This window comes from Streptosporangium sp. NPDC004631 (assembly GCF_053601935.1).
In genome coordinates this window covers 57,672-112,115 of record NZ_JBSGCR010000023.1, presented here as the reverse complement: position 1 = coordinate 112,115, position 54,444 = coordinate 57,672, and the positions used below count along the sequence as shown (strand labels likewise).

Annotated in this window: 49 protein-coding genes and 3 CRISPR repeat arrays; of the genes, 24 read left to right on the top strand and 25 right to left on the bottom strand. The window is 70.1% G+C overall.

From position 1 onward, the window contains the following. Positions 1-172 precede the first annotated feature (172 nt). Both ACWEF2_RS22315 and ACWEF2_RS22310 read right to left on the bottom strand, forming a co-directional pair. The gene (locus tag ACWEF2_RS22315) at positions 173-682 is read right to left on the bottom strand and encodes a hypothetical protein (protein WP_453818019.1); all 510 of its coding nucleotides are present in this window, start codon (positions 680-682) and stop codon (positions 173-175) included. Further along, positions 679-900 (bottom strand): hypothetical protein, encoded by a 222-nt coding sequence (locus ACWEF2_RS22310; RefSeq protein ID WP_453818017.1) that lies wholly within the window; start codon positions 898-900, stop codon positions 679-681. The genes ACWEF2_RS22315 and ACWEF2_RS22310 overlap by 4 nt, the downstream gene beginning before the upstream one ends. A gap of 148 nt (positions 901-1,048) precedes the next feature. Between ACWEF2_RS22310 and ACWEF2_RS22305 the strand changes: the two genes are divergently transcribed. Further along, positions 1,049-2,395: a helix-turn-helix domain-containing protein gene (locus tag ACWEF2_RS22305; RefSeq protein ID WP_453818015.1), complete on the top strand. Its 1,347-nt coding sequence runs from the start codon at positions 1,049-1,051 to the stop codon at positions 2,393-2,395. 342 nt (positions 2,396-2,737) lie between these two features. After that, positions 2,738-3,523, top strand: coding sequence for a hypothetical protein (locus tag ACWEF2_RS22300; protein ID WP_453818014.1), 786 nt, complete (start codon positions 2,738-2,740; stop codon positions 3,521-3,523). Between the two features lie 244 nt (positions 3,524-3,767). Here ACWEF2_RS22300 and ACWEF2_RS22295 read toward each other — a convergent pair whose 3' ends face one another. Both ACWEF2_RS22295 and ACWEF2_RS22290 read right to left on the bottom strand, forming a co-directional pair. Then, a complete protein-coding gene (locus ACWEF2_RS22295) occupies positions 3,768-4,031 on the bottom strand; it encodes a hypothetical protein (RefSeq protein WP_355597697.1) in 264 nt (87 codons plus the stop codon). Between the two features lie 254 nt (positions 4,032-4,285). Then, a complete protein-coding gene (locus tag ACWEF2_RS22290; protein ID WP_453818011.1) occupies positions 4,286-5,485 on the bottom strand; it encodes an acyl-CoA dehydrogenase family protein in 1,200 nt (399 codons plus the stop codon). A gap of 137 nt (positions 5,486-5,622) precedes the next feature. Between ACWEF2_RS22290 and ACWEF2_RS22285 the strand changes: the two genes are divergently transcribed. After that, a complete protein-coding gene (locus ACWEF2_RS22285; RefSeq protein WP_453818009.1) occupies positions 5,623-7,560 on the top strand; it encodes a CoA transferase in 1,938 nt (645 codons plus the stop codon). Then, on the top strand, positions 7,557-9,230 hold the full coding sequence (locus ACWEF2_RS22280; RefSeq protein ID WP_453818007.1) for a class I adenylate-forming enzyme family protein: 1,674 nt from the start codon (positions 7,557-7,559) through the stop codon (positions 9,228-9,230). Before ACWEF2_RS22285 ends, ACWEF2_RS22280 begins: the two co-directional genes overlap by 4 nt. Before the next feature lie 171 nt (positions 9,231-9,401). Here ACWEF2_RS22280 and ACWEF2_RS22275 read toward each other — a convergent pair whose 3' ends face one another. After that, on the bottom strand, positions 9,402-10,004 hold the full coding sequence (locus ACWEF2_RS22275; RefSeq protein ID WP_453818005.1) for a sigma-70 family RNA polymerase sigma factor: 603 nt from the start codon (positions 10,002-10,004) through the stop codon (positions 9,402-9,404). Between the two features lie 152 nt (positions 10,005-10,156). Here ACWEF2_RS22275 and ACWEF2_RS22270 point away from each other — a divergent pair, with 152 nt between their 5' ends. Both ACWEF2_RS22270 and ACWEF2_RS22265 read left to right on the top strand, forming a co-directional pair. Then, a complete protein-coding gene (locus ACWEF2_RS22270) occupies positions 10,157-11,347 on the top strand; it encodes an MFS transporter (RefSeq protein ID WP_453818003.1) in 1,191 nt (396 codons plus the stop codon). After that, positions 11,344-12,390: a hypothetical protein gene (locus tag ACWEF2_RS22265; protein WP_453818001.1), complete on the top strand. Its 1,047-nt coding sequence runs from the start codon at positions 11,344-11,346 to the stop codon at positions 12,388-12,390. Before ACWEF2_RS22270 ends, ACWEF2_RS22265 begins: the two co-directional genes overlap by 4 nt. Here the strand turns inward: ACWEF2_RS22265 and ACWEF2_RS22260 are convergent. From ACWEF2_RS22260 to ACWEF2_RS22235, 6 genes are all read right to left on the bottom strand, one after another. Continuing rightward, entirely contained in the window at positions 12,359-13,951 is a 1,593-nt protein-coding gene (locus ACWEF2_RS22260) for an FAD-dependent monooxygenase (RefSeq protein ID WP_453817999.1), read from the bottom strand. The two genes, ACWEF2_RS22265 and ACWEF2_RS22260, sit on opposite strands and share 32 nt — an antisense overlap. A gap of 109 nt (positions 13,952-14,060) precedes the next feature. After that, on the bottom strand, positions 14,061-14,849 hold the full coding sequence (locus ACWEF2_RS22255; protein ID WP_453817997.1) for a metal ABC transporter solute-binding protein, Zn/Mn family: 789 nt from the start codon (positions 14,847-14,849) through the stop codon (positions 14,061-14,063). After that, positions 14,846-15,685 (bottom strand): metal ABC transporter permease, encoded by an 840-nt coding sequence (locus ACWEF2_RS22250; protein ID WP_453817995.1) that lies wholly within the window; start codon positions 15,683-15,685, stop codon positions 14,846-14,848. Before ACWEF2_RS22250 ends, ACWEF2_RS22255 begins: the two co-directional genes overlap by 4 nt. Further along, positions 15,682-16,443: a metal ABC transporter ATP-binding protein gene (locus ACWEF2_RS22245; protein WP_453817993.1), complete on the bottom strand. Its 762-nt coding sequence runs from the start codon at positions 16,441-16,443 to the stop codon at positions 15,682-15,684. Before ACWEF2_RS22245 ends, ACWEF2_RS22250 begins: the two co-directional genes overlap by 4 nt. Before the next feature lie 351 nt (positions 16,444-16,794). Continuing rightward, positions 16,795-17,406: a copper resistance CopC family protein gene (locus ACWEF2_RS22240; protein ID WP_453817991.1), complete on the bottom strand. Its 612-nt coding sequence runs from the start codon at positions 17,404-17,406 to the stop codon at positions 16,795-16,797. A 128-nt stretch (positions 17,407-17,534) separates the two neighbouring features. After that, a complete protein-coding gene (locus ACWEF2_RS22235) occupies positions 17,535-18,092 on the bottom strand; it encodes a hypothetical protein (RefSeq protein WP_453817990.1) in 558 nt (185 codons plus the stop codon). A 507-nt stretch (positions 18,093-18,599) separates the two neighbouring features. Here ACWEF2_RS22235 and ACWEF2_RS22230 point away from each other — a divergent pair. The 5 genes from ACWEF2_RS22230 (at position 18,600) to ACWEF2_RS22210 (ending at position 22,381) form a co-directional block, all read left to right on the top strand. Continuing rightward, positions 18,600-19,070: a hypothetical protein gene (locus ACWEF2_RS22230; protein WP_355597675.1), complete on the top strand. Its 471-nt coding sequence runs from the start codon at positions 18,600-18,602 to the stop codon at positions 19,068-19,070. 483 nt (positions 19,071-19,553) lie between these two features. Next, positions 19,554-20,021, top strand: coding sequence for a hypothetical protein (locus ACWEF2_RS22225; protein ID WP_453817988.1), 468 nt, complete (start codon positions 19,554-19,556; stop codon positions 20,019-20,021). 66 nt (positions 20,022-20,087) lie between these two features. Beyond that, a complete protein-coding gene (locus ACWEF2_RS22220) occupies positions 20,088-20,516 on the top strand; it encodes a hypothetical protein (protein WP_453817986.1) in 429 nt (142 codons plus the stop codon). Between the two features lie 3 nt (positions 20,517-20,519). Beyond that, a complete protein-coding gene (gene cseB, locus ACWEF2_RS22215; protein ID WP_453817984.1) occupies positions 20,520-21,182 on the top strand; it encodes a two-component system response regulator CseB in 663 nt (220 codons plus the stop codon). A gap of 2 nt (positions 21,183-21,184) precedes the next feature. Beyond that, positions 21,185-22,381: a HAMP domain-containing sensor histidine kinase gene (locus ACWEF2_RS22210; protein ID WP_453817982.1), complete on the top strand. Its 1,197-nt coding sequence runs from the start codon at positions 21,185-21,187 to the stop codon at positions 22,379-22,381. A gap of 115 nt (positions 22,382-22,496) precedes the next feature. Here the strand turns inward: ACWEF2_RS22210 and ACWEF2_RS22205 are convergent, their stop codons facing one another. The 3 genes from ACWEF2_RS22205 to ACWEF2_RS22195 all read right to left on the bottom strand — a co-directional run bounded on the left by ACWEF2_RS22205 (position 22,497) and on the right by ACWEF2_RS22195 (position 24,677). Then, on the bottom strand, positions 22,497-23,387 hold the full coding sequence (locus tag ACWEF2_RS22205) for an NBR1-Ig-like domain-containing protein (RefSeq protein WP_453817980.1): 891 nt from the start codon (positions 23,385-23,387) through the stop codon (positions 22,497-22,499). Between the two features lie 739 nt (positions 23,388-24,126). Beyond that, positions 24,127-24,513 (bottom strand): hypothetical protein, encoded by a 387-nt coding sequence (locus tag ACWEF2_RS22200; RefSeq protein ID WP_453817978.1) that lies wholly within the window; start codon positions 24,511-24,513, stop codon positions 24,127-24,129. A gap of 8 nt (positions 24,514-24,521) precedes the next feature. Continuing rightward, positions 24,522-24,677 carry a hypothetical protein gene (locus ACWEF2_RS22195; protein ID WP_453817976.1) on the bottom strand — a complete coding sequence of 52 codons (156 nt, stop codon included), beginning with the start codon at positions 24,675-24,677 and terminating at the stop codon, positions 24,522-24,524. Between the two features lie 258 nt (positions 24,678-24,935). On the opposite strand from ACWEF2_RS22195, the gene ACWEF2_RS22190 reads away from it, so the two are divergent. Then, a complete protein-coding gene (locus ACWEF2_RS22190; RefSeq protein WP_453817974.1) occupies positions 24,936-25,577 on the top strand; it encodes a TetR family transcriptional regulator in 642 nt (213 codons plus the stop codon). 133 nt (positions 25,578-25,710) lie between these two features. On the opposite strand, the gene ACWEF2_RS22185 is transcribed toward ACWEF2_RS22190, so the two are convergent. From ACWEF2_RS22185 to ACWEF2_RS22165, 5 genes are all read right to left on the bottom strand, one after another. Next, the gene (locus ACWEF2_RS22185) at positions 25,711-26,163 is read right to left on the bottom strand and encodes a peptidase inhibitor family I36 protein (RefSeq protein ID WP_453817973.1); all 453 of its coding nucleotides are present in this window, start codon (positions 26,161-26,163) and stop codon (positions 25,711-25,713) included. A 270-nt stretch (positions 26,164-26,433) separates the two neighbouring features. Then, positions 26,434-27,075, bottom strand: coding sequence for a hypothetical protein (locus ACWEF2_RS22180; protein ID WP_453817971.1), 642 nt, complete (start codon positions 27,073-27,075; stop codon positions 26,434-26,436). Positions 27,076-27,478: 403 nt separating this feature from the next. Beyond that, positions 27,479-29,689 carry a substrate-binding periplasmic protein gene (locus ACWEF2_RS22175; protein ID WP_453817969.1) on the bottom strand — a complete coding sequence of 737 codons (2,211 nt, stop codon included), beginning with the start codon at positions 29,687-29,689 and terminating at the stop codon, positions 27,479-27,481. A 33-nt stretch (positions 29,690-29,722) separates the two neighbouring features. After that, positions 29,723-29,977 (bottom strand): hypothetical protein, encoded by a 255-nt coding sequence (locus tag ACWEF2_RS22170; RefSeq protein ID WP_453817967.1) that lies wholly within the window; start codon positions 29,975-29,977, stop codon positions 29,723-29,725. Positions 29,978-30,340: 363 nt separating this feature from the next. After that, positions 30,341-31,720: an FAD/NAD(P)-binding protein gene (locus ACWEF2_RS22165; RefSeq protein ID WP_453817965.1), complete on the bottom strand. Its 1,380-nt coding sequence runs from the start codon at positions 31,718-31,720 to the stop codon at positions 30,341-30,343. Between the two features lie 368 nt (positions 31,721-32,088). On the opposite strand from ACWEF2_RS22165, the gene ACWEF2_RS22160 reads away from it, so the two are divergent. Further along, entirely contained in the window at positions 32,089-32,853 is a 765-nt protein-coding gene (locus ACWEF2_RS22160) for a class I SAM-dependent methyltransferase (protein WP_453817963.1), read from the top strand. Between the two features lie 2 nt (positions 32,854-32,855). Further along, positions 32,856-33,555: a CRISPR direct-repeat array (repeat unit 29 nt; unit sequence GGGACCATCCCCGCGTGCGCGGGGAGCAC). 516 nt (positions 33,556-34,071) lie between these two features. On the opposite strand, the gene ACWEF2_RS22155 is transcribed toward ACWEF2_RS22160, so the two are convergent. The 3 genes from ACWEF2_RS22155 to ACWEF2_RS22145 all read right to left on the bottom strand — a co-directional run bounded on the left by ACWEF2_RS22155 (position 34,072) and on the right by ACWEF2_RS22145 (position 35,345). Then, a complete protein-coding gene (locus ACWEF2_RS22155; protein ID WP_453817961.1) occupies positions 34,072-34,317 on the bottom strand; it encodes a BldC family transcriptional regulator in 246 nt (81 codons plus the stop codon). Between the two features lie 351 nt (positions 34,318-34,668). After that, positions 34,669-35,133, bottom strand: coding sequence for a hypothetical protein (locus ACWEF2_RS22150; RefSeq protein WP_453817959.1), 465 nt, complete (start codon positions 35,131-35,133; stop codon positions 34,669-34,671). Further along, positions 35,130-35,345, bottom strand: a complete 216-nt coding sequence (locus ACWEF2_RS22145; protein WP_453817957.1) for a hypothetical protein — start codon at positions 35,343-35,345, stop codon at positions 35,130-35,132. Before ACWEF2_RS22145 ends, ACWEF2_RS22150 begins: the two co-directional genes overlap by 4 nt. 840 nt (positions 35,346-36,185) lie before the next feature. Here ACWEF2_RS22145 and ACWEF2_RS22140 point away from each other — a divergent pair. The 11 genes from ACWEF2_RS22140 to cas2e all read left to right on the top strand — a co-directional run bounded on the left by ACWEF2_RS22140 (position 36,186) and on the right by cas2e (position 48,881). After that, entirely contained in the window at positions 36,186-36,956 is a 771-nt protein-coding gene (locus ACWEF2_RS22140) for a GntR family transcriptional regulator (RefSeq protein WP_453818023.1), read from the top strand. Next, a complete protein-coding gene (locus ACWEF2_RS22135) occupies positions 36,956-37,948 on the top strand; it encodes an ABC transporter substrate-binding protein (protein ID WP_453817955.1) in 993 nt (330 codons plus the stop codon). Before ACWEF2_RS22140 ends, ACWEF2_RS22135 begins: the two co-directional genes overlap by 1 nt. Positions 37,949-38,042: 94 nt before the next feature. Next, the gene (locus ACWEF2_RS22130; RefSeq protein ID WP_453817953.1) at positions 38,043-38,279 is read left to right on the top strand and encodes a DUF397 domain-containing protein; all 237 of its coding nucleotides are present in this window, start codon (positions 38,043-38,045) and stop codon (positions 38,277-38,279) included. Positions 38,280-38,310: 31 nt separating this feature from the next. Beyond that, positions 38,311-39,071: direct repeats of the CRISPR family, unit length 29 nt; unit sequence GGGACCATCCCCGCGTGCGCGGGGAGCAC. A 670-nt stretch (positions 39,072-39,741) separates the two neighbouring features. Further along, positions 39,742-42,663, top strand: a complete 2,922-nt coding sequence (cas3, locus tag ACWEF2_RS22125; RefSeq protein WP_453817951.1) for a CRISPR-associated helicase Cas3' — start codon at positions 39,742-39,744, stop codon at positions 42,661-42,663. Continuing rightward, a complete protein-coding gene (gene casA, locus ACWEF2_RS22120; RefSeq protein ID WP_453817949.1) occupies positions 42,653-44,344 on the top strand; it encodes a type I-E CRISPR-associated protein Cse1/CasA in 1,692 nt (563 codons plus the stop codon). Before cas3 ends, casA begins: the two co-directional genes overlap by 11 nt. After that, the gene (gene casB, locus ACWEF2_RS22115; protein ID WP_453817947.1) at positions 44,341-44,976 is read left to right on the top strand and encodes a type I-E CRISPR-associated protein Cse2/CasB; all 636 of its coding nucleotides are present in this window, start codon (positions 44,341-44,343) and stop codon (positions 44,974-44,976) included. The genes casA and casB overlap by 4 nt, the downstream gene beginning before the upstream one ends. Continuing rightward, positions 44,973-46,169 (top strand): type I-E CRISPR-associated protein Cas7/Cse4/CasC, encoded by a 1,197-nt coding sequence (gene cas7e, locus ACWEF2_RS22110; protein WP_453817945.1) that lies wholly within the window; start codon positions 44,973-44,975, stop codon positions 46,167-46,169. The genes casB and cas7e overlap by 4 nt, the downstream gene beginning before the upstream one ends. Continuing rightward, positions 46,166-46,891, top strand: coding sequence for a type I-E CRISPR-associated protein Cas5/CasD (gene cas5e / locus ACWEF2_RS22105; protein WP_453817943.1), 726 nt, complete (start codon positions 46,166-46,168; stop codon positions 46,889-46,891). Before cas7e ends, cas5e begins: the two co-directional genes overlap by 4 nt. Further along, positions 46,882-47,568, top strand: coding sequence for a type I-E CRISPR-associated protein Cas6/Cse3/CasE (gene cas6e / locus ACWEF2_RS22100; RefSeq protein ID WP_453817941.1), 687 nt, complete (start codon positions 46,882-46,884; stop codon positions 47,566-47,568). The genes cas5e and cas6e overlap by 10 nt, the downstream gene beginning before the upstream one ends. Positions 47,569-47,571: 3 nt before the next feature. Continuing rightward, positions 47,572-48,537: a type I-E CRISPR-associated endonuclease Cas1e gene (cas1e, locus tag ACWEF2_RS22095; RefSeq protein ID WP_453817939.1), complete on the top strand. Its 966-nt coding sequence runs from the start codon at positions 47,572-47,574 to the stop codon at positions 48,535-48,537. Then, positions 48,534-48,881, top strand: a complete 348-nt coding sequence (cas2e, locus tag ACWEF2_RS22090; protein WP_355599370.1) for a type I-E CRISPR-associated endoribonuclease Cas2e — start codon at positions 48,534-48,536, stop codon at positions 48,879-48,881. Before cas1e ends, cas2e begins: the two co-directional genes overlap by 4 nt. A 177-nt stretch (positions 48,882-49,058) precedes the next feature. After that, positions 49,059-49,453: direct repeats of the CRISPR family, unit length 29 nt; unit sequence ATGCTCCCCGCGCACGCGGGGATGGTCCC. 3 nt (positions 49,454-49,456) lie between these two features. Here cas2e and ACWEF2_RS22085 read toward each other — a convergent pair. From ACWEF2_RS22085 to ACWEF2_RS22075, 3 genes are all read right to left on the bottom strand, one after another. After that, positions 49,457-49,993, bottom strand: coding sequence for a DoxX family protein (locus ACWEF2_RS22085; RefSeq protein WP_453817937.1), 537 nt, complete (start codon positions 49,991-49,993; stop codon positions 49,457-49,459). Between the two features lie 115 nt (positions 49,994-50,108). Beyond that, positions 50,109-52,289, bottom strand: a complete 2,181-nt coding sequence (locus ACWEF2_RS22080; RefSeq protein ID WP_453817935.1) for an acetate--CoA ligase family protein — start codon at positions 52,287-52,289, stop codon at positions 50,109-50,111. An 815-nt stretch (positions 52,290-53,104) separates the two neighbouring features. Next, positions 53,105-54,340 carry an amidohydrolase family protein gene (locus ACWEF2_RS22075; RefSeq protein WP_453817933.1) on the bottom strand — a complete coding sequence of 412 codons (1,236 nt, stop codon included), beginning with the start codon at positions 54,338-54,340 and terminating at the stop codon, positions 53,105-53,107. Between the last annotated feature and the right edge of the window lie 104 nt (positions 54,341-54,444).

Here is a 54,444-nt window from a genome sequence, read left to right as displayed (position 1 = left end):
TCGACGCCCTTCCGCTCGCCCGGGGTGCGGTCCGGCCGGTGCGGGCGGCCCTCTTCCCCCTCCAGGAGAGGGCCGCGAGGGGTGTGCGGCCCGGGTCCCCTCCGGCCCGGGTCGCACGACGGTGGGTGCGGCGGCGTCCCCTGGGAGGTGATGACCGCCGTCGCACCGGTTCTTAGGCCGCGTCCTGGTAGGGGTGGCGGGGGTGGTGGGGCGCGGCGGCGGGTGCCGGGGAAGGGGCGCCGCCGCGCCTGCTCGGGGGAGAGGCGGACGCCAGGGGTGCCGGGAGAGGCGAGGACGCCGGAGGCGTAGGGGGTGCCGACGCGGCCGGGGCGGCTGGGGGCGCCGACACGATGGGGGTGGCCGGGGCGGTGAGGGGGGTCTCGCGGCGGGCGGTCACGGCCATGACCGCCTCATACATCCGCCTCTCCAACTCCTCGGCGCTGGCGGCCTCGACCATCAGCGGCTCGGGGGCGGGCCAGGCGGCCAGAGCGTAGAAGCGGCGACTGCCGACGCCGTACAGGACGGTCCAGCTCGGCCACGCCTGGGCGAGTCGTTCGGCCTGGGCTCGGGCCGGGCCGTCCCACAGGCGGCGATGCACCGTCGTGGGGCGGACCTGCCCGGCGCGGTGACGGCCGGAAGTGCCGCAGGGGTGGGAGTCGCGGGGGTCACGACGCCACATCATGAGGTCACCTTCCCGGCCGCTGCCGTCTCCTCCTGGCGGGCGGTCTCGGCCCGCAGCTGTTCGAAGGTGTCGGCGTCCACCGTCCGCTCGGCTCCGGCGTAGGCGGCCTGGGTGGAGAACGGCTCCCGGCGACTGGCCCAGAAACGGCCTCTGTCGCTGAGGAACACCTGCCAGCCGGGGATGGCGGGTGCGGGCACGGCGGCCCTAACATCACTCATGGATCGCAGCTCCTTTGCGATCAAGGAACCCCGTATGGCCTGCTCGCCTGCGGGGTTCCGCTTTACGTAACGCTGACTGCTGCCATAGTTGATGTCACGGAGAGTGTGCGACAAGGCACACCACGTCGTGCCGGTGCCGGTGCGACGCATGAGACGGATCGCGAGGGCAGACGTGACCGGACAATCGACACCGAACACCTCGGCCGAATGGCAGGAGTTCGGCCGTACTCTGCGGACATGGCGAGAGCGACGCGACCTGAGCCTGCGCGATCTCGCCGAGCGAATTCGATGGCACTTCTCACTGATCGGCAAATGGGAGCAGGGCAAGAATCGCCCGCCCGCCGAGGCGATCACGGCCCTTGACGCCGAACTCGACGCAAAAGGCGAACTCGTAACCCGGGGGCTGCGTGCCGCCATGACCGACGCCGACCGATTGCGAAAGGTTATTCTCGAAGCAAAAGCCTCAACCCGGGATGAGGGCGAGGATATGGAGCGCAGACGACTGATGCGGGATGCCGCAGCCGTCGCCGTCGGCGGTACGGTCGCACCCGCGCTGGCCGCCTTGACCGACGCCTGGCAGGCGTCCCAACCACGTATTCCCGGTGCGAGCGTGTCACAGGAGATGATCGACGACTGGGAGGACGCCGCGGACATCCACGCCAAGCGGGCGTACGTCGATCCGCCCGCCGTCGTCCTGGCCGCGCTCGCCGCCGACTTCACCGACATGGCCCCCCACCTGAGCCGGACACAACCCGAGCCGGTACAGAGCGACCTCGCTCACGCCGCCGCGCGCCACGCGTCCCTGATCGCCGGAAAGTGGTTCGACCTGGGAAACCGCCGCGAAGCGCACCGGTGGTGGACGAAGACACGGACCTTGAGCGAACGATCTGGAGACACCTTGCTGGCGGCATGGCTGACCGCTTGGGAAGCGGGGTATCGGAGAGCGGATCCGAGTGAGAACCTCTGCGACGTGCTTCTCGTGGCCCAGCGGGCTCGCCGTCTCGCCGGCGATACTCCCAGTGCGTCGCTCGTGATCGCTCTCAGTGCCGAGGCGCAGACTCTTGCATTGTTGGGTCGCTATGTCGAAGCGGTCGCCGTGCTACGCCGAGCCGAGGATGTGTTCAGCCGACTTCCATCTCAGAGCGTCGGTCTAGACCCTCATTGGATGTACTTCGATCGGAGTCTGATCTACACATTCACCAGAGATGTCAAGCTGGCGGCTGAAGCACAGAGTGCCGCCGGAGGTCTCTATCCAGCGGAGCACCGTGCAGCGACTCAGATAGCACTCCACAATGCGGCGCTGAATGCTCGCACGGACCCGGAGCAAGGCGCACAGCAGGCGTTGAGACTCGTGGAAGCGCTCCCGGTCGCACGGCGGGATGTACGGGTTAGGGCGACGGCTCGCATCGTGTTGGACGTCACTCCGGAAAAGGCGCGTGCGCTGCCCGCTGTGCGGGAACTGCGTGCTCTGACGATGGGTGACCGATCGGCCTGAGCCGGACACGGCGACGTCCCGCCGGTCGCCGACCGGCGGGACGTTTTTGCTGTTAATAGGCACTTCCGTGTCTGGGGCAGGTGCGTAATCAACGTTCGTGCTAGCACGGACTCGACGGCTCCAGCCTCAACGCGGGCAACTACATTCCTTCCCACGCCTGTGGAGGTGAACCGGCGTGACCGGTTCAGGGCGTGTGAATATGAGGTGTTGTTTTATGTGGGGAGGCATGGAGGCCCCTTGTGTCATGTGTCGAGGCGAGGGGGTGCTCCTCGGTTCTTCGAATTCAGGAACTTATGCCGAGGAAATCTTGACGCCTTTCCTTCGTTGGGTTTACCTCGACACATGAGTGATGTCACCTCGTTTTCCTCCTCCGCCGGGGAATCCCGGAAATCCGGGGAGAGAATAAGTAGATACAGGTCGGCGGCCTACTCTCAGGCGAGTCTCGCCCGGCTGCTCCTCGCGGAGCAGGCCTGTGAGCTGGCCGATGCCGCCCGTGACCTGGTGCCCACCACGTCCGACGTTCATGCCGCCGACGGTGAGTTCGTCAAGGACTCCACCCGCCTGGTCGAGACGGCCCACCGTCTGCTGGAGGCCGCCGTGGTCTATGAACACCTCAGGGGCACCACGTGGGAGAGCATCGGTGTCGCGCTGGGTGAGGTCGGACATCAGGCCGCCCACGAGCGCTACGGCCAGGTCGGCAGGGAGTTTCAGCAGCGGTTCCTGCACGCCTGGCTGAGGCCCGAGCGCGCTCACGAGATATTCACCACCGCCGATGATCTCGCCCGGTTCGTCGCTCACCTGGACGCCTGGGTGGTCGCCCACCGCGAACTCGACGCAATCGACCATGGCGACCAGCCGGTCACCGCGGGGCTACGGCCGATGAGTATCGCCGAGCGCTCCGCCCTGATCACCCAGACCGCGTCCCAGCTCCAGGTCGTGGCCGCCGATCCAGGGGCCGATGTCCGGGGGAGCCGGGAGCTGGAGATCGGTCTGTGCCGCCGCAGCATCGAGCTGTATGAGGATCTGATCGTCCAGAGTCCTGGCGATCCCGACGCGCTCACCGCTCTGGCCGGTGCCCGCGCCCGCCTGGCCGTACTCCAGGCCGATGAGGCGGCTGCGACCGGGTAGGAGGCGCGGCACATCACTGTCGCCCTCCTCGCGTCCGGGGCGTGACGTACTCCGATCCCGTGAGATCGGAGAGGTGGTTGCGCCCCGGGGGTGGGGACGAGGTCGGCGAACCGGCCCTTTTGGTTCTCGTCGGGTGGTCCCGCTCCGGGGTGGGGACGGGTGGGCGGTTATCGCCGCCCACCCGTTTCCTCTCTCCGGAGTTCGCCGGGAGTGGCTCCTCCGGGAGGGCGGGGTCGGTTACGGGTTAGGTGCGCTTCCACCGCCACTGGCCGTTGCTGTACTCGCTGCACCTGTAACGGCGGTTTGTGGTCTTCGCGTAGCCGTATTTTCCGTGGGCGGCCCATGGGCAGAACGCGCCCGGGGTGACGCAGTTCCAGTGGTTGCCGGACCGCTGGTAGGTGCACGCGGCCGTCGTGGTGGCGGCGTGCCCCTGGGTGGAGGCTGCGGCGGGGAGACCTGCTGTCGGGATGATCACGGCGGAGGCGACCAGAGCTGCGGATATCAGCATTTTTCTAAGCAAGAGGCGCTCCAGGAGAGAAGGAAGGACACAATTGAGACGATTCGCTGGGGCATCAGGTTGTCCAGTGAATGGTGTTTTGTTGGAGCTCCAGGGGCCGATTTGGCGTCACGCGCGAAGAACCCCCGAATTGCCCTTAGAAGATGAGGTCTTTTTGGGTATTTGTCGTATTTATTGGTGATTCCGGGCGGGGGAGTGTGGTGGGCGCTGCCGCCGGTGAGTCGCCGGTGTCTCGCGGATGTGGTTCAGCCGAGGACCCGCTTGGCCACCGAGGTGATGTGCAGTTCGTCGGGGCCGTCGAGAAGGCGGGCTATTCGGCCGGTGCGGAACAGGGCGGGCAGCGGGGTGTCGGGGCCGAGGCCGACCGCGCCGTGGATCTGGATGGCCGCGTCGCTGACCTGCTGGAGCATCCGGGCGGAGGCCACCTTGGCCAGGCCGGTCTCTATCCGGGCGTCCAGTCCGGCGTCCACCCGGGCGACGGCCTCGAAAACCAGCGGACGTGTCGTCCTGATCGCGAGCAGCGCCTCGAAGACGAGCCGTTGAACGAGCTGGAGGTCGGCCAGCCGCCCGGAGGCCGTCGGCCGCGAACGGGCCCGGTCGCGCATGAGGGTGAAGGCGCGTTCGGCCTGGCCGAGCCAGCGTAGGCAGCGCAGCAGGCGGCCGAGTCGTACCCGTTCGGCGATCACGCGTAGTCCCCGGCCCGGCTCGCCGAGCAGGTGGTCGGGCGGGACCGTGACCCCGTCCAGGACGATCTCCCACTGTCCGCCCGCGCCCAGGATCGGCAGCTCGCGGACCACCCGGAAGCCGGGGGCGGATGTGGGGACGAGCAGCAGGGACAGACCGGTCGTGGAAGGCGGTGCGGCGCAGGTGCGGGCGAGTACGGCGGCCAGGCCCGCCTCGCCCGCGCCGGTGACGAACCATTTTCGGCCGTGGACGGTCCACGAGCCGTCGGCCTCCCGGCGTGCCCAGGTGGCGGTGAGGCCGGGATCGGAGCCGGGCGTCTCCGGTTCGGTCATCGCGTTGCACATGGTCATCCGCCCGTCGGCGATCTGGGGCAGATACCGGTCCCTCAGGGTGGCCGCGGCGTGTCCGGTGAGGATGGTCGCGTCCAGCAGCGCGGTGGAGCCCAGTACGGCGGGGCCGTGATCGCTCGCCCCCTCCGCCTCCGCCACGTGCGCGTACTCCGTCAGTGACAGGCCGGCGCCGCCCTGCTCGGCCGGGAGCGGCAGTCCCCACAGTCCCTCGGCCCGTGCTTCGCGCCGGAGGCGTCTAAGGAGCGTCCGCGCGGCGCCGCCCCCCGAGTCCAGCTTCTGTTCGTACGGCATCACGCGCTCGCGGACGAACGCGGCCACCCGGTCGCGGACCTTGAGCACGTGAGGCGGACAGGCGGGCGCGCCCCAGCCGGATCCCTCGGGATCGGTCATGACGTCGGCCTGGTGTGACATTCCAACTCCATACATGTCGGGAACTGAGTGAAAAATCCATCCGACTCCCTGCTGTGAAACAGGTCGCGTGAACGCGTCTCCGAGTTCCCGCTCGCGTCAGGCGCGACTCGCGGCCACCCCTGCGGGAGAGGAGAGCCATGACACATCCCGTCACCGGTCCCGTCACCGGCGGAGCGGTGCGTCCACTGGCCGGCATCGAGCTGCGGACGGCCGGGCCACCCGCCCTCACCACCGTCGCGGCCCGCCATCTCACCCTGCTCGGCGCAGTCGGCCCCGTTCCTGGCCCCGCCGACGCCCCGGCTGCCATCGACCTTGGAACGGCATCGGGTGGTTCCGGGGCGGTGGCATCGAGGGGGCCGGGGATCGTGTCGCTTGTGGACGCGGACGGGCATCCGCTCACCGTCGAGATCTCCTGGGCGGAGATCACCCCGGGCGACGAGGTGACCGACGAGGCCACCGCGCAGGCGGCGACCGGAGTCATGCACGTCCACGGGCGTCGTGACGGCGAGCCGCGCGGCCTGGCCGCCGACTATCTGACGACCGCGTGCTCGGTGCTGGCCGTCCAGGGGCTCCTGGCCGGGTTGATCGGCCGCGCCCGAGGCATCACCGTCGAGACAGTCCGGACAGGGGTGGACCTGGCCGGGCTGCTCGCCGTCGGCCAGTATCTGGCCGCGGCCACCGCCGAGGACGACGAGGCGGTGCCGTTCGCGCCCGGCGGACCGCCCTTCGTCACGGCCGACGGGGTGTGCTTCGAGGTCGAGACGCTGGACCCGATCGTGTGGGTGGCGTTCTGGCGGGCGCTCGGCGTGGCCGAACGCCTCGCCGGATCCGCCTGGAGGCATTTTCAGTTCCGCTACGCCACCGCGTGCTGCCCGCTCCCCGGGGAACTGCACGCGCGGGCTCGCTCGACCGGCTGGGAGGGGGTACGGCGCGCGGCGGCGGAGTCGGGGGCGTCGCTCTGCGCGCTCCGATCCCTCGCCGACCGTCTGGCCGAACCCCGTGAACGGATGCCTTGGCGGTTCTCCCTCGGCCCCCCGATCCCCGGCCCCCCGATCCCCGGCCCGTCCATCCCCGGTCTGCCCGGCCCGGGCCTGCCCGTGTCGGGGTTGCCCGCCTCAGGGCCGCCCTCCTCGGGGGTGTCGGGGTCGGCGGAAGGTGTTCGTCCGCTGGCGGGGCTCACGGTCCTGGAGGCGGGGCGGCGGATCCAGGCGCCGCTGGCCGCCCACCTGCTTGGCCTGCTCGGTGCCGATGTGGTGCGGATCGAACCGCCCGGCGGAGATCCGCTGCGCGGCATGCCGCCCACGTGCGGCGATCTGTCGGCCCGCTGGCTGGCGCTCAACCGGGGCAAGCGCGCGGTGGAGATCGACATCAAGTCGGCCTCGGGCCGGGCCGGGCTGCGTGACCTGGTCGCGGACGCCGACGTGTTCCTGCACAACTGGGCCCCGGGCACCGCCGAGCGTCTCGGCCTGGACGACGGTGATCTGTCGGCGGTCAATCCCGGCCTGGTCTACGCCTACACCAGCGGCTGGGCCGGGAGGCTGGCCGACGCCCCGCTGGGCACCGACTTCATGGTCCAGGCCCGCACCGGGGTGGGTGAGGCCGTACGGCCCGCCGACCAGCCTCCCGCCCCGTCGCTGATGACCCTGCTCGACGTTCTCGGCGGGCTGCTGGGCACCGAGGCGGTGCTCGCCGGGCTGTTGCTGCGCGAGCGTGTGGGACGCGGGGTGCGGGTGGACTCCTCGCTGCTGGGGGCGGCCGAGATGCTCACCGAGCCCGCACTGCGCCGGGCCGCGTCCGGTGCCGCCCCACGGTCGCCGGCCGGATTTCGCAGCCCGCTGCGGACGGCGGATGGCTGGGTGGCCGTCGCCGACGACTACGCCGGGCGAGCGGACGCGGTCCCGCTCACCGGGCTGGCCACCGTTGAGGCGCTCGCCGTTCTCCGCGGTGGAGGGCTGCGGGCGACCTCCGTGACGACCGCTCTCGACACCCTGCCCGCCGATCCGCGTTTCACGTCCGCCCTCACCCGTGACGAGCACGGAGCCCTGGCCGTACCCGATCCTTGGAGGTTCACATGATCCCGCGCCTGGACGACCTGGTGCCCGCCACGCTGAGACGCGAATGGGCCGCTGACGGTATATGCCCGGACCTCGATCTGTACGCGTTGTTCCGCGCCCACCGCCTCGCGGCACCCGGCCGCGTCGCGGTGATCGACGCGGACGGCGAGCTTACCTACGCCGAGCTGGATCGGCTGGCCAGGAGCGCCGCGGCCGGGTTGCGGGGGCTCGGCGTCTGCGAGGGTGACGTCGTCGGCGTCCAGCTGCCCAATGGCAGGGACGCGGTCGTCGCTGACCTGGCGCTGGCCGCGCTCGGAGCCGTGGCGCTGCCGTTCCCGGTCGGGCGTGGCATCGCCGAGGCCGTCTCCCTGCTCGGTCGTTCCGGCGCACGGGCCGTCATCGCGGCCGTCGAGCACCGGGAAACGGCACCCGCCCGTGAGCTCGTGGCCGCCGCCGGGAGGTTACCCGGCCTGCGGGCCGTCGTCGCCGTCGGTTCGCAGCGGTCTCCGCAGGGTGGCGTGGCGTGGAGTCAGGTCCCGGAGGGGAGTGTGGCGTGGGGTGAGGTGCTCGCCGCCGACGGCCGCGCCTTCGTGCCGGCCAGGCCCGACCCGGACGGCGCGGCCCGCATCCTGGTCTCCTCCGGTTCGGAGTCCGAGCCCAAGATGGTCGCCTACTCGCACAACGCGCTGGCGGGTGGGCGGGGCAATTTCATGGCCACGCTGATCGCCGACACGGACCCGCCGCGCTGCCTGTTCCTGGTTCCGCTGGCCTCCGCCTTCGGCAGCAACGGTACCGCCGTCACCCTGGTCAGGCACGGCGGCTGTCTGGTCCTGCTCGACCACTTCTCGCCTCGGGCCGCGCTCGCCGCGATCGTCGAGCACCGGCCCAGCCATGTGCTGGCCGTACCGACCATGGTCCGCATGATGCTCGACCAGCCGAGGGGCGGGCCGATGCCGCCGATGACCGCGCTGGTCCTGGGGGGTGCCGAGCTGGACGCGGCCACGGCGGCGGAGGCGGGCGAGGCGTTCGGGTGCCCGGTCGTCAACCTGTACGGCTCGGCCGACGGGGTGAACTGCCACAGCGGGCTCCGGCAACCCGTGGCGGGTGGTCCGGGTCCCGGGGTGGTGGTGGGCCTGCCGGATCCCCGGGTGACGGAGATCCGGATCGCTCCCGCCCCGGACGACGACGGTGACGGTAGGGATCGGGTCGGAGAGATCATCGCGCGCGGTCCGATGAGCCCGATGTGCTACGTCGGCGCGCCGGAGCTGAACCGGCGCTACCGTACGGCGGACGGCTGGGTCCGCACCGGAGACCTGGGGGTGATCGACGCGGATGGGCGGTTACGCCTGGTCGGCAGGGTCAAACAGGTCGTCATCCGGGGTGGCGCCAACATCAGCCTGGCCGAGGTGGAGCACGCGCTGGCCAACCATCCCGAGGTGCGCGAGGTGATATGCCTGGGCATGCCCGACCAGGTGATGGGTGAGCGGCTGGCGGCCTGTGTGGTGCCGCGTCCCGGCCGGACACCTGATCTCGCCGGTCTCGCGTCCCATCTGCTCCGGCAGGGGCTTGAGCGGGGCAAGCACCCCGAGCGTCTGCTGCTGGTGAAGAGGCTGCCGCTGACCCCGGCGGGCAAGCCCGACCGGGACGCGCTACGCGACCTGCTTCTCCACGGGCGGTCCGAGCCGCTGTGACCTTTCCGGCCCCGGGGGGCGACTCCGGAGCGGCGTGACTTTTCCCGGGCCGGAGGCGGTTCCGGGTCGGCGTGACTTTTCCCGGGCCGGAGGCGGTTCCGGGTCGGCGTGACTTTTCCCGGGCCGGAGGCGATCCGGTCCGGGAGAGTCCTTCCGCGGAGGGCGTTTCGGTCAGGCGGCCTGGTCGGCGGCTTTGAGTGAGGCGATCAGCTGGCTGCGGGCACGGGCCACGCGGGAGCGCACCGTGCCGATCGGGCATCCGATCATCGCGGCGGCCTCGGCGTACGGCAGGCCCATGAGCTGGGTGAGCATGAACGCCTCGCGCCGTTCGCGCGGCACCCTGGCCAGGAGGTCGGCCAGGGCCACGCCGTCCTCGCAGCCCGGCAGCCCCCGGGGCTGGCACCGCTCGGCCGTCGCCTGCCAGTCGGCGAGGTCGGCGACGACCGGGCGGGAGGCGGCGGAGCGGAACCGGTCGACGACGACCCTCCGGGCGATGGACAGCAGCCAGGTGCGGGCCGATGACCGCCCGGCGAACCCGGGCAGACTCCGCAGGACGCGTACGAAGGTCTCCTGGGTGAGGTCTTCCGCCGAGTGGGCGCCGGCCAGGTAGGCGATGAATCTCCGTACGTCGGTGTACACCGCGCCGGTGAAGGCCGCGACGTCCGCGGGGGCTCCTTCGCGCGCGGCCAGGGCGAGCACCGTCAAATGGTCGTCGGAGTGCGCGGCGGGGGTGTCACTGTGGGGGGCGCGGTGATCGCGTATGACAGAACTCATGATGATCGTTCCTTGTGTCGCAGAACAGAGTGGATTGCCTGGTGGGTGGTGGGGCGGGTCATCTGGGGCTCTGACGGGAACCTCGGCGGGTCGGTGAGCGACTGTCTGATGCGCGGTCCCTGGGCGGACCCTGTCGGCGGAGGGAGAAGGCGATGCGGCCGGAACGACCGAGACGACCCGGAGGCGATCGGGGCGGAGAACGACAGGTCACCGTTCTGCTCACCACGGCCATGGGCGTGTCGATGCTTCAGCTCTTCCTGATCGGCGCGCTCGGTCCCCGCCTGGTCGGGGAGGCGGGTGTCTCCCGCACCGTGATCGGCCTGACCACGACCGCCGGATTCGGGGTGGCCGCGCTCCTGTCGCTCACCGCCGGTCGCTGGGTGGATCGGCTGGGGGCCCGCCGCTGCCTGGTCGCCCTGCTGTCGCTGGCCGCGCTGGCGCTGGCGCTGATCGGTTCCGCCTCGGGCGCGCCGATGCTGCTGGCGGCGGTGGCGCTGGGCGGCCTCCCGCAGGCGCTGGCCAACCCCGCCACCAACAAGGTCATCCTGGCCACGGTCGGACCGGAGAGACGGGGCGCGGTCACCGGCTGGAAACAGTCCGGGGTGCAGCTCGGCGCCTTCGCGGCGGGGCTGCCGCTGGCTGCGCTGGCGGCCTGGACGGGATGGCGCGGTGCCGTCTGGACGGCGGCCGTGATCGCCGTTCTCGTCGCCTGCTGGGCCGTACGGGCGCTGCCACCCGACGCCGCGGTCTCTGCGGGTCCGCCGCCGGGTGACGTGCCGCGTGCCGGTGTCGGCCGGTTGGCGCTGTTCTCCTTTCTCCTCGGTTGCGGGATCGCCGCGGTGAACACCTATCTGGCGCTCTTCGGCGCCGAACGGCTGGGACTGGGGCCGGTCGTGGCGGCGTGGCTGGTCGCGACCCTGGGCGTCACCGGGGTGGCGGGCCGGGTCGGCTGGTCGCGGCGGGCGGGACGTCTTGGCCGGGCCGAGGTGCTCCTCGCCCCGCTCGCGGCGGGGGCCTGCGGGGCGGTCCTGCTGTTCGGGGCGGCGCCGGGGTTTCCGGCCCTGGTCTGGGTGGGCGCGGCGGCCGTCGGGGCCTTCGCCGTCGCGGCCAACGCGGTCACCATGGTCTCGGTGATCAAGCGCGCCGACCCTCGCCGCGCCGGCCGTGACTCCGCGCTCGTCTCGGCGGGTTTCTTCGCCGGTTTCGCCGCCGGGCCGCCGCTGTTCGCGGTCCTCGTCGAGGCCGGGGGGTACGGGCCGGGCTGGGTGCTGGTGGCCGTCGAGTTCGCCGCGGCGGCCGTGGTCGCGGCACCGCTCAGGCTCCGGGCCGGGGCGCCCCGATGAGCTGGGCCGAGCGGGCGCTGGGGGAGCTGCTGGAACGGGCCGGGGCGGTCGAGGCGCGGCTGGAGGGGCGGTGGCCGCTGTACGCGGACGCCGCCTCGGGTCACTGGACGACCACCGCTCGCGGGTCATGGACCGGTGGTTTCTGGGCGGGGCTGCTCTGGTTGAGAGCGGTCATGGGCGGGAGTCCGGCCGATCGGGCCACCGCGGCCGGCCGCACCGCGGCGCTCGCCCCGTGGCTCCAGGCCGACACCGCGACCCGGGGTCTGATCCTCTGGTACGGCACCGCGTTCGGCGCCCTGGCGGGGGACGCCTCGGCGGTGGCGCTGCGCGACCGCGCGGCCCGGACCTGCCTGGACGCCTACGACCCCGCGCTGGGCCTGGTGCCGTGGGGCGGCGCGTTCGGCGGCCCCCGGGAGCTGGCGCGGGTCGACGGGCTGCCCGGCCTGCTGCGGCTTCTGCGCCTGGCCGGGCCCGATGGAGAGGGCGCGGCCCGGAGCCAGCTCGATCGGCAACTCGGGCTGACGACGGGGGAGCGGGAGCTTCCTCCGGCCTGGCGGGCGCTGCCGGGCGGTGCCTGGGAGCCGTATCCCGACCCTCCGCCGGGCTGGAGCCGTACGGTCGGCTGGCTGTCGCTGGCGGTCGCCGACACCGGTGACGGCGACCGGAGGAGAGCAGTGCTCGCCCATCCCCGGGTGGCGGCCCGGTTCGCCGCCGGTTCGCCCGCCGTCCCCCTTGTACGGCCCGGCGGCCCGCCGGACACCTCGGCCGCCGCGATCGAGGCCCTCGCCGCTCTCAAACTGGCCGCGTGGACGGGGTGGGACTCCCGGTCGGCCGGGCGGGGTGGGGCCGCCCCGCTGTTTGACCGGGCCGCCGGTGTGCTCCGCGAGCTGGTCACGGAGCATCTGCGTGGGGGGCGTCTGCTGGACGGCTGCTATGACGCGGACCATGGTGTGGCCACCCGCCACGAGCTGGTGTGGGGCGACTTCTTCCTGGCGGTGGGGCTCGCTGTTCTCACTTCGGCGATCGATCCTTTCGCCTGCTGAGCGTCGTGGTCAGGGCGTGGGCGACCGCCCGGTCCGGGTGGCCGGGCAGGCGAGGGCAGCGCCAGGCGACGTGGTCGTCGGGCCGGATCAGTACGGCGCCGTCGGCCGCGAGGCCGTACGCGGCGGCGATCTCCGCGTCGCCCACGTGCGCCAGCAGCGGCACGTCCGGCACGTCCGGGACCTTCGCCGCGGCCTCTCGCCAGGCCGTTCCGTCCGGCCCGGTGAGCAGGGTGAAGCCGGTGCCGACAAGGTCGAGGGTGGAGAGCGCGCGTCCGTCCTGGCGGGTCCAGAGGTGGGGGGCACGGTGGCCGGGACGGGCCGCGGGCCGGTAGACGGAGACCGGGTCCGGAGGGCCTGTGGGGGGAGTGCCGTCGGGGATCACGGCCGCGCCCGGACGGTCGTAGGCGTAGCCCAGGACGAGCCCGTCGCTGGGCCGGGGGCCGTTCGGGCCCGCGACGACGGCGGTGGAGTCCAGCGCCGCGAGCAGGCTGCGGCGGCTCTCGGCCACCGTGTCGGCTCCGACCGGCCGCCGCTCGGCCTGGTAGGAGTCGAGCAGGCCGGGGCCGGCCCAGCCGTGCAGGACGGCGGCGAGCTTCCAGGCGAGGTTGTCGGCATCCTGGATGCCGCAGTTCATGCCGAACCCGCCGTAAGGGGTCATGGGGTGTGCCGCATCCCCGGCCAGGAAGATCCGCCCGGCCCGGTAACGGTCGGCCAGCAGCGCGGCGGCGGTCCACTCCCGGATCCCGACCACCTCGACGTCGAGTCCCGGTACGGCCGCCGCCTCCCGGATCAGGGCGGCGCAGTCGTCGAGGGTCAGGCCGTCGACGGTGCGCCGTGCGGGGTCGTGGACGAGGTTGAACAGCCACCGGCGCCGGTTGTCCACGGTCATGAACGTCCCGGTCAGCGTGGGGGTGGCGATGCTGTAGATCAGGCTGAGCCGGTCGTCGACGTGTGGGCGGAGGTCGGCCTCGAAGAGGATGTTGAGGTTGCGGCTGAGCGCGACATCCCCGGACATGGCGATGCCGAGTTCGCGCCGTACGGAGCTGCCGGCGCCGTCGGCGGCGATGGCGTAGGCGGCGCGGACCGTCGACACCTCGCCGTCCGGGGCCCGCAGCCGTGCGGTCACCCCTTGGCCGTCCTGTTCCAGCCCGGTCAGCTCCTGGCCGAAGTGCACCCATCCGGGGCCGAGCGACTCGGCGTACTCGCGCAGCAGCGGCTCCAGGACGTCCTGGGAGCAGACCACGGTGAAGGCGGGACTGAGGGCCGCTCGCGCCGGGTCGGGCGGATTGCCGTTACGGACGTAGTCGGCGCAGGTCAGCGAGGTGCCGAAGAAGAAGTGCAGGCTCTCCTCGCGGGGCACTCCGGCCGCAGCCACGGCCTCCTCCAGGCCGTAGCGGCGCAGCACCTCCATGGTCCGGACACTGAGCGCCCGGCCCTTGGGAAAGGCCGAGGCGGCGGAGTGCCGTTCCACCAGCAGAGAGGGCACGCCGAAACGTGACAGGGCGATGGACGCGCACAGGCCGACCGGTCCGCCGCCGACGATGAGCACGGGAATGTCCACGGATATTCCTCCTGGACAAGAAAGGGCGCGATGGAGGGGAGGGAGAAGGGCGGGGCGGTTCTGGGGCGCCCCGCGAGGTCGGCCGGTGTGAGGTAGGTCAGCTCAGAGGTCAGCCGAGGGCGGCGATGATGGCGTCGGCGTTGGCCCGGTACATGGCGATCAGGTCCATCTCCCGGCCGGGGAAGTTGTCGATGACCACGCGCCTGGCCTCGACGCCCGCGAGGGCGTCCCCGCCGGGCATGGCCGAGTTGTCCAGCACCAGCCGGGGCTTCTTGGCGGCCAGTTCGGAGATCTGACCGGCGGTGGGCGGCTGCGGGCCGTACACTGCCGCGGGCCGCGTTCCGGTCAGGTCGACGGCCCAGGCGACAAACGCCTGCGCCACGATCACCGGCGCGGTGCCCTTGGTGGCGCCGGTGACCTTCTTCTTCAACGCGGCGTACTCGGTGTCGAAGGTCGCGGTCCACGCCTTGGCCGCCTCCGCGGTGCCGAACTCCCCGCCCAGCCGCGCGACCTCCGCCCTGACCTTGTCGGGCGTGTTGTCGAGGGACACCTCGATCAGCTTCGCCTTGGATCCGGCGGCCTCCTTGAGCTTGCCGGCGAAGCCCTCGAAGGCGGCGTACAGCACCACATCGGCCTCGGCGACCTTGACCAGGTCGGAGGGCTTGGGGTCGTAGTCCGGGGCGTGGTGCACGCCGGGCGGCACGATCACCGTGATGTCGGTCGCGCCCGCGGCCCTGGCGAACCCCGCCTCCCAGGCGGAGGCGGCGACCACCTTCAGGCCCTTCGGCCCCTCCTTGGAGGTCGGGGACTCGTTCTGCTCGGTGCCCCCGCAGGCGGCCATGGTCACGGTGGCGATGACGGCCACGGCGGTGAGACGGAGCCGGCGCATTCTGATCATTTCGCGAGAACCCTTTCTGGGGTCGGGTGGAGGAGGTCTTCCGGAATCGAGTGGAGAAGGAGGGTGCAGACCCCGCCGACCAGCACCAGCACCGGGCCGGGGGGAAAGTCGAGGAGCAGGGCGAGAAGGAAGCCGCCGAGGTTGAAGGCCAGCCCGAAGACGACCGACCAGCCGACCATCGCCGGGAGTGAACGGCCGACCCGGCGGGCGGCCAGGGCGGGCAGCAGGGTGAGCGCGTCGACCAGCAGCGCCCCGGTCAGCCGGATGGCCGAGGCGATGGCCACCGCGATCACCACCAGCAGGATCAGGGTGAGCCGTTCCACCGCCACTCCCGAGCAGACGGCCAGCTCCCGGTCGTGCAGGAGCAGCGCCAGGTCCCTGCGGCGCATGCCGTACAGGACGGGAACGATCACCGCCAGCGCGGCGAGCGCGACCACGTCACCGGGGCGGGTGGCCAGGATCGACCCCCAGAGCAGCTCGAACGCCCCGTTGGCGTTCACCCCGGAGATCGACAGCACCAGCAGCGCCGCCGCGACGGCCAGCGTCATCAGCAGGCCCATCGCGCCCGACAGGCCGGTGCTGCTGCGGGCCAGCGGGGTGAGCGCACCCCCGGTGAGCCCGCAGAGCACCAGGGCGCAGAGCAGGGGGTCCAGCCCGGTCAGCAGGCCGATCGCGATGCCGAGCAGCGCGACGTGCATCATCGCGAAGCGGACCGGCATGATGTCCAGTCCCACGATGAACACCCCGACGATCGGCAGCGCCACCGAGCCGAGCAGCAGCGCCAGCAGGGCCAGCCGTACCGAGGGGATCTCCATCAGTGTCCAGATCGAGTTCACCGGACCTCCCGCAGCCGTCCGGCGGCCATCTCGGCCACCCGCCCGCAGGACTGGGTGACGGCCCGGTCGTGGGTGACCACCACCACGCTCACCGGCAGCCCGGCCAGCACCGCCGCCACCTGCTCCTGGCCGGCGAAGTCCAGTGCCGCGGTCGGCTCGTCCGCCAGGAGCAGGCCCGCCCCCGCCGCGACCTGCCCAAGGGCCCGCGCCAGGTACGCCCGCTGTAGCTGGCCACCCGACAGGGTGCCGAGCGGGCGTTCCAGCAGTTCGGCCACGCCCAGCTCCTCGGCGGCGGCCAGGGCCCGCTCGGTGTGGTGACCGCTGGCCAGCAGTTCGCGCACCAGCAGCGGAAAGCGCCCGGCCGCCTGCCGCTGCGGGATCCAGGCGACCTCCGCGCGGCGGCGGGCCCAGTCGGCGGCGCCGCGTGCCTGCCGGCCCGCGACCTCGATCACGCCGGACACCTCACGGTGCAGGCCGAGAACCGCGCGCAGCAGCGTGCTCTTGCCGGAGCCGTTGGTACCGGTGATCGCCAGATGCTCACCGGGGGCGACCGTCAGGTCCACCCGGTCCACCGCGATGAGCCGGCCATGCCGGCAGCTCACGGCCGACAGCCGCAGGCCGGCGGCGCGCGCGGGGGAACCGGCGCGGGAGCCGGAGCGGAAGCCGGGCGGGGAACCGGGCTCGGGGCCGGGGAGGGGGTCGGTGGAGGAGGTGGGGGGATCCAGGGGGTTGAGGGGGTCGGGGAGGGAAAGGGCCATGGGCATACTCCGGCCGGGGACGGGGTGGCGTGGTGACGATCGGGAGGACTCGGTCCACCCGGCCGACGGGCCGACGTTCGAGTGATCAGGGCGACGTCCGGATAAGCGGGGCGACGCCCTTCACCGCCTGTGAGAACGGGCCGGTCCTGTTCTCCGGCCGCAGGGGAGGGCCGCCTCCGGTTCCGTGCGCCGGAGCACACCGCGTCCGGAGCACACCGCGTCCGGTCCCCGCCCGCGTCCGTTCATCGTCCGCCGGAACGGACGTGGGCGACGGAGCCCGGCCCGAGCCGCGCTACGCGAGGGCGGCGGCTCGGGCGGTGCGGAGAGCCGGACCGGAGGCCCCGGGGAGGGTCACTCCGTGCCGGTCGTCCGGGGCCGGTGTGTCTTCCGCCTCCGGAGGAGGACGGCCAGGCCGATCACCACCAACGCGGCGAGCCCACCCCAGATCAGCCCCGGAACGCCGCCCGAGGTGTTCTGGTCGTCGGTCGCCGAGACGGGGGCGGGCGAAGCCGGGGCGGCCGGACTGGTCGGTGGAGCGGCCGGTGCGGTGGGGGTGGTGGGGGTGGTGGGGGTGGTGGACGGCGTCGCCGGGCCGGTGAGGGTGAAGGGGATCTCCCCCTCGATCGGGTGACCGTCGGAGGAGACCACCCGCCAGGCGGCCACGTACTTACCCGGCGGCAGCACTCCGATGATCTTCGAGGTCACCTTGGCCCCGTCGGCGTGGGGCTTGCCGACGGTCACCAGCGTGCCACCAGCCTCCCGCAGGGCGATCGCGGGGAACCGTACGTGGGCGGTGAACTCCAACTCGATCCGCTCGATGGACGAGACCTTGGCGTCCGTGGCCGGAGAACTGCTCTTCAACCGGTCATGGGCGAGCGCGGCGGGCGCGGTCAGCATGAGGAACAGTCCGCAGCAGAGCGTCGCCAGCACCGTTCGGTGCATGAATCGTGGCAAATGTGCCATTTGGACTCCAGAGGAGACTCCCGAGCCGCGCTCCTGGCGCGGCCGGGCAAGGCTGGAAGGGCGCTTCCGCGGTATGAGCGGGCGCCAGGTCGCGGGGGCACACCGGCCTTCCGGACCCTCCAGGTCTCTCAGCCGGCGCGGTTCGGCGCGGGCGGACCACGTCTGCGGAGCGCCGGGGAGATCTCCCAGCCGCCGTACGGCCGGACATCGGAGGCCGGTACGGTCTGCCAGATCGGCCGTGGTGTCTCGACAACGCCGAAAACGACCATCCGGATCAGCGGAATCCGCCTGCCGTACAGCCGGATCATGAGCCAGAGCGCGCTCTCGCCGCGGTGCAGCCACCACCCCGTCAGCAACGCCACCACGAGGTGAATCACCGTCATGCCCAGACCGGGATGGCCGTGATCGGCGGAGACCGCCGTGTGCGGTGCCGGCGCGGCCAGGCTGAACAGCTCGTGCAGCAGAATCTGCGCGGCGACGGTCGTGGGAAGCACGACCTCCAGCCCGCGTTCGCGCCCGTTGAGCGCATAGGCCAGGCAGAAGGCGACCACCGCGCCGAGCACACCCAGGTGCGCGGGGACCAGCCCGCCACCGGCCAAGGCGTGGCCACCGCCGGTGACCACGAGGCACAACGTCGCGAAGACGAGTGCTCGCGGCAGGCGAAACGCCGACGCCATTGGGGTCACAGGCGCCATCCTTTCAGCCGGCCCGTCCGGAGAGAAGACCGCATCCCGATAGGTCGCCTCACCGGTGTCGGCGGATCCTCCTGGCGGTGAGCGCCTGTCGGGAGGTCTTCCCGGTGGTGAACACCTGTCGGGAGGTCTTCTCGGTCGGCGAGGGGAACGGCGACGGCGGAGACAGTGTTCGGTGGAGATCCGGGGCTGGGCGGAGGCCTGGGGTTGGGCGGGAACGTTCCGGATATGTGGCGGGAACGTGATGGAGACGGGCGGGACGCGGCGGAGGCGCCAGGGCGGTATGACGCGTATGTGGTGGGAATTTCGACGGCCGTGCGATTTTTTCGCTGCTCACTTGGGATGACATATCTCCATATGTCGGGTGAAACATAACTTGCCATCAATTGCACTACCTTGTAATCAACCAATCGCCATACGTAACGTTCGTGATGGCCGTTAGCGAGGTGTCAGCCCGCGCGGTTCTTGGCTCCCTTCTCCCCACCCACACCAGGAGGCGTCATGTCCGACAACCCCACGAGCCCCATCGTCCGCAACGCCGCGCCGATTCAGACCTCCACCATCTGGGGGTCCGACCGCTTTCTGGTCAGCACCCCCGACACCTGGGTGAACCTTCCCGGCGCCACGATCCCCCAGCAGGTGGGACAGGGCACCCCGAGCTTCGGCGCGCTGTACGTCGCGGTCTTCTCGGCGGAGTCCCTGGTGAAGGTGCAGGGGGACAACGGCGTCTGCTGGCTGGACATCACCTTCGGCGGCCAGAACCCCCACCCGATCAGTGACAACCACCGCTTCGACTCCTCCATCGACATGGGCACCGAGTGGAGGAGTATCACCACGACGCGGATCATGGAGGTTCCGCCGACCATTCCCGTGGTCAACGCGACGGCTCAGGTGCGGGTGCAGTACGCGGGCGGCACGCTCGTCGAGTGCGGGTTGCAGAACTGGGTGCTCACGCTCTTCCGCTACGCCTGAGCCCGGGGCGTGCCGGTCCGGCGCCTCCGCCGGCACTCCAGGATCACGGTGGCTCTCGGGGCACCTGCCGCCGATCACCGGCCCGTCGCACCGCTCACGGTGAGCCGGCGCGCTACCCGGAATGAGATGGCCTGTCAGGAGGTGCCGGTGCCCCAGGGGAGGTGATCTCAGAGATCGCCTTCCGCGTGGGCAGCGGTCATGTCGTACGGCCTCCGCCCGATCGTTCGTCCGATCGGGCGGAGGCCGTACCCGGTTTCATGGGAAAGGCCGTATTCGGTTGGTGAGGGCGGCCGGTCCGCGGGGTGGTGGTCACCGGTGGCGAGGGCGGGGGGTTATAGGTGTCTTCTGGTGGTTGGGGGAGATAGTGGCTGGTGGGAGCGGGGGAGTCGATGGGCGACTGTTACACGGTCGCCGGACGGCTGAGAAGTCTTCCTTCTAACGTCGTTGACGTGCCAGGGCAGAGTGCCGGGGCGAGGAGGACACATGCGAAGGATCATCACCGTGGCGGTCGCGGTGCTCGGCGTGGCGACGGCGGCCTGCGGGGCGGGGACGGGAACAGTGACGGCGACGGGGACGGGGACGGGGACGGGGACGGGGACGGCCGAGGAGACGCCCCGGGCCGTGGAGCAGGTCTATGTGATCAATCTCCACGGGGCCGAGGACGGCCGGGCCGACCAGCGTCCGGAGAACCTGGTCGTGTCGGAGTTCAGTTCGCTGCGGAAGGTCGGCTGGAGGACCTGGGGGCCGGACGGCGCCGTCGGCACCGGCGGGCTGAGCGGGACATGGTGCCTGCCCGCCTGCCAGAAGACGCCCTACACCGCGACGGTCACCCTCGGCGGCGTCAAAAAGGTGCGGGGTAAGAACTACTTCACCACGTTCAGCATCGACGGCGACTTCACCAAGCCGCGGGAGACGGCGGACACGCTGACCGGCAACCTGCCGATGCCCTGACCGCGGGACTCCGGCGCTCAGGGCGACGGCAGGTTGTCGCGTAGCCTCCAGGCGATGAGGAACGGTATGAGGCGAGCAGTCACTGTCTGCGCCGCGGCCCTGGTGGCGGCGGGGTGCGGGGCCGACGGCGGCGTACGGGTCGAGGGCCCGGCGCCGCCGTCCGAGTCGCCCCGGGGACCGGTCTACGTGGTCGCCTACATGGGCGATCCGCTGCAGCGGCCGAGCAGGTTCGCGCTGGACGAGTTCAACGCCATGGCGAGGATCCGCTGGGAGTCCTGGGGCGGCGGGAGCGCGGTGGGGACGGGCGAGCTCAGCGGCATGTGGTGCCTGCCCGAGTGCATGGCGGAGCCCTACCGGGCGACGATCACCCTCAGCGGCCTCACCTGGCGTGAACGCGCCGGATACTACGGCCGCTTCACGGTGCGGGCCGAGGGCCTGCCCGCCGACAGGGCCGGGGAACTGACCGATCGGCGACTTACGACACCGGAGCCCTGAGACATGATCGATGTGCTGCTCGTCGAGGACGACCCGGTGATCCGTGAGGCCACGGGGATGGCCCTGGAGCTGTACGGCATGCGGGTGCGGACCGCGCCCGACGGGCTGAGCGGCCTGTCGGCGTTCCGGTCCAGGTCTCCGGACGTGGCGCTGCTGGACGTGATGCTCCCGCATCTGGACGGGGTCAGCCTGGCCCGGCGGATCCGGGAGGCGGGCGAGGTCCCGATCATCATGATCTCCGCCAGGTCCGACGCGATCGATGTGATCAACGCGCTGGAGGCCGGGGCCGACGACTACGTGACCAAGCCCTTCGACACCGCCGTGCTCCACGCCCGGATCCGCGCCGTGCTCCGCCGCGCCGCCGTACCCGAGCGGGAGGACGGCACGCTCTCGTTCGGCGACCTCACGATCGACGCGGAGTCCCTGGAGGTACGGCTGCGCGGCGAGCGGGTGGGGCTGACACCGACCGAGCTCAGGCTCCTGCTGGAGTTCGCCGCCGCACCCGGGGTCGTGCTCTCCAGGGACACCCTGCTCCAGCGTGTCTGGGACTACGCCTGGGAGGGTGACACCCGGGTCGTCGACGTGCACGTCCAGCGGCTCCGGGCCAAGATCGGCAACGACCGGATCGAGACCGTGCGCGGTTTCGGCTACAAGCTGCGGAGGTAGCCGTGGGCCTGCGCGTGAAGCTCAGCCTGGTCATCGCGGGGATGTCGGTGTTCGTCGCCGCGGTCCTCGGCCTGCTGGTCCACACCCGTACGGCCGCCGTGACGCTGGACGCCGCCCGGCGTGCCCTGGACGCCGAGTTGACGACCACCCTGCTCCGCCACCAGGAGGGTCAGGACACCCCGCTGGGCACCGGGCCGCCGCCCGCGCCGCTGGCCGAGGCGGTCGGCCGGGGGACGCGCGCCACCTATCTGGCGGACGGCACCGTGCTGTGGGCGGCCACCGTGGCCGGTGGGGAGGTGCTCTGGCTCCGCCGGTCCTACGCGCCGGAGAACGCCCAGCTCGCCCGGCTCGACTGGATCCTTCTCCGGTCCGGGGCGGCGGCGGCCGTACTCGCCTCCGGGGTGGGGTTCGCGGTCGCCGGGGGGCTCAGCCGCAGAATCCGCACGGTGGCCAGGACGGCCGCGCGCATCACCGAGGGGGACCTGTCCGCCCGGGTCGGGGCCCGGGGACGGGACGAGGTCGCGGCGGTGGGGGCCGCGCTGGACAAGATGGCCGACACGCTGCGGGCCAGGCTGGAGGCCGAGCGGCGGGTCACCGCGGACATCGCCCACGAGTTGCGCACGCCCGTCGCCGGTCTGGTCACGGCGGCCGGGCTGCTGCCGCCCGGACGTCCCGCCGAGCTCGTCCGGGACAGCGCGGCGACGCTGCGCCGCCTGATCGAGGACGTGCTGGAGGTGGCCCGGCTGGACTCCTCGGCCGAGACGCCGGTCAGGGAGGCGCGTCCGGCCGGGGTACTGGCCCGGCGGGCGGTCGCGGCGTCGGGGGTGCCGGGGGTGGAGGTGGTGGTCGCCGGGGACGCCGAGGTGGAGACCGATCCGCGCCGGGTCGAGCGGATCCTCGCCAACCTGGTCACCAACGCGGCCAGACACGGCACCCCGCCGGTCCTGGTCACGGTGGAGGGAGCCGTCGTCACGGTCAGGGATCACGGGCCGGGCTTCCCCGAGGAGATGCTGGCGACCCTGCGCGAGTACGGCCCGCAGCGGTTCGGCGTCGGCTCGGCCGCGCGCGGCGTCGGCGTCGGTCTCGGCCTGACCATCGCCGCGGGACAGGCCCGTGCCCTCGACGCGGACCTCACCTTCGGCAACGCCTCCGACGGCGGCGCCGTGGTCCGGCTGGACCTGGGTCACGGGAAACGATGACGCCGGAGCTCCCGCCGGGCCGCATCGGCCGAGCCCGGGGCCGCCGAGCCGTATCGGCCGGGCCGTACCCGATGAGGGGCCGGCCCTCGTCGCTCTCCCTTGGCGTGCGCCGGGATCACTTCACCGTGACATCCAGAAATATCGGTCTCTTCCCGGCGAACATCGGGGCTCCATCCTCGTTGGTCATCTTCCAGTAGATCTTGCATCTGCCCGGGGTGTCGGCGGCGCGGACACGCACCGCTATGTCGACCGACTCGCCCGGAGCGGTCGATGGGATCGGCACCCGCCGAGGGGCGTGGCACGGCCCGCCGTCGACCTGGGTGAGATAACGCCTGTACCACGGGGTGGCTCCCGTGTTGCGGATCCTCCACACCTTGGTGAAGCGCGTTCCCGGCTTCACCACGGTTCCGTCCGGATAGGTGACGTCGCCCTCGAACGTGGAGTCGTCGCGCGGCAGGGCGGCCTGTGTCCGGGTGACGTTCGGACGTGGCCCGCTCTCCTCGCCTCCGGCCGTGGGCGACAGGACCACGATGAGGGTGCCCGCGGCGACGGCGACCACGGCGGACAGCGCGACGAGGACGGCCGGCCTCCGGATGCGCGGCGGTTTCCCGGCGTGTGGCGGTTGCCTGACGTGCGGCGGTTTTCCGGCGTGGAACGGTTGCCGGACGTGTGGCGGTTTTCCGATGTGTGGCGTCTCCGCGTCCCGCTCCGGCCGGCGCTCCTCGGCGCCGGAGGTCTTCTGGCCGACGGGGTCGGCGTTCCTGGCCTGTTCCCAGTGCCCCCGCCACTCGCGTTCGGCCTCCGCCGCGTCCCGTCCCAGCCGGTCGACCGCCAGGACCCGGACGAACTCCCACGTCGTCTCCCAGCTCGGCAGCGCGCGTCCCCGGGCGGCGGCGGCCAGCGACGACTTCGAGGCGGCCGCGCCCAGACGGGATGACATCTCCGCGAAGGAGGGATCGCCCGCCTGCTCCTTGAGATCCCAGAGCCGGTGCGCGAGCAGTGCCACCGGGCCGGACTCCGGATCGGGCCGGACCGGTCTGCGGCCTCGCCGTGTCCCCGAGTCCCCCTCATGTGGCTCCGGCGATTCCGCCATCCCTCACCCACCCTGGTCGGCACCGCTGTCCGGCTGCGCGCGTGGACCTCGGTGCGGCCCTTCCGGCAACACGTCTCAAACTTGAGAAGGTTACCTGAAGTCATCAGGGAAGGTCATTTCCCAGGGGGTCTGCCACCTCACAATTGTAGAGACCGGGAAAACCTCGGACAGGGATTGGGAGACCCGGAGGAGAAGCGGGATTCCGCCGCCCGAGTCGTCCCTCCACCCGTTTCGAGGCCGTCATGGCGGTGGCTGGATCCCGCTGTTACGGCGGGACCCGCCCCCGTTCCGCCATGACGGCCGACGACGGGGTCAGGGTTTTTCCAATCGTCGCCTCACGCCTCGAAAAGCGATCTGGAAACCTCGCGGAGCCCAGATTTCTCGCGGTCGCCGACCGGAGGCGGATATCGCGGGAATCCGTTGAGATCGGCGGTGCGGGAGGTGTTCGCCACTATGTCCGGCCGCTGTGATCGGCGGCAAGGGAAATTCGCCGGATCTCCGTCCAGACATTGTCCAGAGCCCTTTGGACAACAGAAGGCGCAGGTCGGGGCAGTGCCGGTAGGCGGCTCTCGCCATCCCCGGACATGCTTCCGCTCCGGTGTCTTCTTCCACGGGGGCGGGACACCTGCTGGGCGCCGCGACGACCTGACGGCTAAGGGATCGGGTCGATCTCCACGTCGGCCGCGAGGGCTCGCAGCGGGAAGGGGTTGCCCGTCACGATGGGCAGTCCGCGCCGCCTGGCCGCGTGCACGACCGACGCCGCGGTGAGCGCCTCGGCCGCGTACGGCCCGGCGATCTTGAGGATTGCCGCGATGGACGGCGCGGAGTTCGCGGTGAGGTCGTCGACGACCCGCACCTCCAGGGCGAGCAGCGTGTCCAGGATCGGCACCGCGGGCGCGGGGATCTGCGCGAGCGCGGCGGTCAGTGCGGGAACCGGGATGATCAGGGGGGCGACGTCGGATATGCGGCTCCAGATGACCGCCTCGACGTAGCGCGTCCTACGGGTCGCGAAGTCGACGAGCGCGGTCGTGTCGAGCACGCGGCCGATCACGGAGCGGCGGTGAGACGAGCCTCGAACACGCGGTCGCGCTCCTCGACGAGCGCCAGCATCTCCGGATCGGGTTCGCCGAGCAGTGCGCGCAGCTTGGCCAGCGCGGCATCTCGCGCCTCCGGCGTCATGGTGGGGATCTCGACGGCGTCCATAGTCGAAGGGTACCCGGCGCGTCTACCACCTCACAGGAAAGCACCGTTCTTTCGGCCGCCGGGACGCCGGCCTGCGGTGAGACCTCGAATCGGCGTCCGGGCCGCTCTCGGCGCTCACGTTCACCGGGGTTCCACGAATGTCGCGGGAGCGGTTCCGGGGCCGGGCGGCGGGACGGCCGCGTCCGTGCCGGTGCACGTCTACCCTTTGGGGCGGGAGGCGCGCTCTCCATTGATTCATCACCACAGGGGGTAGGGACCATGGCACGTACCGCGTCGCGGGGTAAAACTCGCGGCACCTACTCTCCCGCGGAGACCCGGCGGGCGCTGCTGGCGGGTGCGCTGCGACTTTTCGAGCTTCACGGCTACCACGCGACGTCCGTCGAGGACATCGTGACGGACGCCGGTGTGACCAAAGGGGCTCTGTATCACCACTTCTCCGGCAAGGAGGAGATTCTCCTGCGGTTGCAGGAGGAGTACATCGACGACCGGCTCCGGAGCTTCGGGCGCGTTCTTGAGTCGTTCGAGTCTCCGGTGGACCGGCTGCGGCAGCTCATCCTTGAGTCGCTGGTCGCTATCGACCAGTTTCATGCACATGTCGCGATTTTTAGTCAGGAGTGGCGTTTTCTGACGGAAGAGCGTTTTGCCGCCATCAAGAGGAAGCGCGACGAGCTGGACGCGAAGTACGAGGCGGTAATCCGCCAGGGCATCGAGGAGGGCGTCTTCAACCCGGCCCTGCAGCCGCGCATCGTCAGCGTCGGCATCCTCGGAATGCTGACCTCGGCCCACAACTGGTACCGCCCGGACGGTCCGCTGACCGTCGCGGAGGTGGCCGACCAGTTCGCTGAGCTGGTCCTCCAGGGGCTGGTCTCACCGGTGAGCCGGATCCCGTCCGACCACTGAGGTCCCGGACGGCCGGTGTCCGAGCGGGCCGGCGGATGTCTCCAGCCCTCGCCCGCCACGGTCACCACGTGGTGAGGTGAGAAACCGCGCCCGGGTCGGTCCCGGGCGCGGCGGTGGGGCGGCGGTGCGGTGACTACGGGGCCCAGCTGACCACGTCGACGGTGTCGTTGTTGGCCGCGGGCTCCTCCAGCGAGCCACCGGCGTTCAGAGTGCGGGTGACCCCCGTCTCGGTGTCGGTCAGCCGGGCCGCGGAGGCGGTGTTGTTGACCCAGGAGGAGATGTTGTCGGCCGCGGTGTTGTTGCCGCCCTGGCCGCCCGCCAGGGGCAGCTTGCTGAGGTTGATGATGTAGCCGGCGCCGATGCCGTAGGCCGGCCCCCTGCGCCGGTAGTCGCGGTACAGGCACAGCGTCGCGGGCGGGCACGCCTCGCTGTCGGCGAGCTTGACCACTCCCGGAGGTGCCGCCGCCTGCGGGGTGACGGCGGCGTGGGCGGTGGTGATGGTCCACGGCAAGACGACAGCGGTCGCGGCCACGGCCAGGGCGGCCGCCGTGCGCGCGAGGTGGGGGCGCTGCGTGATCTTACGCATGACGTTCCTCTCCGTTGCTGATCACTCACGGATTGTGAGTGGGCAGGTGAAGTAGAACACCGCTACTTTGAGTAGTCAATGGTTGCCTTAAGGAATCATCGCCGGATAGTGGCACCGCCTCGTGGGTGTGGCCCGGACATTCGCCCGCTGCTCCCCTGGTCCGGCTCCCGCCTCCTCGCGGGCCATGGTCATGGTCCGCCCCGCTCTCCGGGTGAGGCCCCGGAGCGCCGCCGGTGGCCGGGGGCTCTCGCCTGACGTGAGGTGAGGCGCCTACGCCCTGCGTCGCAGGAGAAGCCGCCATCCGGCGTAGGCGAGGCCGAGGACGAGGACGGCTCCCCCCGAATAGATCCAGGGGGAGACCGGCACGGTGGGGGAGGCGTCGGCCGGGGGCCGGGAGGCGGCCGGCTGCGGGCGGGTGGCCGTACCGAGCGCCGACAGGAGTTCGGCGGTGAGTGGTTCTCCGTTCTGGAGCCCGTCCTCGGCGCGCAGCGGGCCCTCCCCCGGGCGGACCGGTTGGTTGCCGTCGCAGAGCGAGGTGTGCAGCGGGACGCCCGGGTCGGGGTCGAACATGCCGGACTTCCGGTCGGAGGCGAACACCAGATACCGGGAGCCGACGGCGAAGGCGTAGCCGCAGGCCGCGCTGTCGGCGTTGGTGACCACCCGGTACTCGGCGCCCGTCCCGCCCTTGTAGACCTGGTCGGCGCGGAAGGTGTGGACGATCGGCGGGTTGGGGCCGAGGGGGTCGCCCTTGACCTGGTGGGAGGCGACCACTGTCCCGGTGAAGACGGCGGTCGCCTGCTTGACCTGTTCCGCGGGTTTGAGCGGTGCGCAGCTGCAGGCGCACGCCGTACCGGGGGTGATCGCGACGGTGGCGACCAGTAGCAGCAGAACGACGAGAACCCGAGACCTCATGCCCCCATCACGTATCCCATCGCGCGGTGGTTCGCGCGACCCGCGCCCCGTTCCCGGCGTGGCGGGCTCGTACGGCGTGCCGCCGGTGTCCGCCGCGTCGGCCGCGGCCCGTGTGGGGCCGGGGCGGCGTCCGGGATGGGCCGGGACGACCCCCGTTGACGTGCGGGGATGGATCTGGACGGAGGGGAGTCGCCGTCCCGGCGCGGGACGGGCTCGCCAAAGGCGCGGGATCGGGGTGTACTGGGACGGCGGGGGTGAGCCGGGCAGTCCGTACCCGCACGGCACGGGAGGGTGCGGCTGCCACGAGGTTTCCTGAGGAGTCTGTTCGTTGGCCCGGACACATCTCGCTGAGGAAACGCTGAGGGGGTCTCCCCGGGAGACCCCCTCATGTGCCTCTCGGCGATCAGGGAATGACGGGCCGGTTCCCCAGCAGTTCGTCGGAGAGATACTTGTCGCGGCCCGAGCCGGGGAGGATGAGGGTGCCGAAGTGTTCTCGCACCTTCTGCTCCCACCACTTCTCCGCGATCAACTGCTTCAGGATCGCGTTGAGCTCGCCCGCGTCGATGTAGGGATGGCGGGGGTGGAGCCCGATCCCCCACTCCTCCGAGGAGGGCGGGCCGTCGATGAGCTTGAGCCTCTCCGCGCCGGGGTCGACCTTGCCCGCCGAGACCACAAGAATGGCCCTGTCGGTGGAGACTGCCTCTATGCCGTCCTTGGCGATGATCTCTTCGATGCCCCGCTGGTAGTCGTACAGGCTCTTGTTTTTCTCGTTTTTGGCCCAGCGCTCTCCGAAGCGGGTCTTCAGCCGCTCGTAGGGGGTGGAGTCTTCCCTGTACCCCAGTCTGACGTTCCGTATGTCGTCGAAGTGTTTGAGGTCGTGCCTGTCCGCACGGACCAGGACGGCCTGCTCGGTGATCAGGTAGGGGCCGGCGAACAGCATCCTGTCGCGACGCCGTTCGGTTATCGAATAGGTGCCCATCAGCATGTCCACCTGCTGGGGGTCGTCTGCCCGATAGGGCCTGAGGAGCATCTGCTCCCTGCCCTCGAACCCCTTCGTCCACAGATTCTCGTCGGGTTCTATGACCTTCGGCGAGCTCAGTATGCCGTATTTCTCACTCAGCCTGAGGGTTATCTCGTTGATCAGGGCCTTCTCGAACTGGTAGATCCTATCGTCGCTGGCTTTCCGGCCGAGACTGACCCGCAGGAGCCGCCCGCGGTTCTCGGCGGTCCTTCCCCGCTTGATCATCGGTACGCTCAGGGGAGGTGGGGTGGCCGCGACGAGTGCCGGTGTGCCGAGACCGGAGACGGGCGCCGCCTGGCGGCCGGCCTCGGTAAAGGGCTGGTTGTGAAAGATGATCTCGCCGGGGTTGATCAGCAGATCGAAGTTCTTGTTTCTGGCTTGCGGGGTGCGGGAGGGAAAGGTGACGGTGCAGTCGAAGCCGATGACGACCTCCAGATCCCTCAGGTCGGAGGGAAGCGTTCCCAGAGCGATGTCCTGTAGCTGTACGGCCTTCTGGGCACGGTTGAGCGACCGGCTCTCCCCCTTCAGGTCCCTTCCGTCGCGGGGGACGACCCTGTAGGTGATGTTGCCGTAGTAGCTGTAGTTCGAGAGCCGTTCGGTGCGGCTGTGACTCAGATACAGGATCACGTCCATGTACCACGGCTGCTTGGAGCCGGCGAGTTTGCCGATGACCTCCTCGTCCAGCTCGTTCACCGCGATGGAGTACGTGGTCTCCAGCTTCGCCTGACCGTCCTGGTCGTCTGAAGAGTCGGCCGGCTCGTGCCGCAGAGAGCCCCCCAGGGTACGAACGATCATGATTTCGATGGGTGGGGGTGAGTCCGAGACCTGGCGGTAGGTCTCGGCGGCGATGACACCGCCGATCGCCGCCAGCCCGCCCGTCCATCGCCAGAATCCTCGACGGGACATCGGCGGTGATGGAGACGGTGTCGCGGACGGTGATGGTGACGGTGGGAGCGTAGGCGGGGTCGCGGACGGGGGTGGCGGCGGAGGCGGAGACGGGGACACGGGCGGAGGAGCGGTGGTGATCTCCTGGTACGCCCTGCCCCAACGCCGCGCCTCGATCCGGGGCAGGCCGCAGGCCGCCGCGAAGGCCTCCACGATGGCGGCGTCCAGCGGCGCGTTGCCCCGCATCTTGTTGTTCAGCGTGGTCCGGGAGAGATGGGAGTAAGGGAAGACATGAGGGGAGTGCCCCTGCTTCGAGGGGTTCGACCGTCTGTCGAGCGTCTCGTAGGACAGGCGGAGCACTCTGTCGCGCATCTCGTCCATGAGAAGGCGGAGGCCTTTCAGGTCCTCGGCCCTGCCGGGGTCGGGGAAGGTCCCGGTGATGTCGGGAAAGCAACCGATGACACGCCACTTCCGCTCCCTGGCGGCCTTTTCCCACCCGCTGAGCCAGCCGCTGGTCGTCTCCCCGCAGGCGTGCGCGTACACGGCGGTCACCTCCCAGGAGAGCAACTCCCGCGCCCAGACCCGCTCGATGGTCTCCCTCAGCAGGCCGGTCCGCTCCACCAGGATGTCCAGGGCCTCCCGGCCCTGGACACCTTGAGGCCGCAGACCAGCCAGATCGTGTAAAAATCGCTCCGACTCACTGGTCATGATCGTCTCGTCTGATTCAGTGCCGACCGGCCGTCACCTGGTGAAGGCGAGGCGACGGGCGATCTCGGCGGCGGCCAGGCCCACGACCAGCACCCCGTTGGCCGCCTCCGGCAGGGGGTAGCCCCGCTGGATCAGCAGGTAGACGAAGACGACCACCACGATCAGCACCAGCGTGGTCCACCGGGTGAGCGGCCGTGGGGCCGGCGACCGCCCGGTGGTCGTGATCGACGTGGCGGTCACGGAGCCCCGGCCGCCCCGGCGGCTGTTTCGGGAGGAACTTTGCGTCATTGAAACCCCTTTTCCTGAATTGAGGTTCGTTGGCCCGGACAGAGATCACTTTTGGTGGGTGATCTGCCTACATGTTTGTACGTCGCTCGCTTAATCACCAGTCTCCGAGCCGTCCACGCCGCCCCGGGATATCCCGGAACAACCCGAAAAGTGCGTGGATATTGTTATGCCGTATCCCGGATGGATCTGGCATGGGCTCTCGAATTCGGATTTCCAGGATCATCAAGGCCGGACCATGCGCCAAACGCCCTTTGGGCGGGCGGGGCCGGAGAAGGTCCCCCGCTCCCCGCCGGGCTCTCCACGTTCGAGGAGCCGCGTCCGGCACCGGAGCGGACGGAGGCCGCCGCGCCCCCCGGCCTGTGGCTAGAACCCTGGGCGAGGGACGAGAACGGGGGAGGTGACCGCCTCGACGAGGCGCGGCGCGAGGGCCGCCGCCTGGGCGCGGATCTCCGGGACGGCGGTCGTCTCATACAGGCTTCCGCGCAACAGGGGGCCCAGCGCGAAGATCCTCGCGTTCGGGTGACCGTTCGCGTCCAGGAGCGCGCCGCGGGGGTCCACGTCCAGGCCGAGCCGTACCGCGTCCGGCCGGGCCGTACCGTCGGCGACCAGGCCGGAGAGGAGAGGGTCGTCGGTGGCGAAGGCTCCAGGACCCGTGGCGTTGACCAGCCAGCCGACGTCGAGTTCCCGGGCGACGCCCTCGACCTCCACGCCGAGGCGCAGGCGATCGGGGGCGACGGTCGCGGCCTGAACCAGGCTGCCGCGCAGGACGCGGAGGCGGCCGGAGGCTCGCAGGTCGGCGATGCGGGTGGCCGTCGCGGGCGGGATCCGGTGCCGGTGAACCTCCCAGTAGCGGGCGACCAGCCGCAGGAACCGCCGTCGCTCGTCCGGGGTGAGCCGCACCCACAGTGCCTGGGCCTGTGGCCGCAGGCCGTCCACCACGCCGTGCCAGTCACCTCCCCGGCTCCTCACCGCCAGCCGTACGGCGCGCAGCAGATCGGCGACCTTCAACGGCCCGGAAGGGATCGGCGTCGGGACCGGGGGCGGCAGGGGATGCGGATGCGGCCGGGGCAGCAGGGCGTGCCGCGACAGCGCGTACACGACCGCGTCCGGGTGCGTCCGGGACACGGTGACCGCCACGTCCACCATCGTCAGCCCGGTGCCCAGCACCAGCACCGGTGCGCCGTCGCAGATCCGGGGGAGCGCGTCCGTCCTCCACGGATCGGCGACGTACCGCGGGCCGGCGCCCGCCACGACCTGCGGCAGGGCGGCCGGGGGGCGGTTGCCCAAAGCCAGCACGATTGCGTCGGCGTCGACGCGCCGGCCGTCGCCCAACCGGACGCTCACGCCGTGACGGTGGTCCAGGGCGGTGACCGTACCGGTCACCCGCCGCAGCACCTGGGCGGGGGGCCGCTCCGCGGCGGCCAGCACCTCGCGCAGGTAACGCCCGTAGACCGGTCTCGGCAGATAGTCGGAGCCGTCCACCTCCAGGCCGCGGCCGCGGGCCCAGCGCACCAGGTGTCCGTGGTCGCCGTCCAGGGCGCTCATCCTGTCGGCGGTGGTGTTGAGCAGGTGATGCGGATCGGTGGTCGAGTACGCCTGGCCCAGCGCGTGCCGGCCGTCCCGGTCGATCAGGATGACCTCCATCGGCGTCGCGCGGGCCCGCGCGTGCCGGAGAAGGTGGATCGCGGCCAGGGCGCCGCTCGCGCCACCCCCCGCGATGGCGACCGATGGTGAACGTGGCATACTTACCTACTATACTTGTAGGTTATAAAGGATTCTTGTTCTTGAAACGAGTGTCGCCGTCTGTTTCCCGGGTGCGCCACTGTGGCGAACGTCCCCGGGGCGGGGGATGCGGCGCGAGAAGTGCCGGGCAGGAAGCGGGAGGGGAGAATGGCGGAACGCCCCGTGCCGAAACCCCGCCGGGTCGGCCCGAGAGGCTCCCGACCACCGGGTTTACCTGCCACAACGAGACCCTACGGCTTGGGCGAAGGGTTTTCCCGCGTTTTTTCGCCCGCACGCACGGACAGGCGCGGTAAGAATGAAAGGTATAAGTCATAAAAAAGCGGTATTTAGCGCAGCATAGGTAAGCCGACGGCGAACGGAGAGACCTCTTGGCCGCCACCCCCGCAGGCGACGTCGACTACGAGCGTCACGGTCACGGATACGCCACTCGGCGCCGTACCGACCCCCGCATCGCCGCCCATGTCCACGCCGCCCTCGGCCCGGCACGCACCGTCGTCAACGTGGGCGCGGGCGCGGGCTCCTACGAACCGTGCGACCGTCACGTGGTGGCGGTCGAACCGTCCGCTGCGATGCGGGCCCAGCGCCCTCGCCACCTGGCCCCGGCGCTCGACGCCACCGCCGAACGTCTTCCCTTCGACGACGACAGCTTCGACGCGGCTATGGCCACGATCACCGTCCACCAGTGGGCCGACGCCGAGCGGGGCCTGCGGGAGCTGCGCCGCGTCAGCCGCGGTCCGGTCGTCGTCCTGACCTTCGACGGCGACGCCCTCGGCCTGTTCTGGCTCGCCGAGTACGCCCCCGACCTCATCGCCGCCGAGCGCCGCCGCCTCCCGCCGATCGGCGTGATCGCCTCCCTCATCGGCACCACCGCCGACGTCCTGCCGGTCCCGATCCCGATCGACTGCGCCGACGGCTTCGCCGAGGCCTACTACGCGCGCCCCGAACACCTCCTCGACCCCCGCGTCCGCGCGTCCCAGTCGGCCTGGGGTTTCATCGGCGACGCAGCCGAAAGCCGCGCCGTCCACCGACTGAGCCGCGACCTCGACAGCGGCGCCTGGGACAGCCGGTACGGCCACCTGCGCCACCAGCCCGAATTCGCGGGCTCACTACGGCTCGTCGTCGGCCACCCATGACCAGGACCATCCCCGCGTGCGCGGGGAGCACATTATGCCCTGGGATAGGCAGGCGACTAAGTGGGGACCATCCCCGCGTGCGCGGGGAGCACGACCATCGCTGCCAGATGGGGCACCTGCACCCGGGACCATCCCCGCGTGCGCGGGGAGCACGGCACGCGCTTTTCCGCGCGAATGACCGCCGCGGGACCATCCCCGCGTGCGCGGGGAGCACTCCTCACGCAGGACGTGAGCCCGGCCGGGGAGGGGACCATCCCCGCGTGCGCGGGGAGCACGGCGCGCTCCCGAACAAGAGCGGCACGAACAAGGGACCATCCCCGCGTGCGCGGGGAGCACCAGGCCGCGGGTGATGATCAGCGTGGGCATCGGGGACCATCCCCGCGTGCGCGGGGAGCACCGGACGACCGCCGCGCGCTACACCGCAGGCACGGGACCATCCCCGCGTGCGCGGGGAGCACGTGACGGACCGGGGCTCACACCTGGCGCCCCGGGGACCATCCCCGCGTGCGCGGGGAGCACGTGGGCGTGGGGCAACCGGCAGGGCGGCATGTGGGACCATCCCCGCGTGCGTGGGGAGCACAATGCGAACGGCCGACGCGCCACACGTCGGCCGGGACCATCCCCGCGTGCGCGGGGAGCACGCGACGGGGCCGGCGCCTGTGCGGCCGAGCATGGGACCATCCCCGCGTGCGCGGGGAGCACTCTGCCTGACCTGCGGCGTTGTCGGCGGTGAGCTCGAAATTCGAGCACTTTCGAAGGATCGGACATTTCGGGCGCCGCCGGGTTTGTTGTCTCCACGTTCCACAGCAGGGTAGTCCACGCCTGCCGTGGGACGTGATCGACGCAGCCCGCACCCGCTGGCTCCAGTACGGCGGCCTGCCCGTTTACGGCGCCACGGTACGGATCACCCCTGGGCGGGACGGTCCATCTGCGGCGCGGCTGGTGGACGGCCACCCTCGGGTAACCGACGGACCCCTCGGGGCGTCCCTGTGGACCACCCCCCGCGTGCGCGGAGAGGCGGGGGGTACGAGAAACCGGTTCACGGTCATCATCGTGACGCGCAACAAATCATGCCCGTGTGCGCGGGGAGCACGACCACGACCTGAACGGCGTGAGCGGGAACCGCTCAGACAGGGGGGTTGTGCCCGGACGGCTCGCAGAGCGCGTCATCACGAGCCGTCCGGGGTCGGAGGGGCCGCCTCGGGGGGCGGCTCATCGCTACTCGTCGCGCTGCTGGGTGCTGCCTGCCAGGAGTGCGAGGACTTCGTTCTTGCGGTAGCGGCGGTGGCCGCCGAGGGTGCGGACGGACGCCAGCTTGCCCGCCAGGGCCCAGCGGTTGACGGTTTTGGGGTCGACGCGGAACATCAGGGCGACCTCGGTCGGGGTGAGTAGCGGCTCGAACCGGGGCGGGGGAGTGGGGATGAGGGTGGCGCCGTCGCCACCGACAATCTTGATGCCTCTCATGGGGGAATCTCTCCTGGTGGGGTCGGGGGACTGTGGGCGGGCGTGGTCGAGGATCTCGGCGTGTACGGCGAGTGCGGCGGCCGGGAGTTCGGGCGTGCCGCGGCAGACGGAGTGTCCAGCACGGATCTCCTGACGACGGATAGTCGGGCGGGGGGATGCCCGGCCAGGAGGCGGTCCGGCCGGGCATCCGGGGGGTGCGCCGGCCGGACCGGGGGTGTGGTCCGGCCGGTGCGGGTGGTCCCTCTTCCTGCGAGGGGGACCACGTCGGTGTGCGGCCGGGCCCCCTCCGGCCCGGGCCGCACGTTCAGGGGCGCGGCGGCGGGGATGGCATTCGCCCGCCGTCGCGCCGGTCTATGCCGCGTTCTGGTAGGGGTGGCGGGGGTGGTGCGGCGCGGCGGCGGATGCCGGGGAAGGGACGCCGCCGCGCCTGCTCGGGGGAGGCGGGGACGCCAAGGGTGCCGGGGGTATCGGGGGTGCCGAAACGACCGGGCCGGTCGGGGGCACCGACGCGGCCGGGGTGGTGAGGGGGGTCTCGCGGCGGGCGGTCACGGCCATGACCGCCTCATACATCCGCCTCTCCAGCTCCTCGCCGGTGGCCGCCTCGACCATCAGCGGCTCGGCGACCGGCCAGGCAGCCAGGGCGTAGAAACGGCGGCTGCCGACGCCGTACAGCACGGTCCAGCTCGGCCACGCCTGCGCGAGCCGTTCCGCTTCGGCGCGGGCCGGGCCGTCCCACAGGCGGCGGTGCACCGTCGTGGGGCGGACCTGCCCGGCGCGGTGACGGCCGGAAGTACCGGAGGGGCGGCGCCAGATCATGCCTTCACCTGCCCGGCGATCTCTTCCTGCCGCTTCACGGCCGCCTCGATCTCGGCGAGGGTGTCGGCGTCCAGCTCCGAATTGGCTCCGGCGCGCATCGCCTCGATGGGGAACCGGGTCTGACGGAAGGCCCAGAACCGGCCTCTGTCACTGATGATCAACCGCCAGCCGGGGATCGCGCCTGCGGCGGGTGGGGGGCTACCATTCTGCATGAATCGGACCTCCGATGTCCGGTTATGGACCCGCTCCGACGCTGCAACCGTCGGGCGGGTCCGCTTTATGAGGTGGGAGGAAAGTCGTCGGGGCGCCGTCGGGGCGGCTCTGGTCGCGCCGGGGTGCGGGGCGCTCGCGCGGGTGTCGAGTGCGGGGTGGCGGCTGTCGCCGCGCCGGGCGGGCCTGGTGGCCGCCGGCGGTCTGCCAGGCCGGGGGAAGGTCCGGGGTGTCCGTTTGGGGAGCGGTGGCCGGGCGGGAGGCGCGGCGGGTGGAACCTGCCGGGGAAACTCCGGAGCGACGGCGGGTTCAGGACGGCGTTGCGCGGGAACCAGCGGGATCACCTCGCCGGGCGCCACGTCGGCGGGCGGCTCGAATCGGGGCAGGTGAACCGGGCCGCCGTAGCGTCGACCCTCCAGGCGAGCGTTCATCACTTCCCCGGACGGCTGGACGTAGTCGTGATCGGCCGCGCCGCCGGGACAGCCGTGCGCGTAAGGAGCATGCCCGCACAAGGCACACCCCATCGGCATCGGCACGGCATCGGCGAAACAACCGCAGCCCTCCCGGATCGGCGTGATCCGGTCGAGGACCGGAACACTAGGGTTGGTCATGGGTCAGGACCTACTTCCTGATCAAGGGCCTGGTACGGCGTTGTGAGCGCCTGCCAGGCCCGACCTGTTCAAGCCAGCGCGGCAAACCAGCCGACGCTGGCTCCCTCCCCGAGCATCGACACGATCGATCACGCCGCCACTTGGAATTACAAGTTCGTCCTAAAAATAGGGCTGCTTGGAAACCCAAGTCAAGGGACTTGGAAATCCAAGTTGACTTGTATCCTCAGAGGCATGTCTGAGGGCCCAGCCTTCCCGTACCAGCGGATCGTGGATGACCTGCGCGCCGAGATCCTCGCGGGCAGCCGCACATTCGACGAGAAGCTTCCTTCTGAAAACACTCTGGCCCAGAGGTACGGCACCACCAGGCCTACCGTCCGCCGAGCCCTCGCCCTGCTCAAGGCTGAAGGGCTGGTCGTCGCCCGCCAGGGCCAAGGCGTGTTCGTCCGTCCCAAGCCCCGTGTCCGACTCATGATCAGCGGGTCGAACTACCGCACGCACCGCGATGCGGGACTCCCCGGTTTCGACGCCCAAGTACGCGAGCAAGGAATGACACCCGAGCAGCGCATACGAAGCGTCGTCACTCTTGAACCGCCCGCTGAGATCGCCCACCGCCTGGAGCTTGACGAGGGCGCTCAGGTTGTCGTGCGCCGAAGGACGTTCCTCGTTGATGGTTTACCCGTCGCCCTGTGCGACAGCTATTACCCTGCCGACCTGGTCGCCGACACGTTGATCGCTCAGCCCCGGAAGATCAAGGGTGGCGCCTATGCCCTGATCGAGGATGCCACCGGCCCCATTCGCCGCCAGGTCAGCCACAGTCTCGAGGATCTGGTGTGCCGAATGCCGACCCGGGAGGAAGCGGCCGAACTCGACCTCATACCAGGCGTGCCGGTGGTCCGGGTCCTGCGGACGGTTTACGACTCCGAGAATCGGCCACTGGAGGTTCAAGAGTCGATCGTGGCGGCAAACAGCCACGAATTCCGATACGAGGTGAAGATGCGGTGATGGAGCTCACCATCGGCGCCTGCCTTTCCCTCTCGGGCAAGCATGCCCGGTTTGGCACGCAGGCCCGGTTCGGGCTGGAGATCTGGCGCACTGCGAATGACGCGGTGGACCTGGTGATCGAGGATGACCAGAGCGATCCCGCAGTCCTGCAGGCGTCGCTCCGCAGGCTGTCGGATCGATGCGACATCCTGCTCGGCCCTTACTCCACGCAGCTGATGCGGAGAGCCGGCGACGTTGCCGCCGAACTCGACCGCCTGATCTGGAACCACGGCGGGTCGGGTGACGACGTCGAGGCGGCCCACCCTGGGCACGTCGTCTCGGTCTTGACGCCTACCAGCCGATACGCCGAGCCTTTCCTGCGGCATTTGGCCAGCACTGAGGCACTCCCTGTACGGATCGTTCACGGTAAGGGCAGCTTCGGCCGTCAGGTTGCGTCTGGGGCCGAGGAGATCGCACGCTCCCTCGGTATCGATACGGCCCGGTACGGCCCTGGAGACGACCTACCGCAGACAGGGAAAGCCTGGGCTCTCTTCTGCGCCGGCGCCTTCGAGGAGGACATCGAGACGATTACGCGAGCCAGAGCGATGCCTACGCCACCACAGACGGTATGCGCGGTAGCGGCGGGCGTCCGCGAGTTCGGCCAGGCGCTCGACAACCCCCGCGGCGTTTACGGGGTTGGGCAATGGTTCCCCGGCACCGGAGGAGCGGTGGAGTTGGGCATCGGCGAGCTCGACTTCCTCGCCGCCTATCAGGGCCTCACCGGGGTACTCCCTGATTACCCGGCCATCCAGGCAGCGGCTGCTGCAACCATCGCGACCCACTGCGCGAGGGCGGTCGGCGACACAAGGCGCGCTGCCTTGTGGGCCACTGCTGCGGAGCTGGAGACGACCACGCTGTTCGGCGACTTCAAGATCGATCCCAGCACCGGCGTGCAGCTTGGCCACCAAGCGGTGCTTGCCAGGTGGGAGCTCGACGGGCCCGCTGCAGTCTGAAGATCAGGGCGGACGACTACCAGACAGGATGGCTAATTGGTGGAATTCGCGTGCGACGTGCGACTCGACCGGCTGCGGGATGTACTCAGGTTCAATGGCCTGGTGCGGCGCCACCAACGACAACTGCGTTGAGGCGGCCACGAACCTGCCCGGTCTCGTCGCCGTGCGCGACAGCAAGGACCCCGCCGGCCCGGCGCTGGCCTTCTCTCCGGCCGCCTGGAGCGAATTCCTGGCGGGCGTCCGCAACGGGGACTTCTGCCCGAAGCGGGATCACGGACCGCGCGGCCGTATGCCTGGGAGGCGGTTGGCCGCGCGGTTCTCCGTTCCCTGAGATTTGGGTGATGAAACGGTAGCGCCTGTATTGGGCCATCCCCGCGTGCGCGGGGAGCACATGACGCCACAAAAAAGACGGGCTCGCCCGGTGGGACCATCCCCGCGTGCGCGGGGAGCACTCTTATATCCGCACTGTGCGGCGCGGATATCAGGGACCATCCCCGCGTGCGCGGGGAGCACGATGGAAGGATTGAGATCCGAAGTTCGTTCGCGGGACCATCCCCGCGTGCGCGGGGAGCACGTCCTGTTCCATGGGCTCCATGACTTCCTCCTGGGACCATCCCCGCGTGCGCGGGGAGCACAGCAAGGCGCGCATGACGGCGACGGTCGGCGTGGGACCATCCCCGCGTGCGCGGGGAGCACAGCAAGATTTCAGACGCAGGTGAAACACTGGAGGGACCATCCCCGCGTGCGCGGGGAGCACCGACCAGATCGCCTGGACCACCCTCCCGAGGCGGGACCATCCCCGCGTGCGCGGGGAGCACGCAAGGTCCCTAAATGGCAGGCGAAAAGGGTTGGGACCATCCCCGCGTGCGCGGGGAGCACAACGCTTCTCGATCCACCACTCCCGCGGATGAGGGACCATCCCCGCGTGCGCGGGGAGCACGCCCAGGACTTCCTGGACAAGGGCCGGTATGGGGGACCATCCCCGCGTGCGCGGGGAGCACCGCGCGCGGCTGAGCTCGCCGCGCGCGGCGCCGGGACCATCCCCGCGTGCGCGGGGAGCACTCGTCCTCGGCGTCGCCGAGCAGCCGGTGGGCGGGACCATCCCCGCGTGCGCGGGGAGCACACTGGCTGACCAGCAGGTTTATCCGTGAGAAGTGCGGAAATTGAGCACTTTTGAAAAGTTGGACATTTCGGGCATTGCTTGTTCCTTGAGATGCCTAGCGGTGTGGGGTCGGGTGGGATTCGGCGACGGGCCGCCTTGTGGGGTGGGGGGTTTCCGTAGCAGGGCGGCCCGGGTGTCGACGAATGTCGCCTGGGGTCGCTCCCCGTGTGCGCGGGGAGCGACCCCATCATGCCTGTTCCCTTGGGTGTTCCACACCCTTTCTGGCGCACGGGGGGATGCTGTCTCCGGTGTGCTGATCCTGATAATTTGTATACATAATTAAAAATGCCTTTTGTTGGGGCCGTGCGGCTCTGGGAGTGCCGACGCATCCGTCCGGCGGCAAAGTGTTGCAGTTCGCGATCATGGGAGGTGCTGCGGTGGGTGTCGCGCCTCTCTGGGTGAAAGATGTTCCGTAGTCCTCAGTGTGGCGAATGCGGGTCTTTGGGGTGCGACTGGGGGGCTTGTTGGATTATTGTGCACTTCTGTGTCGCTTTCAGCCTGGCTCTTCAGTGCATTTTTGCCCCAAAGGCCATTTTTCTTCCTGAAAGATGTTCTTGTCCAAACGTCTCGGTTTGATAAGAATCTTTGAATGCGGGAGTGTGGCCTGGTGGAACGGTTTTAGGTGGTTTCCATGGACAGAGATGATCGCTCGGCCGTCTGGTTTGAGGATGGGCTTTCCCGGGCGGCGCGGTCGGTCTGGGCCAAGCATGATCGGGACGCCGATGAATCGCTCCCTCTGTGGCGGCATCTGGCCGACAGCGGCGCCGTGGCCGAGCTGTTGTGGGATCGCTGGCTGCCCGACCAGGTGCGTCGGCTGATCGCCGAGGCGCTTCCCGGAGGGGATGAGGACGCCCGGCGGCTGGCGGTGTGGCTGGCGACCACCCATGACGTGGGCAAGGCGTCCCCCGCGTTCGCCTGCCAGGTGGAGTCGCTCGCCGCCACGATGCGCGCCGCCGGCCTGGACATGCCCGCTCGCGAGCGGATGCCCGACCGCAAGCTCGCGCCGCACGGCCTGGCCGGTCAGGTGCTGTTGCAGGAGTGGCTGGCCGATCGGTGTGACTGGCCCAAGTCCGCCGCCCAGCAGTTCGCCGTCGTCGCCGGTGGCCATCATGGGGTGCCGCCCGCCTACGGCGATATTCACGAGCTGAACGCGCACCCCGAGTTGCTGCGCACCCCCGGGTGCGAAACGCTCTGGCGGGGTGTGCAGTGGGAACTCCTTGACCGTTGCGCGGAGGTGACGGGGGCCGGGGATCGTTTCGACGATTGGCGGACGGTCAGGCTTCCGCAGCCCGTGCAGGTCGTGCTGACCGGGCTGGTCATCGTCGCCGATTGGATCGCCAGCAACTCCGACCTTTTTCCCTATTTTCCCGATGCGGAACGGCATGGGCACAGGGAACGTGTCGAGGCGGCGTGGCGCGGTCTGGACCTGCCCTCTCCGTGGCATGCCGTCACCACCGAGGGGGAGCCGAGCGATCTTTTCTTCTCCCGGTTCGACTTTCCGGCCGGGGCGCGTATCCGTCCGGTGCAGGAACGGTCCGTTTCGGTCGCGCGGGCGACGAACGCTCCGGGTTTGATGGTGATCGAGGCCCCGATGGGGGAGGGAAAGACCGAGGCGGCGCTCGCGGTGGCGGAGATCTACGCCGCCAAGTCCGGGGCCGGTGGTTGTTTCGTCGCGCTGCCGACCATGGCCACCGGAAACGCGATGTTCCCGCGATTACTGAAGTGGCTGCGTCGCCTTCCGGATGAGCGGGCCGAGGGGAAGGGACCCCGCTCGGTGCTGCTGGCGCACTCCAAAGCGGCACTGAACGAGGAGTACACGGGCCTGGTACGCGCCGGCAGGCGGGCGGTCCGCCAGGTCGACTCCGACGGCGGCGCCGACGAGTGGGGGCACCGGGGTGACCGCCGGGTGTCGTCGTCCGAGCTGGTCGCCCACCAGTGGCTACGGGGTAAGAAAAAAGGGATGCTGGCCTCGTTCGGGGTCGGCACGATCGACCAGTTGCTGTTCATGGGGCTCAAGAGCCGGCATCTGGCGCTCCGCCATCTGGCTCTGGCGGGCAAGGTGATCGTCATTGACGAGGCACACGCCTACGACACCTATATGAGCTCCTACATGGACCGGGTGCTGTCGTGGCTGGGCGCGTACCGTGTCCCGGTCGTGGTGCTGTCGGCCACGCTGCCCGCGCGACGTCGCCGCGAGCTGGCCGAGGCGTACGCGGGCGCGCCGGCGGGCGACGCCCGCTTCGACGAGGTGGAGAAGGCGGACGGTTACCCGCTGCTGACCGTCGTCGAGCCGGGCCGGGGGCCCGTCGTCGAGACCGTTCAGCCCTCCGGGCGCGGCGTCGAGATCCACCTCGAACGGCTCGGCGACGAGCTCACCGAACTGGGGGACCGGCTCGCGGAGGAACTGGCCGGGGGCGGCTGCGCCCTGGTGGTGCGGAACACCGTGGACCGGGTGCTGGAGACCGCCGATCATCTGCGTGAACGGTTCGGAGCCGATCGGGTCACCGTGGCGCATGCCCGCTTCCTCGATCTCGACCGGGCGAGGAAGGACGCCGAACTGCTGGAGATGTTCGGCCCGCCGGACAAGAGCGCGGGGCGTCGGCCGACGGGCGTGCACATCGTGGTGGCGAGCCAGGTCGCCGAGCAGTCCTTGGACATCGACTTCGATCTTCTTGTGTCTGATCTGTGCCCTATTGACCTTTTGCTTCAGCGGATGGGGCGGCAACATCGGCACCTGCGCGGCGAAGGGCAGAGCGATCGTCCGGTTCGCCTCCGTACGGCGCGGTGTCTGCTGACCGGCGCGAACTGGGAGGCGGCTCCGGTGGAGCCGGTGCGGGGCTCGCAGCGGATCTACCGGCTGTATCCGCTGCTGCGGGCGGCGGCCGTGCTGGAACCGTACCTGGCGGGAACGGCCGAGACGGGCCACGTCGTTCGCCTGCCCGAGGACATCAGCCCTCTCGTCCAGCGCGCCTACGGGGACGATCCGGTCGGCCCCCAGGGGTGGCAGGAGGCGATGGAACGAGCGCGCGCCGATCACGACTTGCATCACGCGCGGCAGACCGAGAAGGCACTCGACTTCCAGCTCAACGACGTCGGCAAGCCGGGCCGGGCCCTGATCGGCTGGCTGGAGGCCGGGGTGGGGGACGCCGACGACACGCGCAAAGGCCGGGCGCAGGTCCGTGACGGCATGGAGTCGCTGGAGGTGCTCGTCGTTCAGCGCCGTGCGGACGGCACGCTGGTCACGATGCCGCACATCGGAGAGGGACACGGTGGCCTGGAACTGCCGGTGGACTCCGTGCCGGAGCCGCGGATGGCCCGCGTCGTGGCCTCGTGCGGTCTGCGGCTGCCCTTCCACTTCTCGATCCCCCAGACGACGGATCGGGCGATCGAGGAGCTGGAGGCCGAATGCGTCCCGGCCTGGCAGGCCAAGGAGAGCCACTGGCTGGCCGGCGAGCTGATCCTCATGCTGGACGACGACTGCCGGGCCCGGTTGGCGGGCTACGACCTGCGCTACACCCCTCACGACGGGCTGAAGGTGGCTCATGCCGAGTGAACCGATCACACCGTCCTTCGATCTGACCGGCAGCGCGTGGCTGCCGGTGCTGCGTAAGGACGGCACGGGGGACGAGTTGTCCCTGCGGGAGATCTTCGACCAGGCCGGCGATCTGCGGCGGCTGGTCGGTGAGGTTCCCACCCAGGAGTTCGCGCTGCTGCGGCTGCTCCTGGCGATCCTGCACGACGCGCTCGACGGGCCGCGCGACCTCGAAGAGTGGCAGGAGTTGTGGGACGGCGGGCTGCCGCTCGACCGGATCACCGCCTACCTGGACGATCACCGCGCGCGGTTCGACCTGCTCCATCCCGAAGAGCCGTTTCTGCAGACCGCCGACCTGCGCAGCGTCGGCGGAGGCTTCGCCTCACTGGACCGCGTCGTCGCCGATGTGCCCAACGGGGCGCGGTTCTTCACCATGCGTGTCCGAGGCGTCGAGCGACTCGATTTCGCCGAGGCCGCCCGGTGGCTCGTCCACGCCCACGCCTTCGACACCTCCGGCATCAAGACCGGCGCGCTGGGCGACCCCAGAGTCAAGGGGGGCAAGGTATATCCGCAAGGCGTCGCCTGGGCCGGCGGTCTGGGCGGGGTCTTCGCGGAGGGCGACGACCTGCGTGAGACGCTGCTGCTCAACCTCGTCGCCTTCGACACCGGCAACCTGAGCGTCGATCCCGAGCGGGACCTTCCGGCGTGGCGCCGTCCCCCCACCGGGCCAGGGGAGATGGCTCCGGCCGAGTTGAGCGGGCGCCCGGCCGGGGTGCGTGACCTGTACACCTGGCAGTCCCGGCGGGTCCGGCTCGCCCACGACGCCGAAGGCGTGCACGGGGTGATCCTCGCCTACGGCGACTCGCTCGGTGCGCACAATCAGCACCGGCGCGAGCCGATGACGGGCTGGAGGCGCAGTGAGGCTCAGGAGAAGAAACGCGGCCTGCCCCAGGTATATCTGCCACGGGAGCACGACCCCAGCCGCAGCGCGTGGCGAGGGCTGGGGGCGCTGGTCGCCGGCCGTACGCAATGGAGTGAGCAGCGAGGAGAGGCCGCGGCGATCGTCCGGCCTCGCATCCTGGACTGGGTGGCCCGGCTCACCGTCGAGGGCGACCTGCCGCCGGACTTCCTGATCCGGGCACGGCTGATCGGCGCGGTGTACGGCACGCAGCAGTCGGTGATCGACGAGATCGTCGACGACGCCGTGGCGATGCCCGTGGTGCTGCTGCACGATCGTGACACCGGCCTCGGCCGGGCCGCCGTCGATGCCGTACGGGATGCCGAGGACGCGGTGACCGCGCTCGGCGACCTCGCCGCCGATCTCGCCCGTGCCGTCGGCGCGGAACCCGACCCGCCCAAGGAGAGCGCGCGACACCTCGGGTTCGGCGCTCTCGACAGAGCGTTCCGCGACTGGCTCGCCGGGCTCCGTCCCGGCGACTCCCCCCAGGAAAAGCGGGCGGCATGGCAGACCCAGGCCCATCGGCTCGTCGGCCGGCTGGGGGATGACCTGCTGCGGGAGGCGGGTGACGCGGCCTGGGGAGGACGTATGGTCGCAACCCGCAACGGCCAGGACCTCTGGCTGACCGCCTCCCGGGCCGACCTGTCCTTCCGGATCAGGCTGCGCAAGGCCCTGCCCGCGGCGAACCCTCCCGAGCCCCGAAACACCGACAACGAGCAGCACACCGTGGAGGCACGGGCATGAACACGACCCCGTCCACCGAACACCGGCCGATCGCGGAAGTGGTCGGTGAGGTCGCCGGTGCGTTCATCGCCGATTTACAGAGGGGCTATCTCGCCGACCGGAGCTCGGCGGTCGCGGCCCTGGCACAGCTCAGGCGCGGTGCGGGCAAGGTGCCCGAGGACGTGCCGGAGCTGTGGGGGGTAAGCGGCACCGAGGAGTTGCTGAACCGGCAGGACTGGTCCGAGCGGGAGAAGGCGAGGGCCGAGGCCGCTCACTTCCTGGCGGTGACCCTGTACGCCCTGCACCAGCAGTCGCGTGTCAACCACGGGATGCACTGCAGAGGCGCCGAGCTGGGAACCGCCGTACGCCGGTTGATGCCCGGCGGCGACATCGACGAGCCGATCCGGCGACGCTTCGTCCACCTCGGCACCGCCACCACCGGCGACGCGCTCGCCGACAGACTGCGCGGGATCGTCTCCCTTCTCAGGCGGGAGTCGATCCCCCTCGACTACGACCTTCTGGCCGGCCAGCTCTATCAGGCCCAGGTCCCCGACGGAATGCGTGAGGTGCGCCGGAGATGGGGCCGCAGCTTCCACTCCTACCGTCCGAACGTTTCCCCCACCGACGCTCCCACCGACAAGGACACGCGATGACCCGTACGATCCTCGAAGTGCACGCGCTGCAGACCGTGCCGCCGAGTTGCCTGAACCGCGACGACACCGGGGCGCCGAAGAGCGCGGTGTACGGGGGCGTGCCGCGCGCGCGTGTCTCCAGCCAGGCGTGGAAGCGGGCCACCCGGCGGAGCTTCCACGACCTGCTGGACCCGAGCGAGCTCGGCGTCCGTACCCGCAAGGTGGCCGAGGTCCTGGCCGAGCGAATCGTACGGCTGGACGGATCGATCGAGGAGACCCAGGCATGGGCCCTGGCCGCCGAGACCGTCCAGACGGCGACCGGCTCCAAGATAGAGACGCCCAAGCGCAAGGCGGACACGAAGGACAAGCAGAGCCCGCCTCCCGCTCCGGAGTCGAAGTACCTGATGTTCCTCAGCGCCCATCAGCTGGACAACCTGGCCGAGCTCGCCGTCAAGGCGCACGGCGCGGGCAAGGACTTCTTCAAGGACAAGGCGAACAAGGACCTCGCCAAGCAGATGGCGAACATCCGGCACTCCGTCGACATCGCCCTGTTCGGCCGGATGGTGGCCGACGGCGCCGACATCAACGTCGACGCCGCCGCGCAGGTCGCGCACGCCATAAGCGTGCACCGGGTGGACAACGAGTCCGACTACTACACCGCGGTCGACGACTGGAAGAAGCGCGAGACCGACGACCTGGGCGCCGGCATGATCGGGACTGTGGAGTTCAACTCCGCCACCCTGTACCGCTACGCCGCCGTCGACATCGATCTGCTGGGGAGAAATCTGGGGGCGGGGCTGCGGGAGGACGAGCCGCTGACCCGGCCGGTACGCCGCGCGGCCGAGGTCTTCGTCGAGTGCTTTCTCACCTCGATGCCCACCGGGAAGATCAACACCTTTGGCAACCACACGCTGCCGGAGGCCGTGGTGGTGAAACTGCGGTCCGCGCGTCCCATCAGCCTCGTGGGGGCCTTCGAGGAGCCGTGCCGGGCCGAGCCGGCGATCGGCGGCCACATGCGGCAGGCATGCGAGAGGCTCGCCGCCTACGCCCCCGAGATCGAGCGTGTCTACGGCGTCTCCCAGGAGACGCCCACCTGGGTCCTCCGGGTCGGCGGGAACACCGAGGCGCTGTCCGGCCTCGGTACCGAACTGGCGTTGCCCGACCTGGTCACGGCCGTCGGCGCGGAGGTCGCCCAGCGGCAGGACGGCGCATGAGCGTCCTGCTGATGCAGTTCGCCGGACCGTTGCAGTCGTGGGGGGCCTCCTCGCGCTTCGCCCGGCGAACCACCGAACCGGCGCCCACCAAGAGCGCGGTGATAGGACTGCTGGCCGCCGCGCTGGGCCGTGCCCGCACCGACGACCTGACCGATCTGGTGGCGCTGCGCTTCGGCGCGCGCGTCGACCAGCCGGGTACGGTGCTACGCGACTTCCACACCGCTCACCGGTTCGTCGGCGGAGGCGCCATGCCGGTGTCGGAGCGTTTCTATCTCGCCGACGCCGTCTTCGTCGCGGGGGTCGAAGGGGAGCGGGAGCTGATCGAGGAGTTGCACCGGGCGGTGCGCGCACCGGTGTTCCTGCCCTATCTGGGCCGCCGCTCGTGCCCGCCGGCACGGCCCGTGGACCTGGGCGTCTTCCACGAGCTCACACTGGGGAACGCCCTGGACCGCGAGCCGTGGCGGGCCGCGCGGTGGCACCAGCGCCGCCGCGGCCGTGAGTCCTCCATCCGCCTGGAGGTACGGGAGGACGCCGTGGCCGACGACGGCCCGGTCGACACCGTGCGTGACCAGCCGGTCAGCTTCGATCCCCTCCATCGCCGGTACGCGCTGCGCGGCGTAAGCCAACGATGGGTCACCGTCCCCAACCCCGCCCATCGCGCTCCCGCCACGGTTCCCGATCACGACCCGGTCTCCGTCCTGGGGGGCGCCCGATGCACCTGACCCGGTTCCGTTTCAACACGGCGCGAGTCGGCGCGCGACGGCTTCTGTCCTCACCACAGGCCCTGCACGCCGCGGTCATGTCCTCGTTCGCCGACGTTCCCGTGCCCGCCGACGACGGCGCCCGTGTGCTGTGGAGGGTCGACCGCGACAGCGCGGCCGAGACCCGTCTGTTCATGGTCAGCCCGGACAAGCCCGATCTCACGCACCTGGTCGAACAGGCCGGCTGGCCCACGACCGGAGGATGGGAGACCTACGACTACGGGCCGTTCCTGTCCCGGCTGGCCACCGGGGACCAGTGGGCGTTCCGTCTCACCGCCAACCCCGTCCACACCGCACGCCGTAAAGACGGCGAGCCCACCAAAGTGACCGCTCACGTCGGCCTTCGCCATCAACGCGATTGGCTGCTGAAACGCCAGGAGAACGCGGGCTTCCGGGTCGTGGAGAAAACGCCGGAGCGGCGTCTCATGGTGGAGGATCAGTACGAGCTGACGGTGCGCGATCGGCGGCGGCTCACCTTCGGGAAGGGTGAGCAGCGGCAGCCGGTCACCCTGGTCACTGTCACCTTCGACGGGCGCCTTGAGATCCTCGACGCCGAGGCGTTCCGGCGTGCCCTCGTCCGGGGGATCGGCAAGGCCAAGGCGTACGGCTGCGGCCTGCTGACCCTGGCCGAGGTCTGAGCCATGTCCACCGTTGGGCGGCGCGGCGCCTCCACACCGCGCGAACTCACCCGCATGGGCGACCGCATCTCCTTCGTCTATCTGGAGCGGTGCAAGCTGCACCGCGACGACAACGCGATCACCGCGGAGGACGCCGACGGCATCACCCACATCCCCTCCGCCACGATCGGGACGCTCCTGCTCGGCCCCGGCACGAGCGTCACCCACCAGGCGATGACTGTGCTCGGTGACAGCGGAGCGGGCGTGGTGTGGGTCGGTGAACGAGGCGTTCGCTTCTACTCGGGCGGACGCTCGCTCAACCGCTCCTCCGCCCTCGTCGAGGCGCAGGCCGCGAAGTGGGCCAACCGCCGTACGCGGCTGGAGGTGGCGCGCGAGATGTACCGCATGCGCTTCCCCGGCGAAGACGTGGACAGACTCACCCGGCACGAACTCCTCGGCCGGGAGGGCAGCAGGGTCAAAGACTGTTACCGCGCGCAAGCCGCCCGGGTCGGTCTACCCTGGAACGGCCGGGTCTACGTGCCGGGCGACTTCAGCTCCGGTGACCCCGCCAACCAGGCGGTGACGGCGGCGGCCCAGTGCATGTACGGCGTCGCCCAGACAACCGTCACCGCGCTGGGCTGCGCCCCCGGACTGGGCTTCATTCATTCGGGGCACGAGTTGGCGTTCGTCCTTGACATCGCCGACCTGTACAAGACCGAGATCGCCCTGCCGATCGCGTTCGACGTGGCCGCGGAGAGCCCTGACGACGTGGGTTCTCGTACGCGGCGGGCCATCCGCGACCACATCAACCGCATCGGTCTGCTGAAGCGATGTGTGGGTGACATCAAGCGTCTCCTCGTGGTCGACGACGCCGCGCCCGATCCCACCGGTGACGACGTCGACCGCGTCACCTTGCAGAGCGACCGTGGTGTCGAGGTGGAGTCGGGCCGCAACTACGGCGACGACCATGTGTATGAGGTGGACTGGTGACGATCGTCGTCCTCACCCGCTGCCCCGCCGGGCTTCGCGGTTTCCTGACGCGCTGGCTGATGGAGATATCCCCCGGTGTCTTCATCGGTGGCCCGTCAGCGCGAATCCGGGAGGTGCTGTGGGCGGAGGTACGGCAGTACGCCGACACCGGACGGGCCCTCATGGCCTACAGCACCAACAATGAGCAAGGTTTCACCTTCGAGACACACGACCACAAGTGGCACCCGGTCGACCACGAGGGCCTCGTCCTGATCCGCCGGCCGAAGGACCGGCCGGCGGTCTCTTCGGCGCCGCCGCCCAGCGGCTGGAGCAACGCCGCCAAGCGCCGCAAATACCGGCGATGACGAAGGCGGACTCTGTTGGGTGAACGCCGACTCGACGGTCGCAGACCCGATGATTCCGCGGCTGAAGCTCTTTTTCCGGTGGGGACAGGAGCCGTTTTCAAGGTGGGCGAAATGTCCGAATCATTAAAAGTGCTCGAAATCCGCGGCCGCCCCGGGTAAACCCGCAGCTCACTGAGTATGCTCCCCGCGCACGCGGGGATGGTCCCAGCCCGACTCAGAATCAGGTTGTCGAGACGGTATGCTCCCCGCGCACGCGGGGATGGTCCCTGCGGGGATGCCGGCCCACGGCCGCAAGGGCGATGCTCCCCACGCACGCGGGGATGGTCCTCCTAGGAATAGATGCTGCGCTTGGGAATAGGCATGCTCCCCGCGCACGCGGGGATGGTCCCGGTCGCGATACTCACCTCGTACTGAGCGGCGAATGCTCCCCGCGCACGCGGGGATGGTCCCGCGGGGACATGCACTCTCGGGTTCATCTGCGGATGCTCCCCGCGCACGCGGGGATGGTCCCCCTTGAGGGCTTTTTCCGTGACGCTTCTTCTGATGCTCCCCGCGCACGCGGGGATGGTTCCGGGTTAGGCCTTGGACTCTGCGTTCTGCGGCTTGCTCGGCCGCCAGAACACGATCAGTTGCAAGGCGGCTCCGCCGATTCCGGCAGCCGCGGTCAAGATCAGCTGACCCCATCCGCCGCCGAATATGCCTAGCCCGCTGTCCACCGACCAGCCACCGCCACCCAATCCGCCGATGACGACGGCACACACGGCCAGCACGAGCACGTATTCATATCCTTCGCCTGGGCGGAAGATGAAGAAGCCGTTGCGCATGTGGTTTGTTATAAACGCCACCACCATCACGCCCAACATCGCCGCGGCGCCGAGAGGCGTCAGCAAGCCCAGTCCCACGAGCACGCCGCAGCCGATCTCGGTGAGACTTGCGAACCATGCGTGCATCATGCCTGGTCGCATGCCCAGCGAGTCGAACCATCGTCCGGTTCCCTCGATCTTGCCGCCGCCGAAGATGTGGTTCCAGCCGTGCGCGACGAATACGAGGGCTAACACAAGTCGAAACAGGAGAAGCACGAAGTTCGGGGCCGACGCCGTTTCGTCGATCATTGAAGCTCTCCCTCAAGTGAACCGGCCACTGACTGTGGCCGACCATCCTGCGTCAACCTGCCGCCCCCGACCGGTTCAGACCTACGGGACGTCGACAGTCGCGGTAAGCGCCGAATCAGACCCAGCGGACGAGGGCGTCGAGCACCTCGATCTTGTCGCCGCGTACACGCAGCGGGTTGACCTCAAGTGCTTCCAGGCGGTCTCCGCAGGCGGTGGCGATGTTCGCGATCGAGCCGATCACCTCGGCCAGGTGGTCCAGGTCGACCGGGGGCGCTCCCCGGAAGCCTTCGAACAGCGGGAAGCTCTTCAGCTCGGTGAACATCTTGCGCACCTCGGCCGTGCCGGTCGGCAGTGCGCGGATGGCGCTATCGCGCAGGACCTCCACCCACACGCCGCCCAAGCCGACCACCAGCGTCAGGCCCCACACCTGGTCACGGACCACACCGACCACCAGGTCCAGGCCCTCCGGACGCATCGGGCTGAGCACCGCGCCCTCGATCGCGGCCTGTGGCTGCGCGGCCCGAACGTCGGCGATCATGCGCTCGTACGCGGCGCGTACCTCGGCCGGAGTTCGCAGACCCAGCACCACACCACCGACGTCGGTCTTGTGCGCGACATCGGCAGAACTGATCTTGAGCACCATCGGCCCGTCGAACGACTCGGCCTGCTTCTCCGCCTCGTCGGCGCTGGTCACCAGATGCTGTGGCACGACCGGAACGCCGTGCTCCGCCAGCAGCTGGACGGCCTGCCGTTCGGACCACTGGGTGCCGGTGTCCAGATCCAGTCGCGGCGGTGTGACGGCCGGGGGCTCGGTCTTGCGCGACCTGCGCAGCTCCGACCACCTGATGGCCTTCGCCAACGCGGGGATACCGCGGGTGAAGGAGTCGGCCACGAAGCCGGCCTTGCCTTCCCGCCGCAGCTCGCGCGCGAACTCGGTGCGCTCGGTGGGGAAGAACTCCATCCGGATGACGGGGACGGGGCTGATCTCGTCGATGCTCTTCGGCTGCTCGCCACCGCCACCGCCACCGCCGCCGCCGGAGTACATGGCCGCGGCTTCCGGCGTGGCCGGCACCCCGCCGTGAACGACCAGGATGTCGACGTTGGGGTCGCGCGCCACCGCTTCCTGCGACATCGGCATGATCGCGGGGTTGATGGTCAGGTAGCCCGTTGTGTCCAGCGGGTTCTGCGCGGTGGCGAAGTCGGGCAGGCCGCCCTCCCGCAGCGCCCGCACCGTCGACTCGTCGAGCTCCGGCAGCGCCAGGCCGTTCTCCTCGGAGACGTCGCCGATCACGCCGCACATGGCGCCGGAAGCGGTCACGAAACCGACGCGATGACCCGGCAGCTCGCCGTACGCGTCCAGCAGCCCGCTGGTCGTCACGAGGTCCTCGATGGTGTCCACCTGGACGACGCCGTGCTGCGCCATGATCGCGCTGTACACGCGGTTGTCACCGGCCAGCGAGCCGGTGTGCGCCGCGGTCACCTTCGCGCCGACCTCGCCGCGGCCGGCCTTGTAGGCCACCACGGGCACTCCTGCGGCCAGGGCGCGCTCGGCCACGTCGATGAACAGTTCCGGGTGCCGGACCGCTTCCACGTACAGCGCGATGACCTTGGTGGACTCCTGGCTGAGCAGGTAGTCCATGCCTTCCGCGACGGTGAGCATCGCTTCGTTGCCGACGCTGATCAGATGGCTGAAGGGGACGTCCCTGCTCTGCAGGTAGTTCATCAGGAAGATGCCCAGCGCGCCGCTCTGCGAGACGATGCCGACACTGCCCGGGGTCAGCGAGGCCGGCATCAGCGAGGTCCACGCGTAGGTGGCCCCCACCGTGTTGATGAATCCCAGGTTGTTCGGACCCAGGATCTGCAGGCCGAGGTCGTCTGCCCGTTCCTTGAGCTCCCGCTCCATCCGGGCGCCCTCCGCGCCGGCTTCCCCGAAGCCGGCGGCGATCACGACCAGGTTGCGCACGTTGGCCGCGGCCGCCTCGTCCATGATCGCCGGCAACGAATTGGGTCCGGTCAGGACGACCGCCAGGTCAGCGCGGCCCTCGACCTCGCGCAGCGACCGTACCGCCGCCTGACCGTGGATCTGCCCGCCCTTGGGGTTGACCAGGTGGATCTCGTGCGGGTAATTCCCGCGGTGCAAGTTGCCGAACGTCTGCCATGACCACGCCGAACGCTCGCTCGCACCCACGATCGCGATGCCCTTCGGCGCGAACATCGAGGCAAGCGGGTGTTCGCCACCCTGCGCAGCAAGACTTCCGGCGCCTGCTGCCTGAGCCGGCTCACGATCCACGCTCATTGCACTCCCCATCGTCTGATCACTGGCACGATCACCTGTGGCATATATTGAAATTAGAGTCCCACTGTTGTCAATAGGTTCGTGCCTGTGAGTGGAAACGCGCAGTCCCTGCACGTTCAGGCTTTGTCCTATTTGGTCGTGTCACGATTAGTTCGATGCGAGCGAAAAGAGGGGGCGCCGCCCATCAGGCACAGTGGGCGCTTTGGGGTATATATGGTGTTTTATCTGTTTCGACGGGGTGCTGGAGCGAACCCTCCGCCGAACCCGTCCTGATCGCTCGGCGCGCCCGCCGGCAGGTGGTCGCCGCGGGCTTCGGAGGATCTACCGGGCATGATCTGGGCGTCTCTGTGGACGTGATCGTGTGTGGAGACCGCGCCGGCGCGCCCCGGTGCCACCTGCCGCACGACTGCCCGCCCTGGGCCGCGGTGCGGGAGGCGCTTCGCCCGGCTCGCCGGAAAAAACACACAAAAATGGCCCGAAACCTAAAAATTAGGATCGGATAGAACTTACGGGAGCAAATACTCCCTTAACAACAGAGTCTGCAAAAATCCTCGGGGAGGGCGTTCGTCAAATTTCAGAACGAAATTCTGATATCAGTTCGGGGAGCCGGTGTTGCGGCGGGCCGGGTGAGCCCAGGCCGGCGGGGGGCGGAGGCCAGGGGGGGCGGCGCCGACGCGCTCGCCGCCGACAACACAGGACGGAACAGAAGGAAACGGGAGGAAACAGAGGCTCCCGCGGGATGCGAGCCCGCGGGAGCCTCATCATGCCTCTCGAACACGTCGACCTGTATCAGGAGGCGAGCCGGCCACGACGCCTCAGGAAGCGCCCCGGCCGGCGAACACGCCACGCAGCGCCCCGTTCGCGCCCTCGGGCAGCGACGTCAGAGGTGCTTCGAGCTCCGCGACCGACGGTCCGATATTCGCGGCGACCGGCGCCAGGGCATTGAGGTCGAAACCGTAAAGCTTGGCGGCGTTCTCACCGAGCAGAGCACGCTTCTCCGCAACGCTGAGACCGGCCATGCTGACCCGCAGGTGCTCCTTCGAGAACGGGTAGGTGCCCTCGTCGTGCGGGTAGTCGCTGCCCCACATCCAATGGCCGGGGCCTACGACGTCGCGAGCGGCGACATCACGCGTGCTTGCCATGCTGACGCCGACGTAGACGTTGTTGTAGATGTACTCGCTGGCGAGCTTCGGCGGGGCCATGCCCTCGGCGAAGCGCAGCTCACCCGTCTGCCCGGACTGGACCCCCTTGATGATGCCGTCGAGTTCCGCGGCGTACTCCTTGAGCCACGCGCAACCGATCTCGGTGATCACGAACTTCAGCTTGGGGTGCCGCTCGAACACACCCGAGAGCAGCATCCACGTCAATGGGCGCCGGCTGTAGAACGTGATCTCCTGAAGGTGCAGGATCTGCGACGACGGAAGCTTCGGGTAGGAGGGTGACCCGGTGCCGCCGTGCACGTTGACCGACAGGTCGAGGTCCTCGCACAGCGACCAGATCCGGTCGTACTCCGGGTCGCTCAGCGGGCGGATGAAACCGTGCGCGTCCGGCGGGACCGGCGGGATCAGCACGCCCGCGAGGCCGTTCTCCTTGATCCACTTGATATCGGCGATCGCGTCGTCGATGTCGTTCAGGAAGATCTGGCCAAGCCCCTTACGCCGGTCCGGGTACCTGGAGCAGAAGTCGACAAGCCAGCGGTTGTGCGTCTGGATGCCCGCGTGCCGCAGCTCGTAGGTCTCCGGGTTGGGCGGTGGGGCGAACAGCACGAAGCCGGGGAAGAACGGCGGAACCGTGTTGGGGAAGATCACTTCCCCCGCGATTCCGTCCTCGTCCTGCTGGCTGTTGCGCATCTCGTCGTCCCAGTTGCGCAGCCGGCGGTCGTCACCGGGCGCGAGGTCCCGGTAGGGGTTCTTGTACTTGGCTCGCCAGGCGTCGAACTGCTCGCGATACTTAGGATCTAGATACTCGCGGTACTGGGCATGACTGCCCCCACCGTGGGTATCGGCTGTAATGACTGTGTACGGGGCATCGCCCGCAGCGCTGTCGGCCACTTCCGCCCGTCCTTCCAATAACTGGAACCTGACTCTAAATTATCCGTCGTTCCGATGCCGCGTCAAGGCTCCCGGCGGGAGTCTTTTTCCTCGTCGGCATCGGG

Coding starts and splice junctions, on each gene's coding strand:
- ACWEF2_RS22180 (WP_453817971.1), bottom strand. CDS start 27,075: ATGAGGTCTCGGGTTCTCGTCGTTCTGCTGCTACTGGTCGCCACCGTC.
- ACWEF2_RS22130 (WP_453817953.1), top strand. CDS start 38,043: ATGGCCTGGTGCGGCGCCACCAACGACAACTGCGTTGAGGCGGCCACG.
- cas3 (WP_453817951.1), top strand. CDS start 39,742: ATGGACAGAGATGATCGCTCGGCCGTCTGGTTTGAGGATGGGCTTTCC.
- ACWEF2_RS22270 (WP_453818003.1), top strand. CDS start 10,157: ATGCGGCCGGAACGACCGAGACGACCCGGAGGCGATCGGGGCGGAGAA.
- ACWEF2_RS22310 (WP_453818017.1), bottom strand. CDS start 900: ATGAGTGATGTTAGGGCCGCCGTGCCCGCACCCGCCATCCCCGGCTGG.
- ACWEF2_RS22315 (WP_453818019.1), bottom strand. CDS start 682: ATGATGTGGCGTCGTGACCCCCGCGACTCCCACCCCTGCGGCACTTCC.
- ACWEF2_RS22135 (WP_453817955.1), top strand. CDS start 36,956: ATGGAGCTCACCATCGGCGCCTGCCTTTCCCTCTCGGGCAAGCATGCC.
- ACWEF2_RS22140 (WP_453818023.1), top strand. CDS start 36,186: ATGTCTGAGGGCCCAGCCTTCCCGTACCAGCGGATCGTGGATGACCTG.
- ACWEF2_RS22080 (WP_453817935.1), bottom strand. CDS start 52,289: ATGAGCGTGGATCGTGAGCCGGCTCAGGCAGCAGGCGCCGGAAGTCTT.
- ACWEF2_RS22240 (WP_453817991.1), bottom strand. CDS start 17,406: ATGGCACATTTGCCACGATTCATGCACCGAACGGTGCTGGCGACGCTC.
- ACWEF2_RS22190 (WP_453817974.1), top strand. CDS start 24,936: ATGGCACGTACCGCGTCGCGGGGTAAAACTCGCGGCACCTACTCTCCC.
- cas5e (WP_453817943.1), top strand. CDS start 46,166: ATGAGCGTCCTGCTGATGCAGTTCGCCGGACCGTTGCAGTCGTGGGGG.
- ACWEF2_RS22195 (WP_453817976.1), bottom strand. CDS start 24,677: ATGGACGCCGTCGAGATCCCCACCATGACGCCGGAGGCGCGAGATGCC.
- ACWEF2_RS22170 (WP_453817967.1), bottom strand. CDS start 29,977: ATGACGCAAAGTTCCTCCCGAAACAGCCGCCGGGGCGGCCGGGGCTCC.
- ACWEF2_RS22245 (WP_453817993.1), bottom strand. CDS start 16,443: ATGGCCCTTTCCCTCCCCGACCCCCTCAACCCCCTGGATCCCCCCACC.
- ACWEF2_RS22280 (WP_453818007.1), top strand. CDS start 7,557: ATGATCCCGCGCCTGGACGACCTGGTGCCCGCCACGCTGAGACGCGAA.
- ACWEF2_RS22285 (WP_453818009.1), top strand. CDS start 5,623: ATGACACATCCCGTCACCGGTCCCGTCACCGGCGGAGCGGTGCGTCCA.
- cas1e (WP_453817939.1), top strand. CDS start 47,572: ATGTCCACCGTTGGGCGGCGCGGCGCCTCCACACCGCGCGAACTCACC.
- ACWEF2_RS22150 (WP_453817959.1), bottom strand. CDS start 35,133: ATGATCTGGCGCCGCCCCTCCGGTACTTCCGGCCGTCACCGCGCCGGG.
- ACWEF2_RS22165 (WP_453817965.1), bottom strand. CDS start 31,720: ATGCCACGTTCACCATCGGTCGCCATCGCGGGGGGTGGCGCGAGCGGC.
- cas6e (WP_453817941.1), top strand. CDS start 46,882: ATGCACCTGACCCGGTTCCGTTTCAACACGGCGCGAGTCGGCGCGCGA.
- ACWEF2_RS22305 (WP_453818015.1), top strand. CDS start 1,049: ATGAGACGGATCGCGAGGGCAGACGTGACCGGACAATCGACACCGAAC.
- cseB (WP_453817984.1), top strand. CDS start 20,520: ATGATCGATGTGCTGCTCGTCGAGGACGACCCGGTGATCCGTGAGGCC.
- ACWEF2_RS22220 (WP_453817986.1), top strand. CDS start 20,088: ATGAGGCGAGCAGTCACTGTCTGCGCCGCGGCCCTGGTGGCGGCGGGG.
- cas7e (WP_453817945.1), top strand. CDS start 44,973: ATGACCCGTACGATCCTCGAAGTGCACGCGCTGCAGACCGTGCCGCCG.
- ACWEF2_RS22230 (WP_355597675.1), top strand. CDS start 18,600: ATGTCCGACAACCCCACGAGCCCCATCGTCCGCAACGCCGCGCCGATT.
- ACWEF2_RS22175 (WP_453817969.1), bottom strand. CDS start 29,689: ATGACCAGTGAGTCGGAGCGATTTTTACACGATCTGGCTGGTCTGCGG.
- ACWEF2_RS22085 (WP_453817937.1), bottom strand. CDS start 49,993: ATGATCGACGAAACGGCGTCGGCCCCGAACTTCGTGCTTCTCCTGTTT.
- ACWEF2_RS22275 (WP_453818005.1), bottom strand. CDS start 10,004: ATGAGTTCTGTCATACGCGATCACCGCGCCCCCCACAGTGACACCCCC.
- casA (WP_453817949.1), top strand. CDS start 42,653: ATGCCGAGTGAACCGATCACACCGTCCTTCGATCTGACCGGCAGCGCG.
- ACWEF2_RS22295 (WP_355597697.1), bottom strand. CDS start 4,031: ATGCTGATATCCGCAGCTCTGGTCGCCTCCGCCGTGATCATCCCGACA.
- ACWEF2_RS22155 (WP_453817961.1), bottom strand. CDS start 34,317: ATGAGAGGCATCAAGATTGTCGGTGGCGACGGCGCCACCCTCATCCCC.
- ACWEF2_RS22255 (WP_453817997.1), bottom strand. CDS start 14,849: ATGATCAGAATGCGCCGGCTCCGTCTCACCGCCGTGGCCGTCATCGCC.
- ACWEF2_RS22145 (WP_453817957.1), bottom strand. CDS start 35,345: ATGCAGAATGGTAGCCCCCCACCCGCCGCAGGCGCGATCCCCGGCTGG.
- ACWEF2_RS22290 (WP_453818011.1), bottom strand. CDS start 5,485: ATGTCACACCAGGCCGACGTCATGACCGATCCCGAGGGATCCGGCTGG.
- casB (WP_453817947.1), top strand. CDS start 44,341: ATGAACACGACCCCGTCCACCGAACACCGGCCGATCGCGGAAGTGGTC.
- ACWEF2_RS22265 (WP_453818001.1), top strand. CDS start 11,344: ATGAGCTGGGCCGAGCGGGCGCTGGGGGAGCTGCTGGAACGGGCCGGG.
- ACWEF2_RS22185 (WP_453817973.1), bottom strand. CDS start 26,163: ATGCGTAAGATCACGCAGCGCCCCCACCTCGCGCGCACGGCGGCCGCC.
- ACWEF2_RS22225 (WP_453817988.1), top strand. CDS start 19,554: ATGCGAAGGATCATCACCGTGGCGGTCGCGGTGCTCGGCGTGGCGACG.
- ACWEF2_RS22300 (WP_453818014.1), top strand. CDS start 2,738: ATGAGTGATGTCACCTCGTTTTCCTCCTCCGCCGGGGAATCCCGGAAA.